The sequence below is a fragment of the Acetobacterium sp. UBA5834 genome, from assembly GCF_002435675.1.
Taxonomy (GTDB): domain Bacteria; phylum Bacillota; class Clostridia; order Eubacteriales; family Eubacteriaceae; genus Acetobacterium; species Acetobacterium wieringae.
Genome location: NZ_DJGY01000072.1, coordinates 1 through 48,253 on the forward strand (window position 1 = coordinate 1; position 48,253 = coordinate 48,253).

Here is a 48,253-nt window from a genome sequence, read left to right on the forward strand (position 1 = left end):
CAGCTCAGGAAATCACTAACAATCTAGCATAAACCAGAGTTTGAGTAATCCATAAAAACCCAATCAGTAAATAAGGAAAGATGCCAATATTAACTGCAATGGAAATGAGCAGACACAATGTCATAACACCGCAGTAAACAAAATTCATGAGTTGGTAGCAACGATAGGACGCCTTGTAAATCACAAATTTTTCAGCTTCATCACAACTTTTGATCCATTCTTTGTCAAAGTTAAAATCGAGTGGGTTGCCTTTTTTCTCGGGATACAAAACTTTTGTCAATTTTATCGTAAGAACCATCATGATTAAAGCAAACGATGTATTGAGTAAAAATAGAATCAGACCAATAAGTACAGGTTCATTCAGGGCATTAGTAACGGTGATTCCGAAGAGACAAAATCCACTGATCATGGTTGCCGAAATTAGCGGAAGTAAAACACCAAGCTGATGATCAATCTGATCAAAAAGGGCATCATCATTAGGATCTAGACGATTTAATTTATGTTTTACTGAGAAGAAGATAATTAGTATCAGCAATGCGCATAATCCAAAGATAAAGAATTGAATGTATAAATTGTTATGCAAGATCAAATTTTGAAAGTTTAATAAACCGTGGAAGATTGCGGTTTCAAAATGAATAATGAACCAACCCAATAATCCGCCAATCAGTGATGAGACGATGATGGCGATTAAAAATTTTAGTGTCTGTTTTTGTATTTTCATTGTTTACTCCTCTTCATATAAAAATAGTTCTTCAACGGTTGTTCCAAATACTTTAGCGATTCTTAGAGCCAAAATAACAGATGGGGAATAGTCACCCCGTTCAATCAGACTGATTGTTTGTCGGGATGTGCCGACCATTTTTCCCAAATCTGACTGGTTCAGATTATCGCGCGCACGATATTCCTTCAAGCGATTCTTCAATCCCACAATGGCACCTCCAGAGCCCATAATTGTTTTGACAATAATAAATGTCATGATGACAACTATTATTGTCAAAAACAGTATAACTCTGACAATAATAATTGTCAAGTGAAGCTTTTCAATTTATTCAATGTTCAATCGTCAATACTTTTGGTATAATAACTATATTTGTATTATTGAGAGTAAAGAAAGAGAAAGCGAGATCAAATGAAAAGTATCTTAATCGATGGGAACAGTCTTTTTTACCGAACCTTTTATGCTATCCGGGAAATGTCAAATTCCAAGGGCGTGCCGACAAATGCCATTTATGGTTTTGTTAATATATTAGTTAAAATTCAAGATGAATATAAACCGGATTATTTAGGGATTGCCTTCGACCTTAAGGGGCCAACCTTCAGACATCTGGCTTATGACGACTATAAGGGCGGACGTCTCAATATGCCAGAGCTTCTGGCGGAACAGTTTTCAATTTTAAAAGAGCTACTAAGAAAAATGAACATTGCCATTGTTGAGCTGGAGGGTTATGAAGCTGACGATATTATTGGCACATTGGCTACCATCGGAGCTGAAAAAGGGATCAAAACAGAAATCATCACCGGCGATCGGGATGCTTTTCAGTTAGTGGGGCCGCAAATTAAGGTCTTGTATACTAAAAAAGGAATATCTCAATTGGAAGAAGTTGATGAAGCCTGGGTACAAAATCAGTATGGTTTGACACCCCCGGATCTGATTGATTTAAAAGCGCTGATGGGTGATAAATCGGACAATATTCCCGGAATTGCGGGAATTGGCGAAAAAACAGCGATCAAATTGATTCAGCAATATGGAAATCTGGAAGCGATCTATGATCACATTGACGATCAAAAAGGTAAGCAAAAGGAAAAAATCATCGCTGGAAAAGATGATGCTTTTATGAGTCGGATGTTGGGAACCATAAAACGGGACGTTCCCTGGCAGGGTGACTTTGAAGAACTGAGCTTTCACGATATTTTTAATCCAGAAAGCATTGCATTGCTCAAGGAATTGGAATTTAATACATTATTATCAAAAATAGATGCAACCGATACAGTGGAAACCATCGAAAAATGCCTTGACTTTCGTTGGATAAAAACGGCTGCTGAAATGGATGAATTGTTTAATAAAATGGCAAACGCCGCAGAAGTGATCATATATTATCATCAAGAGGATACCCAGATTTATTTTGCCCTTGGAATTGAAACGAGCTATTACTACCTTAATTCCGCGGCGGTTGTAAACTTGAAATTTTTTGATAAGCTCAAAAATTTGCCCAATATGAAAACAATCGCACTGGTTAGCCAGGATTTAAAGAACCTGATTCATATTTTTCATAAAAACGGCATTTGTGAAGTTAACGAAGCCTTTGATACCTATATTGCCACCTATCTATTGAGTCCTGGTGATCAGCGCTATGACTTAAAATCTGCCGCCTATCAGTATCTCAATCGAATGATTCTGGATGATGAGGAAATGTTTGGGAAAGGCAAAAAAATGATCAAGGCAGAAGACTTGGACGAACAGCTACTAGCTGACTATATGATCAAAAACTGTGAAACCATCAAAGATTTAAAAGCTGTTCTGGAAAGAGAACTTGAAACAACGGAAATGATGACCTTATTTAAGACCATCGAAATGCCTTTATTGGAAGTGATGGTATCGATGGAGGAACTGGGATTTAAAATTGACTTAAGCCAACTTGAAGTGCTTTCAGGTGAGTTTGAGAGCAAGCTTACCAGTCTCACCAGTGATATCTACGAACTGGCCGAAACGGAAAGTTTTAACATTAACTCTCCCAAACAATTGGGAGAGGTGCTTTTTGAACAGCTAAAACTGCCGATAGTGAAAAAGACCAAAACTGGCTATTCAACCAATATCGAAGTATTGGAGCAACTGATTCATTTTCATCCCATCATTGAAAAAATTATTGAGTATCGGATGCTGTCAAAATTGGATTCGACCTATGGCCGGGGGTTGATGGCTTTTGTAGAACCCAAAACCCAGAAGATTTATTCAACCTTTAACCAGACCGTGGCGGCAACTGGAAGGCTTAGCAGTTCGAACCCTAATCTGCAGAATATTCCGGTAAAAACAGAAATGGGACGAGCGATCAGGCGGGTTTTTGTACCTTCGACGAGTGATCGTATTTTGGTGGATGCCGACTATTCGCAGATTGAGCTCCGGGTTTTAGCCCACCTTTCAGGGGATGAAAACTTGATCGATGCGTTTAGAAAAGAACAGGATATACACACTCGCACCGCCTCTGAAATTTTTGGGATTTCACTGGATGCCGTTACCCGAACCCAGCGTGGCCAGGCCAAAGCCATTAATTTTGGACTGATCTATGGCAAACAGGCTTTTAGTTTGGGGAAAGATCTGGGAATCTCCCGAAATGAGGCGCAAGATTATATCAACCGTTATTTTTCCCGTTATCCCAAAGTTCAGGCTTATATGGATAATGTCAAACAACAGGCTAAAGAAGAAGGTTATGTGACCACCATTTGGGGAAGAAGACGTTACATTCCGGAAATGAACTCCAGAAATGCCATGCTGGTTCAAGCGGGTGAAAGGATGGCCCTAAATACCCCAATTCAGGGGAGTGCAGCGGATATTATCAAGCTTGCCATGATTAAAGTCTATAAACGCCTAAATGCGGAGAATCTAAAAGCAAAGCTGATCCTTCAAGTGCATGATGAGTTGATCATTGATACCCCTAAAAATGAATGCGCCCAGGTGGAGGTACTGATTAAAGAAGAAATGGAAGGGGCGGCTCAATTAAGTGTGCCGTTAACGGTGGATGTAAACACCGGGTTGTCCTGGTATGATGTGAAATAGCAGGTGTAGTAATGAGAATCATTGGAATAACAGGTGGAATTGCTTCAGGCAAGTCCACTGTCACAGATATTTTAAAAAAACGCTTTAACTACATTGTCATTGATGCGGATCAATTAGCTCGCCAGGCAGTTGAGCCGGAAAGTCCTGGCCTAAAGAAAATTATAATGGCTTTTGGAGAGACGGTCATTGATGAAAATGGGGAATTAAATCGTAGTATGCTGGGAGAGATTATTGCTAATAATGACCATGCCAGGACAAAACTCAATGCGATGATTCATCCGGAAGTAAAAAAACTCTATGATCAGCAAATCAGCTTTTATCGAAAATCAGGAATTCCGACAGTTTTCTATGATTGTCCCCTGCTTTTCGAAACAAATCTGCAAAATACGGTCGACGAGACGATTTTGGTGGTTGCAGACAAAGAGATTCGCATTGAGCGGATCATGGAGAGAGATAATCTGACCAGGGAGCAGGCAATCAGACGAATTGAGATGCAGATGTCAGATGAAGAAAAAATCGCTCTGGCTGATACAATTATCGAAAATAATGGCAGCATGAATGATCTTTTAATCACAATCAATGTTTATTTTAGTCGAAGAAAGTTATTAGTGAGATAATCTTGCCATAATGAAAAATTCAAAAAAATGTCGATAAGTAAAAAAAATAGTTGAAATTATTAAGCCATTCCGTTATAATAAAGAAACAGGGTCAAAACACCTGTTATTATGCGAGGATGGTGGAACTGGCAGACACGCAGGTTTGAGGGATCTGTTGCAGCAATGCAGTGAGGGTTCAAATCCCTTTTCTCGCACCAATTTAAAAACAAAAAGTCGATTGCTTATGCAGTCGACTTTTTTCTTTGGATGACGATTTTGGTCTGATCCGTTGTTGGTTATAATTAAGTAAAAAAATAGGAATTTTTGTTATGATAACTTGGCTGTAAAATATTAATTTAAGCGACAGTGATTATGCGAGGTGAAGAATGAAAAAGAAAATATTATCAGGCGTTTTAGCGATTGTGCTATCGCTGGCAATGGTTAGTCCGGTGTTGGCGGACTCGAAAAGTGCCTGTGTGGCGATTGGTGCAGACAATACTGAAGCCCAACTCAAAACGGTTTATGGTTATTTTGATATTAAACGGGGCGATGTCGAGGAAACGGTGGTAACCAATGCGGATGAACGGGAATATCTGGAAGGTGTTGTATCGCTTGATAAAATTGGGTCTTTGGCCTTATCCAGTGTTTATGTCCAGGAAAAAAGTTCTGGCGGAATCGACCTGGAAACCCACAATATTGATTGGGTCACTGACGAGATGTATAAATCGGCCTTGGGAACGGCGGGAATCAAGAATGCCAAGGTGATTGTTGCAGCCTATACGCCGGTATCCGGAACGGGTGCGTTGACTGGCATCTATAAAGCCTATGAAGCAGCAACCGGTGATAGCCTTGATGAAGCGGCCAAAACAACTGCTGTTGAAGAAGTTGTGGTAGTTGGAGAACTTCAGGATGCCATCGGAGATGATGCGGTTAATATTATCAATAGTTTAAAAGGAGAAATTGCCCAGACCAAAACGATGAATGATGATCAGATTCGAGAACTGATCGTTGAGACGGCAGAAAAATATGATACTGTTTTGGATGACCAGCAAGTTGAAGAAATCTTAGTTTTGGTAAATAAGTTCAATGAACTGAATATGGATCCGGATACATTTATTAAGTTGATGGAGGCAAGCCAGCAAACCCAGGGCTTCTTCCAGCAGGTGCAGAACTTTTTCCAGGAAATTGGCAACTTCTTCACGAACTTAAAATAAGAAACAGAAAAACGAATGCGACCGTAAAACGCCATTGTAATCAAACCGATTAGAATGGCGTTTTTCTTTTTAGTAGAACTAAAAGTCAATAATCGTTTTCAAAATACTATTGACAAAAATAAGGTAAACAGATATCATCGTATCTAAAGAAACAAACTTTATTTCAGATAAAGCTTACTTTATAATAATAAATTATTAACAGCCCATTCAAAGAAGCATGGGTTGCAAGAGGTTACTGTGGAAGGACAATTATGAGATTCGTGCCAATATTTTGTTTACGAGAAGGAATGGTTGTTGCGTCGGATCTGTTTGGGGATCGGGGTGAACTGGTACTTCCGAGAAAAACAGTTTTAAATATAGAATTAATTCATAAAATTCATAAGTTTAAGTGTAATGGTCTCTTTATTGAAGAGGAACAGATCCAGAGCATTCCAATTGTGAAGACGATTGACAGCAGTTTGAGAACGAAGACCGTTAACGGGATCAAAGAGATTTTTATTTGTAAAGAGAATAACCAGCCGGTTCAAAAAGAACAGTTCACTGAGATGGAAGATCAAGTTGAAACAATAGTGGATGTGATCCTTAGGAACAAGGAAATGATGTTAAATATGGTTGATCTGAAAGTTTTCGATGACTATACTTATTTTCATTCAGTGAATGTTGCGGTATTATCCATAGGTCTTGGAACAGCCATGGGCCTTGATAAAACAGATTTATGCAACCTTGGATTTGGAGCATTACTTCATGATATAGGAAAGGTCTTTGTACCAAAAGACATTCTTCATAAGCAAGGTCCCTTGACGGATATTGAGTTTTCTGAAATGAAAAAGCATTCATTTTTAGGGTTTGAATATCTGGCCAGTGAATATGTTGGCAGTGTGGGAGCACAGGCTGGAATTCTGGATCATCACGAGAAGTTCTCGGGCGGAGGATACCCGAACAATGCAAAAGGTGACAAGATCTCGTTATATGGGCGGATTATCTCCATTGCCGATGTTTACGATGCCCTGACTTCAGATCGGCCATACCGAAAAGGGTTATTGCCCTCAGAAGCAATTGAATATATTATGGGTGGGACCGGAAATCTCTTTGACCCGGAGCTGGTGCGGGTGTTTGTTAGAAAAATCGCCCCTTATCCGGTTGGAACAACCGTTAAATTAAGCAATGGATTGTCGGGTATCGTCACAGATAATTTTGAGAGCTTTTGTATGCGCCCGAATATACGAATTTTTAAGAATGGCGATTATGAAATAAAACCCTTTGACATCTGTTTGGCAGATCGTCAAGCCCTGAATATTACTGTTGTAGACTATGCCAAGTAACACATTTTAATTTTGGAGGATTTTTTGTGAGAATAATTTTATTAGGAACCCCCGGAGGGGGGAAGGGAACTCAGGCAAAATTGATTTGTGAACACTATGGCATTCCCCATATTTCGACCGGGGATATCTTTCGTAGAAAAATTAAAGAAGGCACAACAGAAGGCAAAGAAATAAGCACTTATACGGAAAAAGGTCAGTTGGTTCCAGATCGACTCACGATTGGTCTTGTCGATGAACGCTTAAAAAATGATGACTGCCAGAAGGGTTTTTTGCTCGATGGCTTTCCCCGTGACAAAAAGCAAGCTGAGGCTCTGGATCAGATCATGAAGGCAAAGAACGAACAGATTAATTTCGTTTTTTTGATTGATGTGCCAAAAGAGATCATTGTTGAACGAATTATGGGACGACGGGTTTGCCCAAAATGTGGTGAAAGTTATCATATCAAATATAACCCGCCAAAGGTAACGGGAGAATGTGATGTTTGTGGAACCCCTTTAATACACCGAGCGGATGATCAGGAAGAAATCATTCTAGACCGATTGGCTATTTATAATCAAACAACTGAGCCAATTTTGGAATTTTATAGAAACAAAGGAATTCTTCATAAAATCAAGGGCGATGGCGGAATCCAAGATATTTTTTCACAAATCGTCACGATTTTAGATGGCGTAAAGTAACGTATAGAAAAAAAGAGAATCCTTTTGTCAAAGAATTCTCTTAGGGTCATCATTAATAGTTATTTGCCTTCCCAAAAAGCCTCGGCCTCTTTTTCCATTTTTTCCAGACGGGTATAATAATCGGGAAATTCATTCAGGTGAGCCAGGGCAATTTTTCCGGTGACGAAAGGATCATCGCCAGTTACGTTTGTGCGGGAGTTATCGGTGCCATGCTCGAGCTCAACATCCATGCCCATTCGAAACTGCTCAATGTCAAATTTACTCCAACTGATTCCTAGCATTCTGCCAATTTCTTTTGCCTGCTCGGTTGTAAATACTTTTTTTGCTGACATAATATCACCTCTTCTTAAAATTTTAAAACGTGACAATACTGGTTGGATTTATTAATACTCAGTTTCATTATAGGGAAAATCAATATATTTGTCAATCAATGAGTGAACGTGTCTTGTTTGGGATTATATATTTGGGGTAAAACAACTAAAATTATACACACAGGAGGGAAAAATGGGGTTTAAGAAAGTTGCTGAAATACAGGAGTTTGCGCAAATTGAAAAGAAACTGATTGAATTGGATAACGAAAAAATTTTGCTGACAAAGGTGGATGGGGATTATTATGCCATATCAAATAAATGCCCCCACATGGGAGGATCTTTGTACAAAGGCACCTTGAGGGATGGTATTATTACCTGTCCAAGACATGGTGCAAAATATGACGCAAAAACTGGCAAGGGTTTGGGAAAACCGAAGATTTTATTTTTGGAATTTAAAATGGAGAATGATCGCAGTTATCCGGTGAAGGTCGAAGACGGTGCGATACTGATTGATATTGATGCTAAGTAAACACGACTAAAATTAATTACCCGAGTGCAGAATGCCGATATTAAAGGCTATTGCGGCACCCGGGCTTTTTTATAGTAGATATATTTTGATTTGTATGATTGTAAAGTTTTAATTTGTTTCCATCGATTCCAGTAGGGGAAGCGCTGCTTCCAGATCTTCATCAACCTGGTTTTCAACCAGTTTTTCAAGGATAATCTGCGGATCCATTTCCAGAATGGTTCGGTCGGAACCATCGCTTAGGCAGATTATGCCTGTTATCGCTGATGAAATTTCTACTGGTTGGATATCATTTAAATTAATTTCCAGGACGCTCACCAGTTTCTCAACTTGAATGGCGATCATTTCATCATCGGATAATTGTAATAATAGCAGATGAGAGGTGTTCAGGCTGGGGTCATCTTTGTCAAATAAGGCCAGGGCATCGACTACTGCATAATAGTGATCATTAAATTCTACAGCCCCCCGAATTACAGCATTGGTACCCGGAACTGAAATGGTTTTGCTGGCTTCGAGTGCTTCAACAACATATGACTGCTCTAAACCATAAACCTGGCCATTAATAACAAAGGTGGCCAGTTTCTTATGTTCATTGTTCATTGAGAAAGCAAAGTCAGATTGCTCGATTTCTTTATCATTTGATCTATTAATGGTGATCTCAGCATAGTCTGCCATTTTTTCAAAAACAAAAGCAATGACATCATTATGGTATCCGTCTGAATTTTTGTATTCACGATAACAGGAAGAACAGGCACAGCCTATGGAATAATAACTGTTTTCGTAAACAAGAATTTCGGATCGGGTTTTGCCATTGGCGACAGTGAACAGTTCATCGGGCAAATCTAGTATATCACCAACGTGATAAGCTTCGTTAGTTGTTGATAGAATCATTTTTTTGCGATCAGCAAAGACAGCAAATGAATTATTATCAGAATGGAGGGACTCTTCTAAAATGGTCCGAAACTGATCTTCACTGTCAAAGACGATGCCGATACCACCAACAGTGCGGTTAGGATTATTAAAATCGGTGATGGATGCCCCGTAAATATAGGTGTGACGATGATCATACAATGCTGTTTGCTCAAAAGGCGAAACAAAATACTTTTCCTGTTTGGAGTTAGCCAGAACTTCACTGATATAGGGGTCTGTGAGCGTTTTGCCAATATCTTCACTACGATTGGGATTTGAAACGGCAATGATGGTTCCAGTTTTATCAAAAATAAATAAATTGCTGTAAACGGTGTAAAGATCATTGATATAGACAAGAATCTCAGTTAACTGTTTTTCTTCGGAAGTTGTTCGCACGTCTTTCGCAAGAATACGCCGAATCGTCGAATCCAATGCCCACCAGCGGCAATCATTAGCGCGTTCATAAAGGTTCCGATCCATGATATCCACCGATAATGAGGCTAAAAAGCTGGTATCGACGAGGCTGGTCGAGACAACCGTTGAAAACAGATTGGAAACGGAGCTTTGAAAAAGACTGCTGGTGTTAGTGCCGATCCGTCCAATGGCTCTTAAAATTGGTTTTAGGCGTGAATACTCGGCATCGATACTATCATCTCTGGCAATGATCTGACCGTTATAGACGATGCGTTTGAGTGACCCGTTAATGGTTTGGGTTTTATTGATAATCTCATTAAGTTCTGACGAAAATGAGTCGGCCTGATGCATCAAACCGGTGGTCACCGATGTATCAATGCTTTTCAGATTTCGATTATCTCGGAAAGCCAGATGGAGAGGTAGCATCACATGACCTTTCCAGCCCAGACCATAGTATTTCTGGTAACCTTGAGTGGCAATGGTTTTGGCAATGTAATCAGAGCCCCGATAGTAGACAACACCATTAACACCAGATTCGACGGGTTCAACAATGGTACCGGTGGGGACATGGTTTTCATCACTGCTGGCGATGACCATGTTGGTGTCGTCGATGATGGTCATCACCGAGCCGTCGTAATCGTTGGTTAATTTTTCAAAGATTTGAGCCATCTCATTTTCGAAGCGGAAACACAAACAGATCAGACCGATCGCCTGGGAAGTCCCTTCCCGGCAGATTCGACTGGAAAAAATATGAGAATTTTTATCACCATATTGGAGTTTCGAATTCTTAAAATACTCGACGAAATTTTGTTCCCCATCCATTGTCTTGATCAGATTGGGTCCTTTGATCTGTTTTCCCAGGATTTCATTTTGCTCATCAAGGTTTGCCAATACCCGGTAGTTATTATCGAGGACGATAATATCTTCATAAACGGAGTATTTCGCAACATAGTCCCGCATCCGTCTCAAAATCAAGTTGCGGTCACTGTCAGTGCGATCCTGGTTTTCGACAAAGCGGCGAATATCGTCATCAGTGGCCAGAAAACCAATATCTGCGGTTCTTTCGAACAGGTTGCGGATGAGAATATCGATGGCCACCTGGGTTTTCGAAATAATCTTCTGCTCCATTTTTTTTAGTTTTTCAGAAACGAGGGTGTCAATCAGCTCTTCCTGCAAATCAATAAAGCCATTTTGAATTTTTGTCATATTGGGAAGAACACTTTTTGATTGGATCGGACAGTTGATTTCAGATAGCAGTTTAATATTATCCCACTGGTCATTTAAATCAGAGATACTTTTATTGCACTCCTGCACATCGGGCATATAGGTTAAAAAATCCTTTTGTTTATATATTATCATTTCAATCTCCTTTTATTAAAAAAGATGCTTAGTGGTTAAACGACTCCAAGTTAAGCATCTTCATTATAATTATAGCCTCAGCTAAATGTAGCATTTTTTTATGGATTTTGCAAGATAATATGGAAAGATTAACAAATTGAAGGGAGTGCTGGGATCGCAATGTTACCGATCAAAACAAAGAAATAATTAACGATTCATCCAAACATCAGCGTCTCCAGAAATTCCAGATCCTCCCGATTCGGTAAAATTTTGCTGGAAAGCTGCGTGTCAAAAACCATGATGTACTGATTTTTGGGATCAAATTTTGGCCAGACGATCTGCCCCTTATACTCAACTCTGAAATTAGGATTACCATATTTAATAAAATTGACCCAGGATTGCTGCATAATCCAGGATAAATTACTGATCTTGGTAGCACGGCGTTGCCCGATGCCGTTGCCAAAAACAAAGGGCAGTTCCATTCCATGGGCAGTATTCAGTCCGACAATTCTCAGGATTGTGGGATCAAAATCAAAATTGTAAAAATAAACATCTTCGCCTAACTGGGCATATCGTTTGGACATCATGACCATCCCGATCAAAAAAGCGGTATAGGTATATATTTCCTGCGCTCGCACCAAAGGCGAGTGGCCGGAATCAACAAAAAAGTGATCCATGGCTTTTTGAGCATTTTCTGGACCAAAAATATGATAGCAGAGCATCTGATAAATACCCAGATTCGTGTGACTTTTAATAAATAGGGACGACTCATCGGTATTATAGCCTGCCAGAATTTTTACTGGATTGAGCTCGCCATTTTTGAGTGCCTGAATAGGGTCTTTTGGCAACACAACGCCATCGTATACTGGCCAGAAACCAAAAGCGTTTGGAACCGTGGCTTGGTTTGACTTAACCATGGAAAGTGCTGCGAAAACATCGCCAGGAAGAGCTCGCAGTTTTTCAAGACCGTCTGCAGAATCTTCAATACCATACAAGTCGCATAGCAGTTTTCCATTAGCCATGGTTTTTTCAAAATGACCGCGATTGAGCACTGAAAAGGCTGAAATTGAAAAAATAGATCCACTTTCAACCACGGCCTGATGAAAAAGCCCTTTTGCCAGCGGCGACAGCATCAGTGCTGTGACACTGTAGGCGCCGGCAGACTGACCGCCGATTGTGATTCGAGCAGGATCTCCGCCAAAGGTCTCGATGTTGGCTTGAAGCCAACGAAGGGCCTGGATCTGATCGAGTAAACCATAATTACCGGTAGTGCCAGCTTCTTCAAGCAACCCCCGGGTTGCCAGAAATCCCAGGGCGCCCAACCGGTAATTAATTGTGACAACCACGACGCCTTCCTGAGCCATCCGACCACCATCATAAATCATTTCGGAGCCGGAGCCTGAAGAGAAAGCACCACCATGTATGAAGACATACACTGGCAGGCGTTCATCTGCCTGAACTGCCGGAGTCCAAATATTTAAAAACAGACAATCTTCGCTTTTTCCGTCCATATGGTAAGTACTTGGAGAATCAACGGTAATACCACCCATTTGAAGCGAGGCGTTGCCATGTTTTGAGCAATCACGAACATCCTCCCAGGTTGGCATCGGTTCAGGGGCTTTAAAGCGACGACTGCCAATCGGAGGGAGAGCATAGGGAATCCCTTTATAACTGGACACGCCCCGTCGAAATTGCCCTTGAACTGGACCGGCTGGGGGATAAAGGATGGGTCTTTTAGACAAATCGTTTTTTTCTTTATTAAAAAAAAGCATAGCATTCTCCTTTGAATTGTGAAAGTAGCCCAGAATAAGGGACTTTATTAACGATGGCCAGCAGCGTATTATTGATTGGCAGGCCAAGTTTTGGGTGATCCTTGAACCGGACTCTGTGTGTAATCCTGATGATAGCGATACACGGTTTCGTAAAATTGATTATGAAGGTCAGTGGCCCGGCAGTCGTAATGGAGCATTTTTTTTTGGAGGGGAGTCAAGTTAAAACGGCTTTTTTTCAAGCTGGAAAGAATTGGTAACCGTCCCTGATTTTTTATTGCTTTCAGGATAGCGGCGCCAGTTTGATTAAAACCCAGTACCCGGAGGTAGGGGACAAACGAGTCGGCCTGAAAGAGGTTTAAGCTTTCTTTGTCCAGTTCCAGCAGCCGATTGCACAAAATTCGACGAACCCGGGTTTGAGGAATGCGTTTTGAGATGATTTTATTGACGCACTCATCCAGGCTGGTGGCAATTTTTAAAGCATCTCTGATTTTATGCTCGAGTCCTTCATTTACATAGGGGGTATTTCTTAGGTGATGAACATCATGGGAAAGAATCTGCAGTCTCAGGGCGTTGAGAAAATAATCATCGCCCTGGAGATTGTAGTTTTTATTAAATGAGTTAATCAGAAGTTCAGGCAAATAAGGAAGCCTGTTATCCAAGCTTCTTAAAATTGCTGTTGCTGATTCCGGGTGGACAAGGGCATCCTTTAAAATCGAACGGATACCACTGGCACTGAGATACTTAGAGGGCAATACGCTGTGATAGTCGGCTCCTTGCCGCTTAACAGTCATTGAATCGATGGTACTTTGGGTTTTGTGAAGGGCTTTAAGATATTCAAGAGCCAGGATGTTGTTCGGGGTTTTTAAAAGATTACTAGCCTCATGGCCCAGGTAGGAACGAATCGCCAGCTCTCGGGCACGGGGAAAAGAAACCCCGGTCGCCAACTCCAGTTTAAGGAAATTTTTAAATTCAGCTGGTTCTTGAACCAGTATCTCAGCCAGATTATTTAAAGGACGGATATGTCCGAATTCGGAACCAAAAGAGAGGACATCGATCACGCCGGTGGCATTAAAAATTTTTATTCCGCCATGTGCAAAGGTTTCGGCACTTTGGCAGGCGTAACCAAAAGGCAGTTCGCAGACCAAATCTACGCCAGCGGTCAGCGCTAGGCGGGCACGTTCCCACTTATTTAAAATAGCAAATTCGCCTCGCTGAGTCAGACTGCCACTCATAAGAACCATCACGGCATCGCACTTGCTTTCTTTTTTTGAAGTTTGGATTTGCCAGGCGTGACCCAGGTGAAACGGATTATATTCGGCAATGATACCAAGAATTTTCATATTGGCCTCTCTTTTGTTAAAAAAATAGCAATTTTTAAATTTATTATCGAAATATGACAAAAAAATAATGGTATTATTTGCTTATTACTGTTATTATATAGAACGTATGAAACGTAATCAATAAAAAACTAAAGGAGAGTAATTATTAATGAATGTACTTGTTATTAACTGCGGCAGTTCTTCACTTAAATATCAATTGCTTGATATGACTACTGAAGAAGTTTTGGCAAAGGGTTTAGTTGAAAGAATTGGTATCGAAGGATCTGTTTTGGTTCACGAAGCGCCAGGTCAAGACAAGGTTAAATTAGAACAACCGATGAAGACACATAAAGAAGCGTTGAATCTTGTCATGGCTGCTTTAGTTGATCCTGCACACGGGGTCGTGAAGTCTTTAGAAGAAATCTCTGCTGTTGGCCATCGGGCTGTGCACGGTGCTGAAACATTTTCTAATTCAGTCGTTATTGATGATGCGGTTATTAAGAGCCTGGAAGAGTGTTCAGAACTGGCACCTCTTCATAATCCAGCCAACCTGATTGGGATTAATGCGTGTCGGGAATTACTGCCAAACGTACCAATGGTAGCAGTATTTGATACCGCTTTCCATCAGACCTTGCCTGGTGAAGCTTTCATGTATCCACTCCCTTATGAATTATATGAAAAATTCAAAATCAGAAAGTATGGTTTCCACGGAACTTCTCACAAATTTGTAAGTCAGGCTGCTGCTGAATTAATGGGTAAAAAACTGGAAGACTTAAAACTGATTTCCTGTCATTTAGGCAATGGTGCCAGTCTCTGCGCCATTAAAAACGGTAAATCGGTTGATACGTCAATGGGATTAACACCGCTGGCAGGACTGGAAATGGGAACCCGGTGTGGCGATATTGACCCGGCTATTATTCCTTTCCTGGTCAACAAAGGCTACACTGTTGAAGAAGTTGATGTACTGATGAATAAAAAATCAGGTGTACTTGGTGTATCTGGAATCAGCTCCGATTTCCGTGATGTTGAAGGCGCTGCTAATAACGGTGATAAACGAGCGCAATTAGCACTGGATATTTTCCATTATCGGGTTCGAACAACAATCGGTGCTTATGTAGCTGCAATGGACGGCGTTGATGGTATTATTTTTACAGCTGGTTTAGGCGAAAACTCGACAACCTCCCGGGCGGCCATTTGCGGTGGTTTGAAATACTTGGGAATTACTATCGATCCAGTTGCCAACAGCAAACGCGGCGAAGCAACGATTATCTCTGATAAGGATTCTAAAACAACGGTAATGGTTATTCCAACCAATGAAGAATTAATGATAGCGAGAGACACACTGGCATTAGCTAAATAATGTAAAGTATTTCACTTGACAAAACGGGCAATCGTCTATATAATGATGATTGCCCGTTTGGAGTGATAAAATGAATTTTGAAATCAATAAGCTATTGCAGGAAAAAATAATCCCTTTTGAATTTGTTGTTAAAAATACCGATTTAAATGATATAGAGGGAGAACTGGATGAACATGGAGCCTTAGTGTGTGGAACCATTGAGAAGTTATCGAAAGGTAATTTTTTAGTAACTTTCACCATCGAGATGACTATGATCTTTCCCTGTGCGCGTTGCCTAGAACCAACCCCAATCGATTGTCTTTATGACTATACGGATACGGTAACGGTTGAAGATGACGAAGCAATACTTGATTTATTGCCCGTCGTTGAAGAATGCATTTATATTAATGAACCTTTCCGTGTACTGTGCAGTGAAGATTGTGCGGGTTTGTGTCCAAAATGCGGCAATAATTTAAATCACGAGCAATGTGAATGTGACAAATTTGGTGATTATGATCCTCGATTTGAAGCGTTGAAAAATTTATTGTAAGTGAAATGACTTTACTATTAGGAGGTGTGAGTGATGGCTGTACCAAAGAGAAAAACTTCAAAATCAAGAAGAGACAAAAGAAGAACACATTACAAATTAAATATTCCAGGAATGAGTACTTGTCCAAAATGTGGTGAAATTAAATTGCCTCATCGAGTTTGCAAGTCTTGTGGCACATACAAAGACGTTAGCGTTATCAGCTTCAACGAATAAACAGAGTCTAGACTCTGTTTTTTCTCTATCTGGGATTATTTCAGACCCGGATAATTTTTAGCGATAGTGTTTACTGAATAGCTTTTTTCTGGGATAATAGACAGATATATGGGAGGGTATAATTTTGAATATATTTTTAGATGCCATGGGTGGTGATCATGCACCCTATGAAATCGTCAAGGGTGCCATTGATGCTGTAAAAGAATATGATGTCAAGCTGACCCTGGTGGGTCACAGGCAGGCCGTTCTAGAAGAACTTTCAAAATACGATTACCCTAAAGACAAGATAGAAATTCTGCACGCCGAAACGGTCATTGAGAACACGGAAGAACCGGCCATGGCGATTCGGCGAAAACCGGATTCCTCGCTGGTGGTGGCCTTGGATGAAATGAAAAAAAGAGAAAATGCGGTGCTGATTTCGGCCGGTAGCACTGGTGCACTTTTATCTGGTGGTTTATTAAAGCTTGGTCGGATCAAGGGGATAAAGCGGCCTGCTTTAGCGGCGACTTTACCCAAAAGCGATGGCGTGTTTGTGCTCATTGACACGGGTGCCAATGCCGATTGCAAACCAGAGTATCTGGAACAGTTTGCTCAATTGGGAAAAATTTATTCAGAAAATGTTTTAGGTAAAAATAATCCGGGGATCGGTTTGATCAATATCGGTGCTGAAGCAAAAAAAGGCAACAGTCTGGTAAAAGCTGCTTACGAGCTTTTGGAAACTGGTGATTTTAATTTTTTGGGCAATGTGGAAGCACGGGATCTACCCGAAACCAAGGCTGATGTGTTAGTCTGTGACGGATTCACCGGGAATATCGTTTTGAAATTAACTGAAGGCATAGCGGCGTATTTGCTCAAGGGAATGAAGACATCAATCATGAGCAACACCAAAGGAAAAATTGGAGGAATGCTGATTAAAGACAATTTACGAAGTTTTAAGAAGCAATTTGACTATGCTGAATATGGTGGGGCACCTTTTCTGGGAGTCAAGGGCGGAATCATTAAAGCCCATGGCAGCAGCGATGCCTTTGCCATCAAAAATGCAATAAGGCAGAGCATGAAGTTTATTGAAAATGATGTGTTGCAAAAAATAACTGATAATGTAAAAAATATGGAGGCTTAAATCATGGATGAACGATTCTTAAAAGTCACGGCGATTATTTCAGAACAACTTGATGTTGATATTGATAAAATTACCCTTGAGACCTCACTCATTGATGATCTGGAGGCAGATTCACTGGATGTGGTTGAACTGATTATGGCATTCGAAGATGAGTTTGGTACAAAAATTGACGAAGGTGCATTAGAGAATATCCAAACAGTGGAAGATATTATCAACGCAATTTCCTGAGTAAACAAAATGAGTGCCGAAACAAAAATTGGCACTCATTTTCAAACAATTACGAAGTTTACACCAGGCGTTTGCATGTTTGGTCTTTTGATTGGGAATAGCGAGAAACGCCCAGGCGGGATCTCGTAATCGATAAGGGGGGATATTACGTGACAATCGAAGAAAAAATCGATTACCGTTTCAAAAAGAAAGATTTATTAAAAGTAGCATTAACACATAGTTCACATTCAGGAAATTCAACCAATAATGAACGACTTGAATTCTTGGGGGATGCAGTATTGGAACTGATTATCAGTGAGTATTTATTTTTAGCTCACAAGTTATCTGAGGGTAAAATGACGAAAATCCGTTCCAATATTGTATGTGCCGAGTCTCTTTCCAAGGCGGCTTATGAGCTTCATTTGGGAGATCATATCTTTTTGGGTAAGGGAGAAATTGTAACCGGTGGCCGACAGCGAAAATCGAATCTTGCGAATGCATTTGAGGCCCTGATTGGGGCTGTTTTTTTAGACAGTAATTTCGAAACGACACGAAAAGTTGTCCTCAAAGTACTGGAAAACAATATTCAACTGGCGTTATCAGGTGCCTTGGTTAAAGACTATAAAACTGAACTTCAGGAGTATATTCAAAAGAATAATGACAATGTGATTGAGTATATTCTGGAGCGGTCTGAAGGACCAGAACACAACAAGACCTTTTATATCAATTTGATTTTTAATGGCGATTGTGTGAGTCATGGGATCGGAAAAAGTAAAAAAGAAGGGGAACAGGACGCTGCAAAGAATTATTTGCATAAGACCAGGAAATTGTAAATTGAGGTGAAGGCTTGTATTTAAAAAAATTGCGATTGTCGGGGTTTAAATCATTTGCAGACCCTGTAAGCCTTGAGTTTTCAGAAGGTATTTCTGCAATTGTTGGTCCTAACGGCAGCGGAAAAAGTAATATCACCGACGCCATCAAATGGGTTTTGGGTGAACAAAGCATAAAATCCCTGCGGGGAAAGAAAATGGAAGATGTAATCTTCTCAGGAACAGAAAAAAAACCAGCCTCAGGTTATGCCGAGGTTGTTTTGATTTTAGACAATAAAGATGGTACACTGGAAAACTATCCTCAGGAAATAGCGATATCCAGAAAACTATTCAGATCAGGTGAAAGTGATTATGCCATCAATAAAAAGAGCTGTAAACTTAAAGAAATTCACAGCCTCTTTATGGATACAGGCTTAGGAAAAAATGGTTATTCGTTAATCAGCCAGGGCAGTATCGAAAATATATTAGCCAGTAGCCCCACGGAACTTCGGAATATTTTTGAAGAAGCGGTGGGCATTGTATCGTATAAAACAAAAAAAAACGAGGCCGAAAAAAAACTGGAACAAACCCAGGGCCATTTGGATCGGCTTCGGGATATTATGACCGAAATCGAAAAACAACTAGGACCATTAAAAAACCAGTCCCGGAAGGCTCAAAACTGGTTAGTTTTGCATGAGGAATTAAAGACTGTTGATCTGGTCATCTTTTATCGGAAAATGAGCAGTGCCGTCACGGAACTTGAAGAACTAAAAATAAACCTTAAAAATCAAATAAAAAGCTGCAATCAAATTGAAGCGGCCATTCAAAAAAAGGATGAGCTCTATCAAAAATTGACCATCGAAAACCGCGAATTGGATCTTTTAACTGATGCTGAAAAGAAGAATCTTAGTGTTCTCAGCACGGATTTTGATCAGGTACAGCGGGAAGCGATCCGCTGTAAAAGCCAGTTGGAGGCCAATGAAATAAGCCAGCAACGGCTTGCCAAAGAGCAGGAAAATTTGTCTTTTCAGATTGATGAAGCCCGAGCCAGAATCAATGGTCTTGAACGTGAAAAAAAAGTATTGCTCGAAAATCTTAAAAACCATGAAACGGCCTGGCGTGAAATGGATAACACGCTTCACAGTCTGCTGATTGAAGAACAGCAGGAAAAAGAGCGAATCAAAGCGACTCAAGATGCAATTCAAAATCATCAATCCTGTTGTGAAAGTTTGGAGATAAAGCGTTTTGAAATAAAAACGGCGATTCAGGAGGCAACAACAGAGTCTTCTTTTATAAAAAAGCACTTGGATGAAGCCTTGGTCAACCAAAATCAAATCACTTCAGATTTGGAACAACATAAAATAGAACTGGACAAACTACGAGAAAAAAAGCAGCAACAGAACGAGCTCTATAGCCAGTTGCAGTCTCAGTATAGTCAAGTTTTGGAAGAACAGCAAAAAATTCAGCATCAGGTCCATCACATTTCCAATAATTTAAAAGTTAATGCCTCTAAAGCAGAGTATTTAAAGAATATTCAAAAAAATTATCAGGATTATTTTCCGACCATTCGAAAACTGATGACATCTGAAAAACTGCTGGGCCCGGTGATCCATGAGGTGTATGGGCCGGTTGGCGAACTGATCACCACAAAACCCAGGTATCTCCAGGCCATTGATATTGCGTTGGGGGCAAAAAGCCAGAACATTGTGGTAGCCACAGTTAAGGTTGCCAGTGATTGCATAAATCTCCTGAAAAAAGAACGTTTAGGACGGGCAACCTTTTTACCACTGGATAATTTAAAATACAATTCAATTGATGACCGAACCCGGGCGGCGCTTAAGAATATGTCCGGGGTGGAAGGAATTGCCAGTGAGTTGGTTAAAACTGAAGCTGCTTATGCGGCGGCAATCGAAAGTCTTTTAGGACGGATCATCGTTGCCAGTGATTTTGCTTCGGGACGAGCTATCCAGAATAAATTGGCATCGCGTTTTACGGTGGTGACGCTGGAAGGTGAAATCTTCTATCCCGGCGGTGCTATTGTCGGCGGTCAAAGCAAAGATAACCGGCAGTCCCCGCTGTCTAAAAAAATTGAAATCCAGAATCTGGAAAAGGAAATGGAAGCTTATAAAAAAGCCCTCGTTCTTGCAAAAGACCAGGAGTTACAGTCGCACGCATCAATATCTCAGCTGAGTAAACAATTAAAAGAATTGGAATATGAACACAATCGTTGCAAACAGGGTTTGTGGGAAAAAAATAAACGGATTGAAGATTTAACTGAAAAACAACATGTAAACACCCGTTCAATCGCAGTTCACAAGAAAAAGCTTCAGGAGCTAAGTCTGACACTCGAACAATCCAGTCAGGAACTGACAAAGATAGAAACGGCCTACAATCAGGCGAAAGAAGCGACTAAAGAGCAGGATTCCGATGATCGCACTCAGGAGATTCGGGAGCGGTTGGATGATTTTCGGTTAAAAATTTCTGACAGGCAAATGATCATCACTCAGATTAAAGGTGAAATTGCCGGGCTTGATCAACAAATTATCTTGATGCAGGAACAATTGACTCACCAAACAACCAAAAAAACGGCGTTAGAAAAAGAAATTGGATGCTACCACAGCGATTCGAACGACTTGATTCAACTTCAGCAGAATCTGGAGGCGGATTATCAACGATTGTCGAAGCTGATTGAAGCCCATCGCAACAAAAATAAACAAGCGACGGAACTGCAAAAAGCAAACGCCCAGCGGCTGGAAACACTGCAGGAAGAAATCAAAAATGATAATCATCAATTGATTGTTGAAAATGACAGAAAGAACACTGTTTCCAGCCAAGTAGACAGTCTGCAGTTACAGATGAACCATTGGGAAGATACTATCTATAAGAGTTATGAAATCAATTATTTGATGGCCGAAGATGCCTACCGGCAGCTGGAACAAGACAAGAAACTGGATGCGCTGGATTTATCTGAAGAACGTCAGCGTGATTTACGAGAAAAAATTAATGCTCTCGGTAATGTCAATCTTAATGCGATTGAAGAATATCAAGAAATTCTCATCAGGCATGATTTTATGAAAGCACAGATGGATGATCTTAAAGCCGGAAAAAGCGAACTGTTGGATATTATCAATACCCTTTATGACGCCATGACTGAGCAGTTTAAGGCTAACTTTATCAAGCTTCAGGAAAACTTCACCCGGATCTTCAGTATTCTATTTGAAGGCGGTCGGGCTTATCTGGAGTTTACCGATCCCACCGGGGTACTGGAAGGGGGAATTGAGCTGGTGGCTCAGCCCCCGGGGAAACGGCTGCGCCATATTTCGTTGCTTTCTGGTGGTGAAAAATCGATGGTTGCCATTGCTCTGCTATTTTCCTTTCTGGAAATAAACCCTTCGCCATTTTGTGTAATTGATGAAGTGGACGCCGCCCTGGATGATCACAATATTTACCGGTACATTTCGTATCTGAAAAAAGTGGCGGAACATAATCAATTCATCACGATTACCCATCGCCGCACCACCCTGGAAGTCTGTGATAATCTCTATGGGGTATCGATGTCCAAGGATGGGGTTTCGCAATTGGTGTCAGTCCGACTGACGGATTATGCATAAAATAATATCATGGATAATGTTAAAGTGATTGGGTAGTACACTCATTTTAGCTCCAATTGATGAAGTAAAACTAAGGAGGCAATTATGGAATTAAGTTTATATGAACGGATGCGCAATAAACTGATCAAAACAGCTGACAATTTTAAGGAGAAAATTGAAAATGTCATGTATATGGGCAGTTTTGACGATGATTTCTTCGACGAACTGGAGGAAACGCTGATTCTTTCGGATTTAGGGGCGCAAACTTCGGTGAAAATCACTGAAGCGCTCCGAGCAAAGATTAAAGAAACCCGATCCAAAAGCAAGGAAGAAGTCGTGGGTTTTCTAAAAGAAATCCTGGTGGAGATGGTTCAGGTAGAAACCGAAAAACCCCAACTTCCTACTATTATGCTGATTGTCGGGGTCAATGGGGTTGGTAAAACCACCACTATTGCCAAGCTTTCCGAGCGTTATAAAAAAGAAGGAAAAAAAGTTGTTATTGCGGCTGCTGATACCTTTCGAGCTGCGGCGGTGGAACAACTCGACGAATGGGCTAAACGGGTTGGTGTTGATATTATCAAAAGTACAACCGGCGCTGATCCCAGCTCGGTAATTTTTGATGCCATTGGGGCAGCTAAGGCCCGGAAGGCCGATATTCTGATTTGCGACACCGCCGGACGACTCCATAACAAGGTCAACCTGATGAAAGAACTTGAAAAGATCAGCCGGGTGATTAACCGGGAAGGTGAAGGCTTTTCGATCCACAATTTAATGGTGCTGGACGCCACAACCGGTCAAAATGCCATTAATCAAGCCCAGGTCTTTCATGAATGTGTGGAAATCAAGGGTATCGTTTTGACCAAGCTGGATGGTACGGCTAAAGGTGGTATTGCCATTTCGATTATTGATGAAATGCAGATCCCTATCGAATATGTTGGCATCGGTGAAAAATCGGAGGACCTTATAGATTTTGATCCAAAGAAATTTGTTGATCTGTTGTTTGAATAAGGCTTTGTGTGATTGTGAAATCGGACACCACAGGTTGTAACAAGCTTAAACTTTTAAGAGAAAAAATCTTGAAATTATTGAAGAAATGTCCTGAAAATCGGGAATAAAAGCTTGACTTTTTCTCTGCCAGGACTTACAATAGGTAAGTCGTCAAGTAAATATCCTTTACGACGATGCTGAAGGTGCTTATGGAAAAAAAAGTAGGGGAACAGTATTTATTTGATTTTTATGGTGAGCTGCTGACTGCTAAGCAGAAGCAGATTTTAGAGTATTACTACGATGACGACTATAGCCTGGCGGAAATTGCCGAGGTAATGGCAGTTACCCGACAGGGTATTTTTGATGTGATTAAACGCTCGAAAGCCATGATGGAAGCCTATGAAGAAAAACTGGGACTCATCGCCAAGTTTTTAAAATCTCAAGTTCTTTTGGAAGAAATTGAGAAAGAACTATTGGATTGTGTTGATCGGGAAAAAGACGAACAGCTTAAATCCGAATTGATGCTGGTGGTTGAAAAACTGAAAAATGTCAGTGAAGAAAACTAGAGGTGACAGATGATCTTTGAAGGATTAAATGAAAAATTTCAAAATATATTTTCCCAACTAAAGCGCAAAGGAAAACTCAACGAAAAAGACATCCAGGAAGTTAATCGGGAAATTAAAATGGCCCTATTAGAAGCTGATGTCAATTTCAAAGTCGTTAAACAATTTACCAAAAATATCGGTGAACGGGCAATCGGCCAAGAGGTACTAAGTAGCCTGACGCCCGGGCAACAGTTTATTAAAATTGTCAAAGACGAAATGACAGCCCTTTTAGGTGGCGAAATTGAGCGGATGGACTTTGTTCAGGGCCGCCAGAACGTGTATATGATGGTCGGTCTTCAGGGGGCTGGTAAAACAACGACCGCAGCCAAGCTGGCCAACTTGTTGCGCAAAGAAAAAAAATTCAAGCCACTACTGGTCGCCTGTGACGTCTATCGTCCGGCAGCAATTAAACAGTTGGAAATCCTCGGGGATGAATTAAAGATTGACGTCTATTCCGAACATGATGTAAAAGATCCGGTGGGGATAGCCAAACGGGGACTGCAAAAATCAATTGAAGGTCATTATGATCTGGTGATCATGGATACCGCCGGTCGCTTGCAAATTGATGAAGCCTTGATGGCTGAATTGGTCAACATCAAAGAAGCGATTAATCCTACCGAGATTTTATTAACGGTCGATGGGATGACTGGTCAGGAGTCGGTCAATGTTGCCAATGAATTTAATCGTCTACTGGATATTTCAGGAGTAATCTTAACCAAACTCGACGGCGATACCCGGGGTGGTGCCGCCTTATCGATTACTTATACAATTGGTAAAGCCATCAAATATATCGGAACCGGTGAAAAATTGACCGATATTGAACTCTTTTATCCAGATCGGATGGCATCACGAATTTTGGGAATGGGGGATGTATTATCCTTTATTGATAAGGCCCAGAGTATGATGGATGAGGAAAAGGCCAAAGAACTTGAAGAAAAGTTCAGAAACCAGGATTTTGATCTTAATGACTTTCTCGATCAGATCAAGCAGATTGAAAGCATGGGCTCGATCAGTAGCTTGCTGGAAATGATGCCGAGGGCCAATAAAAAAGCATTGAAGAATGTGGATTTATCTGGTGCTGATACCAAGAAAACCGAGGCTATCATCTTGTCGATGACTAAGGAAGAACGTCATAAACCAGGGATTATCAATGCCAGCCGACGAAGACGAATTGCGTTGGGGAGCGGTACCATGGTTGCGGACGTCAACCGGTTGTTAAAGGGATTTGAACAATCCAAAAAGATGATGAAACAAATGTCAAACCCAAACATTGCAAAAAAAGGACGGATGAAGTTACCGTTCATGTAGACTGAAATATGATTAGTGTTATCAAGGACTTTATGTCATTAGATAAAGAAGTTAAGAAAGGGGGAACGAACATGGCAGTTAAAATCAGATTAAAAAGAATGGGTAAAAAGAAAAAACCTTTTTATAGAATCGTTGTTGCCGATGCACGAGCACCACGTGATGGTAAGTTCATCGAAGAAATTGGATACTACAACCCTTGTGTTGACCCTGCACTCGTAAAAGTCGATGCAGATAAAGCCAAAACATGGTTGGCCAATGGCGCAAAACCAACAGATACCGTCAAGTATTTGTTAAAAAGAGAAAACGTAATCGAGTAGTACCAGGAGGTAAATGATGAAAGAACTTGTGGAAATTATTGCAAAGGCTCTTGTTGAACACCCCGATGCGGTATCTGTCCAGGAAGTTGAAGGCGAACAGTCCATTATTTTGGAACTCAAGGTCGCAGACGACGATATGGGCAAGGTCATTGGAAAACAGGGGCGTATCGCAAAAGCAATTCGTACCGTCATAAAAGCCGCTGCCACGAAAGAAGATAAACGTGTCATGTTGGAGATCATCCAATAAAGGCATTGGGCTGTGTATACAGCTCTTTTTTTTCGGGTGTTTTTAGGGTTTAAACAGGAGAAAATAATGGAAAATAATAATCGTTTAATCATCATTGGCCGGATTCTTGGCGTACATGGAATTAAGGGTGAATTAAAAGTTCAACCGCTGACTGATGATCCGGGTCGTTTTTATGATCTGGATGAGGTCATTTTAATCCATGATAAAGCTGCAACAGATTATAAGATTACGAATTGCCGTCTTCATAAAAACAATGTATTGCTGTTTCTGGAAAATGTAAAAAACCGTAACGAGGCTGAAGCATTAATTGGCCGGGAAGTCGGGATTCCCCGGGAACTGGCAGTGGCATTGTCTGAAGATGAATTTTTTATTGAAGACTTGTTGGGATTGCCAGTTTACAATGACGGAGTGTTGCTTGGAAAAATAACCGATGTGATGCAAGCAGGCGGGGTGGATGTTTATACCATCACTGCCGACAAGAAGGTCTATTGCGTTCCGGCCCGCAAGCTTTATTTTACAAAAATCAATGTTACTGAAGGCCGGATCGATGCCAGTATCCCTCAGGAAATATTAGAGCTATGAGATTTTATTTCTTAACTTTATTTCCGGAAATCTTTGAAATATATTTTCAAACCGGGATGATTGGCCGAGGTGTCAAAGCGGGTCTGATTGACTATACGGTGATTAATATTCGGGATTTTTCCGGAAATAAACATCATAAGGTTGATGATACCCCTTACGGTGGCGGTGCCGGGATGGTGATGGCGGCACCTCCGATTGTCGCCGCCCTGAAAAGCATTGCTGATTTAGGCACATATCCAGTTATTTACTTGACCCCTGGCGGCAAACCATTTGAACAAAAAGATGGGATAAAGCTATCGGAGTATCCGGGCATCATTTTTATCTGTGGTCATTACGAAGGAATTGACCAGCGGGTGATAGATGCTTATGTGGATCTGGAATTTTCAGTGGGGGATTATGTCTTGACTGGTGGTGAATTACCGGCCTTAACTCTGGCTGATGCCATTGCTCGACATATTCCCGGCTTTCTGGGAAATAGCGACAGTTTGGCAGAAGAATCCTTTGAAAGCCATCTGCTGGAATATCCCCAGTATACCAAACCCCGGGAATTTGAGGGCCAGGAAGTGCCTGAAGTATTGCTCTCCGGCAACCATGCCGCAATCAACAAATGGCGCTTATTACAGGCAGAAACACGGACCCGGTTGAAGCGGCCTGACTTATTTGAAAAATATCAAAAAAGCTTGCATAATGAATAGACAAAGTGTATAATATATCAGTATGTTATTAAGTGAGACGGTCCTCTGTACCCGATGCATGAACGTCGCAAATCGAATATTAAGGAGAAAATAATGGACATTATCAAAAAGATTCAATTAGAAAACATGAAGGCTGAGCCACCAAAATTTAGTGTTGGTGACACCGTTAAAGTTCATGTTAAAGTAATCGAAGGTAAAAAAGAACGTATTCAGATTTTTGAAGGCATCGTCCTTAAAAAGCAAAACGGCGGTGTTGGCGAAACGTTTACGGTACGAAAAATCTCGTCTGGCTTTGGGGTAGAAAGAACCTTCCTGGTGCATTCGCCAAAAATCGAAAAGGTTGATGTGGTTCGTCGTGGTAAGGTGCGTCGAGCTAAGCTTAACTATCTTCGTGACCGTGTTGGTAAAGCAGCAAAAGTCAAAGAAAAAAGAGCGTAATTCAGAGGCTATCAAGCCTCTTTTTTGGTTAATTCAAGCGTTTTAATAACTAGAAATTTAGCAAGGAAGTGAAAAAATGAAAGAAGATCAGGAATCTAAAGGTAATTTGGAACTTAAAGAATGGATTCAATCCGCTGTGATTGCCATTGTGCTTGCTTTTATCATAAAGATGTTTTTGTTCGACTTTGTCATGGTTCAGGGCAGTTCGATGTTTCCCACGCTGGTGGAGGGAGATCGTCTGATTGTCAATAAAATAGGCTATACCATCGGTGAACCGGATTATGGCGATATTGTGATCCTCAGTTATAGTGATAGCATTGAGTATGTCAAGCGGGTCATTGGCAAGGGCGGCGATACCATTGCAATCAAGGATATGGTAGTTTATCGTAACGGCGAACCGCTAGAGGAGGATTATATTAACCCTGATCCTTATGAAGACTTTGCTGAGGTTACCGTCCCAATGGGAACCTATTTTGTCATGGGTGATAATCGGGCCAATAGCTCAGATAGCCGTTATCCCAGCCTGGGTTTTGTCGAAAGGGATGCCATTGATGGGAAAGTTATCTTTAGAATCTGGCCGCTTTCAGAAATTGGTACGGTATAAGGATGTCTGAAGAAAAAATAGAATATATACAATGGTATCCCGGGCACATGGCCAAAGCCAATCGGGAAATTAAAGAAAAACTCAAACTGATCAATGTGGTAATCGAAGTAGTTGATGCCAGATTACCGCTTTCCAGCAAAAATCCCGAAATTAATCAGTATACCTGGAATAAGCAGCATATCCTGCTATTGAACAAGTCAGATTTAGCCGATCCGGAAGTCAGTCTGGAATGGATTGAGTGGTTTAAAAAAAATACCGATATTCAAAAAGTGGTGCTGTTTGATGCCTTTGACCGTCGGATGAAGACTGAGTTGGTCAGAACCATTCAGGATTTGAATGTAAAAGAAAAAGCTCAGGTAAAATGTCTGGTTTGTGGAATCCCCAACGTTGGTAAATCCACAGTAATCAACAGTCTGATCGGTAAGAAAAAAACTCAGATTGGCAATAAGCCAGGAGTCACCAAGGGGCAGCAATGGCTGAGTACCCCGGATCACCTGATGCTTTTGGACACCCCGGGAATCTTATGGCCAAAATTTGAAGATCCCCTGGTCGGTCTCCACTTAGCCTGGTTGGGTTCCATTAAGGATACCATTTATGAAAAAGAGAACATCGCTGCAGATCTGTTAAAATATCTACTAATCTATTATCCGGGAGATTTGGAAGCTCTATACAAAATTGAGGTCGAGGGCAAAAATATCCCGGAGGTATTCGATGCCATTGCAAAAAGTCGGGGATTGTTGATTAAAGGTGGCGAATATGATTATGCCCGCACCAGTGTGCTGATTCTCAACGATTTCAAAAACGGCCGAATTGGCCGGATTACGTTGGAACGACCAGAGTAACGATGGACTTGTGACAGTCCCTGCTGGTAACGATAAAACAACCAATTTTTATTGAGAGTTGGTTGTTTTTTATTTGGGTTAGAATGGATTATTGGGTGGTGTTGTCTATATTTGTTTTACCACTTGTAGTATAATGACGGTAGAATCGTAATAAAGAGGTAATCATGAAAAAAATTGATAATATGACTGTTACACAGATAAAAGAGTATGTTGTGACCAGGCAGAAGGAAGAATATCCTAACCTGATCCCGATGCTGAAAGAAGATCATCGGGCTGCTGTTAAAAAAATTGGGCAAAATTTAGAGAAGAAAACCGCAGCCAGAGACCAGGAAGTTCAACGAATTGAAAAAATGAAATCAATTGAATCCGGTTACTATGATCAGGGTATCTTGAATATCGGTGGCATCGACGAGGTTGGGCGGGGTCCCTTAGCAGGACCAGTGGTGACCTGCGTCATTATTCTGAAACCAGATTCCAGTCGCTTATATGTTAATGACTCAAAAAAAGTTGCGAAAAAAAATCGTGAAACTTTGTGTGAACAACTCCTTGAAGATGCTGTAGATTATGCCATTGGACAGGTTGATTGTGATGTGATTGATAATTTGAATATTCTTAATGCGACCAAAAAAGCCATGACTGATTCGCTGGCGAAGTTGTCTATTAAACCGGATTTGCTCCTGATTGATGCTCTTCATATCGATACAGATATCCCCCAGAAAGCGATTGTCCATGGTGATGCCACCAGCTATGCCATTGCTGCAGCAAGCATTGTTGCCAAAGTCTACCGGGACAATCTGATGCAGATTTATCACGAAGAGTACCCGGAGTACGGTTTTGATCACAATATGGGCTATGGAACGGCTGAACATATAAAAGCCTTAAAAAAATATGGACCGACGCCGATCCACCGTAAAAGTTTTATTCAGAATCTGGGCTTAAAATGAAAACACATAATGTAAAAAAAGGTAAAGCCGGAGAAGCGTTAGCATTAAACTATTTAAAAAATAACGGTTTTCAGATTTATGAAACAAATTATAAAAAGCCATCTGGAGAAATCGATCTCATTGCAAAAGATCATGACACATGGGTATTCATTGAAGTAAAATATCGAAAAAATCTGGATTTTGGATATCCCCGGGAAGCGGTGAACCGGTCAAAACAAAAACGAATTGGTAAAACAGCGCTTTGGTACATAAAAGAAATGCAGCTCGATGATGTCAATATCCGCTTTGATGTTATCGAAATCTATTACGAATCAAACGGGGAGCAGGTGATTAATCATTTAGAAAGTGCTTTTTCGTTTTAAAGAATAAACAGGACTGGTGACAGAAAATTGATCACCAGTCCTGTTGCTTTTTTGAAATACTATTGACCGTCATCTACCGAAATCAGAAAGACTTTTTCAGAATAGGTACCTTTGTTTTCTTTATTCTGAATTTTTAAATAGTCAATATGAAGCGGCTCAAAATCAAAGCTTTCCACAATTGCATCCAGCAATTCGTAGATATCCGAAAGTTCATCTTCAGAGGGTCTTTTCAAAAAAATCTGAGCTTTTTCAAGAAGCTTCTCTTGTAGCGCTTCTCTAACTTCTGATTCACCTAAGATTTTGTACTCACAGGTACGTCCGCTGTCTCGAATGATTTCAGGAATTTTATCCCGAACAATTTTGTTGTACTCAACTTTCATAATCTATCACCTCAAGCCTATTATACCCAATGGTTAGGGTTCATAACAAGAGGCAACGTTATTTATTTAGAAAAAAACCTGACTGATTCTGAATTGATAGTATAATATAATAAAAACAACTGAAAATGGGAAATAAAATTGTAATTATTCGGATCGAGATCCAATCGCAGTCAACCCCTGAGTTTTTTGGGGAATATTGGGTATGTATTTCACAATGGAGTGCAGACTTCTCGAATAAAAAACAAAATTTGCTAAGTAGCAAGAAATTTTTAACTTGTGCTTGCGTTTTGGTTGGAGTAATACTATCATAGTTAGAACAGTTCTATTTTAAGATAGGGTTCAAGCTTAAAGATGCATATTATTTAATGAGATCGGATGGGTGCAGAAATTTCTGAATAAACATCGGAAGGAAGGTTTTGTTATGAGGAAGCTAACAATCTCAGTGTTCATATTGGCAGTGATCGGTGCAATTGTTTTTGCACTTAACTTTATGAGTCCCGCAGAATCGGACTCATCGGAAAAACTTTCTTCGAATCCGAGTCAAATAAAAAAAGTAATCGTACCGAAAGACAAAACAGTTAATGCAAAAGATTACGGAGTAAAGGGTGATGGTTTAACTGATGATACCGTTGCCCTGCAAAATGCAATTGATGAAGCGAGTAAAGAAAATGCGTTATTGATCTTACCAGAGTCGGAAAAACCGTATTTAATTACAAAACAATTGATTATTAGCGATGACACCCACATTAGTGGCTATGGAGCAGTCATATTCATGGCCCCACAAGAAGATACAATCAAGAACATGCTTTGGTCAAATCCAGATGATACCGTTTCAAATGTTTCGATCGAAGGACTAACTTTAAAGTCAGAAAATACGATTAAGGGTGTTGATTATTACGAGAACAGTCGTGTCAGCAATGTTCAGGGAATCTACTTTCAAGGCGTTGAAGCGATGACAGTCAATGATGTTTTCATGGATAATGTCTATGTAGGCCTAAAATTAGCCCAAACAGGGAAGTTCAAAAATAAGGATATAACGATAAGTAGACTAGAAATTGATCATTCGGGGATGCCGATACAGATTTCTGGTACGAATGGTTTTAGCATGGTTGACAGTATCCTGAATTCAAGCGACGGCGGAACGAAATGGTTGCATTCCGCATACCTCCGAGGTGACAACAGCAATTTTTATTTTGATAATGTTGAATTCAATAATGCGTCGGGTGGTGGAATAGCCATTGCGGGAAATCCGCAATATAACAAACCGCCTGAAAACATGATTTTCAAAGATTGCCGTATCAAGGACAGTGTTGTGGGTGTTCATATCAATAGCGGTGCCAAAAACATAACAATATCAGGATTAGTGATTGAAGGGTGTAGTTTGGGTTTTAAAATCAACGAAGCATCCGATTTAAGTATTGATAAGGTGAGTATCAGTGGAGCAAAAGCAAATGAGAATGACCATGGCGGCTTTAGCATTGAGAACGTCGAGCAAGTTTCAATTTCTAATGTTACAATTGATGCCAGCGAAATAACAGAATCCCTGTGTTTGTTGATTGGAAAGATTGATAGTTTGAGGTTATCTTCATTTGAAGATAATAACGTTAAGGATATTCCTTTATACAGTGTTAACAGCACCGCAATAATAAAGAATTTGATTATTGAATGATTTTCGTAAAGAATGGCAAACGAATCGAACAAATTATTCAGATAATTGCATCTTAGAAACACGATCAAATCATAATGCTAAGGTGACATCCATTAACGATTTTTTAGGAGGACGACAACAATGGCTGAGAAAATCTATCTGTCATCACCACATATGAGTGATGAAGGATTTGAAATGGACTATATCAAGGAAGCATTTGCCACCAATTGGATCGCACCACTGGGTCCAAACGTCAATGAATTTGAAAAGGAATTTGCAGCAAAAGTTGGTGCTAAATATGCAGCAGCAGTCAATACCGGAACAGCCGCAATTCACTTGGCATTACGGGCAGTTGGTGTAAGCGAAGGAGATATTGTCTTTTGTCCATCGCTCACTTTTTCAGCAACTGTCAATCCGATTATTTACGAAAAGGCAATTCCGGTATTTATCGATAGCGATGAAGACACCTGGAATATGTGTCCGATTGCACTAGAAGCGGCTTTTATAAAATATCCTCAGGTAAAAGCTGTGATTGTCGTTCATCTTTACGGTTTATCGGCAGATATGGACAAAATCATGGCAATCTGTAATCTTCATGGCGTCACTGTCATCGAAGATGCTGCGGAGTCCCTGGGTACCTTGTACAAAGGTAGACAAACCGGCACCTTCGGTGAATATGGCGTATTTAGTTTTAATGGGAACAAGATTATTACTACTTCTGGCGGTGGAATGCTGGTTTCTGATAATCAGGAACGAATTGAAAAAGTGCGATTCTGGTCGACGCAATCGAGAGATGCGGCCAGGCACTATCAGCACAGTGAATTGGGTTTTAATTATCGCATGAGTAATATATCTGCGGGTATCGGTCGCGGTCAATTAAAAGTGCTGGATCAAAGGATTGCAAAAAAAAAATATATCTTTCAATTTTACAAACAGGAACTGGAAAAATTACCAGGGATTCAATTTATGCCAATCAATCATTGGAATGAGCCAAATTACTGGTTGAGTTGTATAACCTTAGATGGAGCAATAAAACCATTGGATATAATCGAGGCTCTGGAAGACGAAAATATTGAATCACGACCACTTTGGAAACCCATGCATCAGCAACCTTTTTTTGAGTGGTGTGACTTCATTGGGGGAGTCGTTTCAGAAAAGTTGTTTAATTCAGGGGTTTGTCTGCCGTCTGACACAAAGATGACAGCAGCGGATCAGCAGCGAATCTGTCAGATTATTAAAGGGTTGTGAGCGCGATGATCTATAAAAGATTTATGAAAAGACCAATGGATTTTTGTTTATCTTTGGCAGCAATCATTGTCCTCTCACCGGTATTTTTTGTATTGGCTTTGTTGATCAGAAATAAACTGGGCCATCCGGTGTTATTCAAACAACAAAGACCGGGTTTAAATGAAAAGGTATTTACACTCTATAAATTTAGAACCATGACCGATCAGCGGGATGAACAAGGCGCACTGTTGCCTGATGACAAGCGACTGACCAAATTTGGTAAATTTTTACGATCCACCAGTCTGGATGAATTGCCGGAACTTGTAAATGTGGTAAAAGGTGATATGGCTGTTATTGGCCCGAGACCATTACTGGTACAATATTTACCCCTTTACAATGAAAAACAAAAAAGAAGACACGAGGTCAGGCCAGGGTTGTCTGGCTTGGCTCAGGTAAATGGACGAAATGCTATTAGCTGGGAAGAGAAATTTGATCTCGATGTTAAGTATGTTGACACTGTCAGTTTTGTGGAAGATTGGAAGATTATTTTATTAACGTTAAAAAAGGTCTTCAAACGAGAAGGAATCAATGCAAATGATTCGACAACAATGGAGTTATTTCAGGGAACAAGTGGAGACGATTAAAAAAGTCTATAAATAGTGCTAAAAAATTCGCGATACTAATCGAAGGAGGCGCTGCATTGTGAAAAAAAAGCTATTGGTCATCGGAGCAAGTGGGCACGGAAAAGTTGTCGTTGACATTGCAATTAAAATGAATAAATGGGAAAATATCGCTTTTCTTGATGATAATCCATTAATTACCGAGTGTATGGGATTCGGTGTTGTCGGAAATACAGCAGATGCCTTTAAATTTGCAGATGAAGCAGATATTTTTGTTGCTGTTGGAAATAATAAAATTAGAGAGGCGGTTCAAAACAAGCTCGAGTCAGCTGGAATAGAGCCACCACTCTTAATTCATCCATCAGCGATTGTTGGGTTAGCGGTGGAAGTAGGAATCGGAACAGTGATTATGGCTGGGGTTGTAATCAACAGTGCCACGCGAATCGGCAAAGGCTGTATTATCAATACGGCAGCAACCGTAGACCACGATAATCGTATTGCCGATTTTGTTCATGTTTCGCCCGGGGCGCATCTGGCCGGGATGGTGGTGATTGGTCAAAAAACCTGGATTGGGATTGGCAGTACCATCAGTAATAATCTAACCATTACCGGTGACTGTAAAATTGGTGCCGGTGCGGTTGTCGTAAAAGACATAACGGAATCGGGAACCTATGTGGGCGTTCCGGCAAGGAGTATCCGTTGATGAAAAAAACTGTCTGGATTTGGAACCACTATGCTACCAATATGTATAAGGATCGTGCTGGTCGACATTACTCGTTTGCTCATTATCTGCTCAAACGGGGCTATAACCCCATCATTTTCTGTGCCTCAACCGATCACTTTTCGAATGAAAATATTGAAATCATCAATAAAAAATACCAAGTGGACACAATTGATGGAATTACCTTTGTGATTGTAAAAACGCCTGATTACGCTGGAAATGCAAAAAAAAGACTGGTCAACATGCTGACCTTTTATAAAAACCTGTTTCCGGTTGCTAAAGAATATGCACACATAAATGGAAAACCGGATCTCATTCTGGCATCAAGTGTTCATCCCCTCACTCTGATTGCAGGTATTCAGATAGCAAAAAAGTTTAAGATCTCATGTATTTGTGAAGTCCGGGATCTCTGGCCAGAAAGTATTGTCGCTTATAGTGGTTTAAAACGAACCAGCTTGGTTGCAAAAATTCTTTATCGCGGTGAAAAGTGGATTTATAAACGGGCTAACAAACTTATCTTTACCATGGAAGGTGGGTCCGATTACATCATTGAACGCGGTTGGAACAAAGAGCAAGGTGGTACGATTGATCTAAAAAAAGTTTATCATATAAATAATGGTGTTGATCTCGATGTCTTCAAGGAAAACCAAACGGTTTATAAATTTGAAGATCTGGATTTAGACAATGAGAAAACCTTTAAGGTAATTTATACCGGGTCAATTCGACTTGTAAATAACGTTAAATCCATTGTTGAAGCAGCCCAAGTTGTCAAAAAAGAATCGCCCAATGCGATCATTTTCCTTATTTATGGCGATGGCAGTGATCGAAAAAACCTGGAAGACTTCTGTAAAGAGAATAATATTAATAATGTGGTGTTCAAAGGCTATGTCAATAAAAATAGGATTCCATATGTTCTGAGCAAGTCAAATCTCAATATCATTCACTTTGAGGACAATCAGATAAAAAAATACGGGGCCAGTCTCAATAAACTATTTGAGTACTTTGCCAGCGGTAAACCGACGGTTTCTGATTGTGAATTTGGTTATGACCTTATAAAAAGATACAATTGCGGAATGGTGGTTGATCAGGCTGACCCAGAACAATTGGCCCAAGCCATTATCGAGTTCAGCAATATGCCAAAAAAGCAATATGAAGAATACTGTAAAAATGCCCTAGCGGCTGCGTATGATTATGATTATCAACGACTAACAGAAAAACTTATTGAATTAATTTAAAGGGAGTTATAAAAATGACGATCAAGGACAAATTAATTTCTAAAACAGCGATATTAGGTGTGGTTGGTCTTGGTTATGTGGGGCTTCCACTGGCAGTGGAGAAAGCGAAAGCTGGTTTTAAAACGATTGGCTTTGATGTGCAAAAAGAAAAAGTCGACATGGTAAATTCCGGCATCAACTATATTGGGGATGTGGTCAATGAAGATCTGGAGACAATTGTGAAGTCAGGTCTACTTTCGGCGACAACGGATTTTTCCAAGGTTGCTGCCGCTGACTGTGTCTGTATTTGCGTGCCAACCCCCCTCGATGAGCATCAACAGCCGGATATCAGTTATGTCAAGTCTTCAGCAGAAAGTATTGTTCCATATATGCACAAAGAAATGTTGATTGTCCTTGAATCGACTACCTATCCCGGAACGACCGAAGAACTGCTTAAACCAATTTTTGAGTCATCGGGATTAAAATGCGGTGAAGATTTTTTTCTGGCCTTTTCACCTGAACGGGTTGATCCCGGAAATTTGATTTACAAAACGAAAAACACCCCTAAGGTGACCGGTGGTATCACCCCGCAGTGTACCGAAGTGGCAGCGGCGATGTATGAGAGCATTTTACAAGCCCCCATTTATCGGGTTTCTTCACCGGCCGTAGCCGAAATGGAAAAGATTCTTGAAAATACTTATCGCAATATTAATATTGGGCTGGTGAATGAGCTGGCCATGTTGTGTCATAAAATGGGCATCAGCATTTGGGAGGTTATTGATGCTGCCAAATCAAAACCCTATGGCTTTCAGGCTTTTTATCCGGGACCAGGAGTCGGCGGCCATTGTATTCCGCTGGATCCTTACTATCTGTCCTGGAAAGCCCGAGAATATGGGTTTCACACATCAATGATTGAATCCTCAATGATGGTAAACGACCGGATGCCTGAGTATTGCGCTGAACGGGCCAGTAAAATCTTAAATCACCACAACAAAACCCTAAAAGATTCAAAAATTCTTTTTCTAGGGGTCGCTTACAAGCAGGACATTGGCGATTACCGGGAAAGTCCTGCCATAAAATTAATGGACGAAATCGAGAAAGAAGGTGCAAAAGTCGTTTACTATGATTCATTTGTACCAGAATTTCAGGAACATGGAAAAACACGAACCGGTGAGGTGGAACTAACCTGCGAACTCATTGAGTCAGCCGACCTGGTCATCGTCACAACCGCTCACACGAATGTTGATTACAGTACCATTCAAAGACATGCAAAACTTATTTTTGATACAAAAAATGCCATGAAAAACATTAAAAATAGAGAAAATATTGAACTGCTTTAAGGAGGTGTCACCTTGGGTCTTAAATATGCATTAATCGGATGCGGAAAAATTTCGGCCAATCATATTGCTGCCGCCCGGGCCAATGATCTTGATATTGTTGCACTGTGTGATGTTTATCCGGAAAGCATGAATGCACTGATCAACAAATTTGACTTACCGGAAACAATCCATCAATATACCGATCATCAAGCGTTAATTCAACATGAAGAGCTGGATCTGGCAGCGATCTGTACAGAGAATGGGAAGCATGGGTCGATCGCACTGGATTTTATTGAGGCCGGTTGCAATTTAATCATCGAAAAACCAATTGCCCTATCGCTTGAAGAAGCAGATGAAATTATTAGGCGGTCCAAAGAAAAAAACCTCAAAGTCAGCGCTTGTCACCAGAACCGTTTTAATCAATCAGTCATTAAAATTAGAGAAGCGCTGGATCAAAAACGTTTTGGGAAACTCTTTTATGGAACCGCCCATATCCGATGGAATCGGGGTAGTGAATACTATGCTGGTTCGAAATGGCGGGGAACCTGGGAACACGATGGAGGCGCCCTGATGAATCAATGCATTCACAACATCGATCTGCTGAGATGGATGTTGGGTGATGATATTATAGAAGTGGTGGGGATGACAGACAATCTTAATCACCCCTATATTGAAGCGGAAGATTTTGGGATCGCTCTGATCCGTTTTGCTAATGGCAGCTATGGCATTGTTGAAGGAACGACAACCATTTACCCCAAAAATCTGGAAGAAACACTCTACCTGTTTGGTGAAAAGGGTACGGTCAAAGCTACTGGTCAGTCGGTTAACATTATTGAAGAATGGCAATTTTCTGATGCCCTGGATGACTCCGGGGAAATTAAAGAACGGTTTAGCAAAAATCCGCCCAATGTCGCTGGTTACGGACATACACCCTATTATACCGATGTTATTGATGCGATAAAAAATGACCGGGAACCATCTATTACGGCGGAAGACGGTCGCAGAGCAGTGGAGCTTATTCTGGCAATCTACAAATCGGCCGCAGAAGGACAACGGATCAGGTTGCCATTGGAAAAATGCAGTACGTCAGATTTTAAAGGGAGATTTGAAAAATGAGCTATTTCGTCCATGAAAGCAGTTATATCGATGAAGACGTTAAAATTGGAGCAGGTACAAAGGTTTGGCATTTTTGTCATATACAAGAGGGGGCTGAGATTGGCGAAAACTGTTCACTGGGTCAAAACGTCAATATTGGCAGTCGTGTAATAATCGGGAAAGGGGTAAAAATTCAAAACAACGTTTCGGTATATGAAGGGGTCGAGCTGGAAGATTATGCTTTTTGTGGGCCGTCAATGGTGTTTACCAACGACTTGACCCCACGCAGTAAATACCCCAAAGGCCCGGGTGGCTTTAAAAAGACCCTGGTGAGATACGGGGCATCAATCGGCGCCAATGCAACCATCGTTTGTGGTAACACCATCGGCCGCTGGGCAATGATTGCTTCTGGGGCTGTGGTAACCAAAGATGTCAAAAACTATGCGCTGATGGCCGGGATACCGGCAAAACAAATCGGCTGGGTTTGCGAATGTGGAACACCATTAAAAGAAGGCTTTTCATGTGAAGCTTGTGAAAGAGCCTACCGCCTGGAGAATGATCAATTAATTGAAAAGTAAATAAATAATGCGAGTGGAGAGTGATTTCGATGGAGTTCAGAGATTTAAAAACCCAGTATCAAAAATATAAAGACGAAATTGATGGTGCCATTCAAAAAGTTCTGTTAAAGGCTGACTTTATAAACGGATCAGAAATTCAAATTCTAGAAGAACGGCTGGCAAAATATGTTGGCGTCAAACATGCTATTTCCTGTGCCAATGGCACTGAAGCCATGACATTGGTGTTAATGGTCTGGGGAATTAAAGCCGATGATGCCGTATTTGTACCGGACTTTACCTTCTTTTCAACGGGTGAAGTGGTATCTTTAAGCGGCGCAACCCCGATATTCGTTGACGTCGATCCACATACCTTTAACATCGATACGGTTAAACTGGAGCAAGCCATTCAAAGGGTAATAAAAAAAGGGGAACTCAAACCAAAAGCAATTATTCCGGTGGATCTATTTGGTCTGCCGGCAGACTATCATGAAATCGGTCGGATTGCCGATAAATACCATCTGCTAGTTTTGGAAGATGCCGCCCAGGGATTTGGCGGTAGTATTAACGGTCAGAAGGCCGGTAGTTTTGGTCATGCTGCCACAACATCATTTTTCCCGGCCAAGCCACTCGGTTGTTATGGTGATGGTGGTGCGATTTTTACAAATGATGATCACTTAGCCAGTCTGCTCAATTCATTAAAAGTTCATGGTAGAGGAAAAAATAAATATGATAACGTAAGGATTGGTCTTAATTCCCGGTTGGACACAATCCAGGCAGCGATTTTAAATGTCAAACTGACCGCATTTATTGAGCATGAACTTGAGGATGTCAATAAAATCGATTGTCTGTATAACCAAAAATTGGCTGGAGCTGTTGAGATTCCGGTGATACCGGCAGGGTATTATTCCAGTTTTGCACAATACACCATTAAACTTAAGAACAAATCGGAACGAGATGCACTAAAAACCAGATTAAGTGAGCATAAGATACCGAGTATGATCTATTATTCAAAACCAATGCACCGACAGGAAGCTTTTAACGATCAGAAATTTGATGATGCTGATTATATGGTTACGAATAAGTTATGCGAGACAGTATTATCGCTGCCAATGCATCCTTATTTGACAGAGAAAGAAATCGATGAAATATGCAATGTGATTATCGATGTTTAGAGGATCGCTATGATGAATGTTTTACATGTGAATTCCTATTACGCTCAAGGAACTTTTTATAAACATTTGTATGATCAACAGATACAAATAGGAATAGCCATCGATGTTTATGTTCCGACGCCAAGTTCGGTTAGTCGTGATCTGGGAAACTATGCAACGATCAGCATTAACCATAATAAGTATGATCGTTATTTATTTCATCTGAAACACACAAAAATTTATCGGGATATAAAAAGAACATACCGTCTTGAGGATTATACAGTCGTTCATGCCCATTCATTATTTTCCAACGGATACATTGCGATGCGAATAAAAAAGGACTTTGGTGTTCCCTATATCGTTGCAGTGCGGGACACCGATGCCAATGTCTTTTTTAAACGGATGGTCTGGCTTAGAAAACTTGGGATTAGTATTTTAAAAGAGGCCTCACAGGTAATCTTTCTGTCAACAACCTATCGCGATGCGGTAATAAAAGAATATCTGCCAGCGCAGCTGCAAGATGAGATTCTCGCCAAATGTGCAGTTATTCCCAATGGCATTGATCAATTCTGGCTGGATCATTTGGGGACTCCTAAACTAAGTCGAGACAATAACACGCTAAATCTTTTATTTGTGGGAATGATCAACAAAAGAAAGAATATTCCCGCAACCATCAAGGCAATCAAGGACTTGATCCGCCAGGGATATGAGGTGACCTTTACGGTTGTTGGCACAGTCAATGATACGTTAATTTTTGAGCAAATAAAAAAAGAAGCCTTTATCCGATATCTTCCACACTGCTCAAAAGAAAAGTTGATTGAGATTTACCGAAACAGTGACATTTTTGTGATGCCGTCGATCACTGAGACCTTTGGTCTGGTTTACCCTGAGGCAATGAGTCAGGGATTACCAGTAATTTACACAGAAGGGCAGGGCTTTGATGGTCAATTTCCCGATGGGGAAGTTGGGTTTGCGGTAAATTGTTTTGATGTAGAAGATATTGCAAATAAGATAGTCAAAATCAAAAATCACTACAATGATTTGTCACAAAATGCAGTAACCAATGCCCTAAAATTTTGCTGGACTGATATTTGCGAGGAATACAAAAATATATATGAGGCGATCGGGCATAAGTAAGAGCGAAGAAGTGGGGAGGCCATCATGCAAAAAAAACACATCTGCTTTGTTGTACCGAACTATCCGACACAGAGTGATCCGGTTTATACCTTTGTCAGGGAGCTGGTCTGCTCAATTGCCGAGCTGGGATACCCATGTTCAGTCATTGCGCCTCAAAGTGTCACAAAGAAGCTGTTAAAAAATAAATCAGCCCGGCCTCAATTCTGGCAGGATTTTGTGAATGAAGAGGTGTGGGTGGATGTTTATCAGCCCAGGGTTTTATCGTTCTCAAATCTTAAGATTTTTGGAACAAACCTTTCGGCACACGTGTCACAAAAAGCAGTGATTCGTGTTTTTAGAAAAATAAGACAGCGGCCGGACATTATCTATGCTCATTTTTGGCATTCTGGGGTAACCGCTGGTTTAATCAGTAAAATGTATAAAATTCCCTTTTTCGTGGCAACCGGTGAAAGTAAGATTTGGGTGGAAAGCCTTTTTCCCCGCAAAACGATTCAAAAAGCTCTGGCTGATATAAGCGGTGTGATCTGCGTTTCAACCAAAAATTTGGATGAAAGTATTGAGCTTAAGCTTGCACCACGCAACAAGATGATTGTGATTCCAAACGCCGTTGATCCGAAAAAATTCTACAAAATGGACAAACGTGAAATCAGAAGCAAACTGGGATTTGGTCAGGATGATTTTATTGTTTCATTCATGGGGTCATTCGATCAACGAAAAGGTGTTTTGCGTTTGGCGGAGGCAGTGAAACAAGTGGAGCAGACGAAAGTCATTTTTATTGGTTCAGGCAATCTCAGACCAACCGGTGAAGAAATTGTGTTTCTCGGAAAACTCCCGCATAATCAGATCAGTGAATATTTAAACTGTTCCGATGTGTTTGTTTTGCCAACTTTGGCAGAAGGATGCAGCAATGCGATTCTTGAAGCGATGGCCTGTGGATTACCGATTATCTCTTCGGATCTCAGTTTTAATGATGATATACTAACCGATCGCTGGGCCATCCGGGTGGATAGTATGGATGTCACCGCTATTGCCAAAGCAATTAGATCTTTAAAAAACGATGATATTTGGTGTAAGAAAATGGCGGCAAACGCCTTGGAGCAGTCACAAGAATACCATATCGATATTCGGGCTAAAAAAATAGTGCGGTTTATTAACAATTCGATTAATGACGAAAAAGAGGTTCAAAATGATAACCAGGAAATCAACTAATTCCATTGCGATATTAGGTTTGGCGCTGCTACTTATTATTCTTGGTCTTTCAAACACTGTATTTTTGATTATTGGAATTATGATTGCCAGTAGCTATATCTTTCTTAGTGGAGCAGAAGGAATTTATGGTCTGTATTTTATGTTGCCGTTTTCTCCCATCATGAAGTTTGCACCAGGGGGAAATACTTTTTTTAATGTCCTTATTGCAGTGTACATCCTCAGAATGATTTTTTTAAATCCGAAAACGAAGATTTCACTCTATCAAATCCTATCAATTCTTGCACTTATTATTTTTTCCTTACTTAATACAATGGATTCAAGTTTAATAAAACTGGTGGAGCTGGTTATTTATTTCGTATTGGCTTTTTTAGTAATGAACAATAAGAATGATATCGAGGTGCGAAAATTACTTATGTATTTTATTGCGGGTATCATCATAGCGTCAATCTTAGGGTCTTTTAGCGATTTAATTCCTGGCCTAAGCGGTTTTATGCAAGAAACCCGGATTAAACTCGAAGATGGCGATGTATTTGGAAGATTTTCTGGAATCCAGACAAATCCCAACTTCTATACCATGGACATAACAATTGCGATTGCGGCGCTGTTATACATGATTGGCATGAAAAAACATCGTTGGTACGATTATGTTCTAGTGATAATTTTACTCGGATTTGGGATATTATCGTTGAGTTTATCTTTTATGTTGGCGGTGGGTGTGATATTTATACTCTATTTAGCTTTTAAGATCGTTCAGTTGACCAAATTATCCTTTGACGTCAATGTTGTTTTAAGAGGCATCTTTTTTATCGCATTGACATTATTAATTATTTCAGAAATTAGCAGTTTACCTTATATGAATATTTATTTTCAACGATTGGGCGTTGGTAGTTTTCTTGATCAGAGTCTATCGGATCTTACTACGGGTCGTTCAGACATCTGGTCGGATTATTTAAGCCTGTATCTCAGTGATTGGCGGATTTTCCTTGTTGGCGTCGGTTACTCGGTGGAGGCTTATCATTTAAGGCAGGCACATAATTACTTTCTTGAACTCTTAGTCCATTTAGGGATCATCGGAACAATTTTATATTTCAATGTCTTAAACTCAATTTTTAAGCCTTTTTCGATGAAAGTCAAAGGCCGAATGCTCTGTCTTTTACCGTTGGTGGCATTAATTTTTCGGGGATTTGGGATAAATTTATTTTTCAGAGAAAATTTCATCTTTTATTTAATAATCTGCGCATTGATCATGGCTGACGATGACCGCATAGATGATTTGAAAACGCCTCGAAAGGAAGTTTCAGATGAAAAATAAAACAATATTTCTGGAATTTAACGGGATTCCAGGTTCGGGGAAAACGACGTTGTCAAATCGAGTGATTACGGATATGAAAAGCAAGAATTATCTGATTGAATCCTATCATCAGGTTATTAAGAAACCAACCAGAAAAAACTCAAAACATCTGTTGTTATACCTTTTTAGGATAAAGCCAGGCAGTGTTAAAATAGGCTATCTGGCAACGATGTATTTGATTACAAACAAAAAACTTAACCATGAAAACTGGTTAAGGGTGATTTCTTTAGTGGTTCTTTTTGATTTTTATCAAAAAAAAGGCCAGGATTGTGGTGATGAAGTTATTTTGGTTGATCAGGGAATTGTTCAACAAATTATTTCGATGCTTTACGAGTCAGAATTGATTGCTGATAAATATGTTAAAAAACTAATCTGTTTTGCAAAAAAAAAGAATGTGGGATTATACATTGTCAACGTTGATCTTGATATTAATATTTCGTTTGAGCGTCTTGTTAAACGAAAAGGGAATATGTCACGGATACAGAAGTTAAACGAGGCGGATGCCATCCATACACTAACGATTCAGCAAAATAATTTTAATAAAATCAGAAAAATTATCAAAGAACTGGAGCTGGAGAGCCTTGATGTAAATACCAAAGCGTGTATTGATGAAACTGTGCAGGTGATCGTAAATTATATAAGGAGAATTAAAGATCACTAGATTTATAACAGATCCAGATTGTTCAGGATAAGTGATAGAAATGCAGCTGAATCGCTTAAAAAGGGAGCTAATTATGAAGAATAAAACAATGGTCAGTGTGAATTGTATCACCTATAATCACGAGAAATATATCGCTGAAGCATTAAATAGTTTTATTATGCAAAAAACCAGCTTTAACTATGAAATATTGATCCATGACGATGCATCTACGGATAGAACTGCAGAAATCATTCGTGATTATGAACAAAAATATCCAGATTTAATTAAGCCGATCTACCAAAAGGAGAATCTGTATTCAAAAGACGTTGATATTGACGATCTGAATACCGAAAGAGCAACAGGAAAGTATATTGCAGTGTGTGAAGGTGATGATTATTGGCTTGATCCGCTTAAACTTCAAAAACAAGTTGATTATATGGAGGGTCATCCGGAGTGTACGCTTTGTGTTCATGCCGCTTACATTGTCAACGTGGTCGGCCGGAAAATAAAACCGGTGAGACCGAGTGTTGGGAACAAAATATTCACCATTGAAGAAGTCATTGAAGGTGGGGGCGGATTATTTGCAACAAATACGATGATGTATCCTCGCTACTTAGATCCAAACAAACCAGATTTTTATAAAAAGGCACCGGTAACGGATTATCCCTTAGTTATTTATCTTGCCTTAAAAGGACAAGTATATTATATCGATGAATACATGGCGGCATACCGTAAAGGTGTGAGTGGTTCCTGGACCAATACAGAACAGTCAAGTCTGGAAAAAATAATTAAACACGTCGATAATACTGAAAAAATGTTGGCACATCTCAATCAATACACAAATTATCAGTATAATGAGGCGATCACTAACAAAAATAATATCAATCAATTTAAAATTATGATTGCTCAGGAACGGTTTGAAGCATTGAAGGAAGACCGATTCAAAGCAATATTTAAAAAGCTGGGAAAAAAAGAAAAAACTAAAATATTGATTAAACAATACTTTCCGCAGTCAGTCAGAACCTATAAAAAGCTGCGTAAAAAGTATCGCTTGATGAAGTAAACGGAGTCGAAATAGGTAGGATTAACCGGTTGCAAATACCTGAGCATGGAAATGGAGGAGCGATTGTGACACTAAAAAAATTCAAATCGGGGTTGTTGAGGTTCGATGACTTGATTTTTAAGGGAAAGCTTAAAGCCTTCTATATACATCGCATTAAATATCGGGGGAAAGCCTATGAGCTAACGGAAGATTTATATTTCCCTCCTCACACAGCATCAAACAAAAGTATTCGGATGGGTCCTGAGGGAGAATTATTGGCTGTTGGGGGTGACTGGAAACCGGAACGCATTATTCTCGCCTATAAAAATGGCATCTATCCCGTTGCATTTAAGAATCAGCCCATTCTTTGGTGGACATCAGAACGACATTGTGTCATGTATCCTAAAGATGTACATATTCCCAAAAATATGCGGGCGCTAATTCGCCAGAATAAGTACAAACTGACCGTTGATCAAGCTTTTTATGAGGTCGTCAGTGCTTGCTCGGAAACAAGAAAAGACTACACCTGGTTAACGCATGAACAGGTCAAAGCTTTTCATCAACTGCATAACTTGGGATTTGCCCATTCAGTCGAAGTCTGGGAAGGCGAAGAACTGGTAGGGGGATTATTTGGGGTTTCATTCGGAACATATTTTCATGGTGAATCGATGTTTGCACGGGTGAGTCATACCTCAAAATTAGCATACATTGGATTATCGGTTCGACTTGCAGAAATGAATTTTACGATTATGGATTGTGGAATTTGGCCAACGGATCATATGAAAAGTTTGGGTGCTGTTGTTATTTCACGAGATGAGTTTCTTGAGATTCTGGATAGAAGTAAGGATGCTCCTGAAGTGATTGCTGATTGGGGTGCATTGTTCGAAAATTGGGATTTAAAACAAGCAGTACAAAATCATCTGGATGGTTTGAAAACGAAGAGCGAAGGAGCCTTGATATGAAAGACCAAATCAACGTTACACGGTCATCGATGCCAGAATTTGAAGAGTACATGGCAGAAATAAAAGAGCTATGGGACACCCATTGGTTAACCAACATGGGTGTAAAGCACAAGAAATTCGCAAAATGCTTAAGAAATTATTTGAATGTGGAAATGGTAACCCTCTTAGCAAATGGTCACCTTGCCCTTGAATGTGCGATTGCTGCCTTTGATCTTCAGGGAGAGGTGATTACGACACCATTTACCTTTGCCTCAACCACCCACGCAATTGTCAGAAATGGTCTGGATCCAGTATTTTGTGATATCAATGAGGACGATTATACTATTGATGTAGAAAAAATTGAAAGCTTGATAACCGAAAAAACTTGTGCAATTGTTCCAGTTCACCTGTACGGAAACGTATGTGATGTGGAAACGATTGAAAAGATTGCAAAAAAATACAAACTGAGGGTGATTTATGATGCAGCGCATGCTTTTGGAGTAACGGTTAACAATATCGGCATCGGTAACTTTGGTGACGCGTCAACTTTCAGTTTTCATGCGACAAAGGTCTTTAATACCATCGAAGGTGGTGCAGTAACCTATAATAATGAGCAACTGAAAAAAACACTCTATTTTCTCAAAAACTTTGGGATTACTGGCCCGGAGTCAGTGGAGTTTGTCGGTGGTAACGCAAAGATGAATGAGTTTCAGGCAGCGATGGGAATTTGTAATCTCCGCCATATCGATGCAGAAATTGCCAGACGTCAGATTGTGTTTAATCGTTATTGTGAAAACTTGGAAGGAATCAATGGGATAAAACTTTTGCAACCGCAACCAGCGGTTAAAAGTAATTATGCTTACTTTCCAGTTATTTTTTGTGGGAAAGCGAATTTAAGAAATGATGTCTTTGACGAACTGGAGAGAAATCAAATTATTCCGAGAAAGTACTTCTATCCGTTAACAACGGACTACAAATGCTATGCCAATCGTTTTGATTCAAACGAAACACCGGTGGCGAAGAATATTGCCGAACGGGTTATAACTTTGCCGCTGTATCCTGATTTGATGCTTGACGAGGTCGATCGGATTTGTAAAATTATATTAAATTGCTCTAGGAATTTATGTTGAGGGATCAAAAGAATGAGGCAAATCGTCTTACAAAGCCGTTTAAGATAGTGTGGGGAAGGGAACTGACAATGATTGATGTAAAAAAACAACTATTGGAGGATTTAAATCAGCTTAAGCTAGATAATTCAGTCCTTCAACCGAACACCACATATGACAATAGAAAATATCAACAACCTGAAATGATAATCATTGGTTTGGAGAAAGATTGTACTATTTATAAAAGAACGTTCATAAAGTACCAATTTATTCAACTAAAAAAACGATCAATCTCGAAAAAATTTGAATCGTGGATAGGGTATGATGATTTTAACGGCGACTTAATTCAGGTTCACTTATGTTTGTGCGGGAGGAAAGCAGATCAGTGCGATGCAATGGAGAATTTTATGAACAACCGTGCAAAAAAAGTATCCTCTAAAAACAGATTTTCGTTCAGATGTCCTTCAATAGCAGTGATTGGTTCTGATGGGTCAGGCAAAAGCACCGTTACCACTGATTTGGAGAAGTGGTTTTCAAAAAAACTTGACTGCCGTCGGTATTATCTGGGAAGCGGTGATCATTATAACCCCATATACAAACAAGGTCTTAGAACAATAGTCAGATGGTTTGGACGTTCACGATCATCGAATGAACAGCAGGCAGTTAATACAGGAAAAAGCCAATTGAAAAAAACGCCAGATCGCGTTTTAAAAAAGGGACTTAAGAAAGGGTATTGTCATCTCAATGCCTTTTATTTGTATCGCATTTCGGTTCACTCATTAAAGCAGTTAAAAAAGTCAAATGACTTTTCTAAGAACGGCGGAATTTCCCTGTTCGACAGATTTCCGCAAAATCAGTTTATGGGAATCAATGATGGTCCGAAAATCAGAAAAGCATATGGAACCATCAATAGCCCGATCATCAACTGTTTAATGCAAATGGAGGATGTTTATTGTAAAATAAAAA

At 40.2% G+C, this 48,253-nt stretch carries 49 protein-coding genes and 1 tRNA gene; 43 read left to right on the top strand and 7 right to left on the bottom strand.

The genetic code is table 11. From position 1 onward, the window contains the following. Positions 1 to 4: 4 nt before the first annotated feature. Both B3F51_RS15385 and B3F51_RS15390 read right to left on the bottom strand, forming a co-directional pair. Positions 5 to 721 (bottom strand): DUF3169 family protein, encoded by a 717-nt coding sequence (locus B3F51_RS15385; RefSeq protein ID WP_286947984.1) that lies wholly within the window; start codon positions 719 to 721, stop codon positions 5 to 7. 3 nt (positions 722 to 724) lie between these two features. Then, positions 725 to 922 carry a helix-turn-helix transcriptional regulator gene (locus B3F51_RS15390; protein ID WP_338076030.1) on the bottom strand — a complete coding sequence of 66 codons (198 nt, stop codon included), beginning with the start codon at positions 920 to 922 and terminating at the stop codon, positions 725 to 727. A 207-nt stretch (positions 923 to 1,129) separates the two neighbouring features. Between B3F51_RS15390 and polA the strand changes: the two genes are divergently transcribed. The 6 genes from polA (at position 1,130) to B3F51_RS15420 (ending at position 7,581) form a co-directional block, all read left to right on the top strand. Beyond that, the gene (gene polA, locus B3F51_RS15395; protein WP_148636459.1) at positions 1,130 to 3,772 is read left to right on the top strand and encodes a DNA polymerase I; all 2,643 of its coding nucleotides are present in this window, start codon (positions 1,130 to 1,132) and stop codon (positions 3,770 to 3,772) included. 11 nt (positions 3,773 to 3,783) lie between these two features. Next, positions 3,784 to 4,389 carry a dephospho-CoA kinase gene (coaE, locus tag B3F51_RS15400; protein ID WP_070369413.1) on the top strand — a complete coding sequence of 202 codons (606 nt, stop codon included), beginning with the start codon at positions 3,784 to 3,786 and terminating at the stop codon, positions 4,387 to 4,389. Between the two features lie 110 nt (positions 4,390 to 4,499). After that, positions 4,500 to 4,586 (top strand) — tRNA-Leu (locus tag B3F51_RS15405). Between the two features lie 168 nt (positions 4,587 to 4,754). Continuing rightward, entirely contained in the window at positions 4,755 to 5,582 is an 828-nt protein-coding gene (locus B3F51_RS15410; protein WP_286947987.1) for a DUF1002 domain-containing protein, read from the top strand. Between the two features lie 287 nt (positions 5,583 to 5,869). Then, positions 5,870 to 6,904, top strand: coding sequence for an HD-GYP domain-containing protein (locus B3F51_RS15415; RefSeq protein ID WP_228883423.1), 1,035 nt, complete (start codon positions 5,870 to 5,872; stop codon positions 6,902 to 6,904). A gap of 26 nt (positions 6,905 to 6,930) precedes the next feature. Continuing rightward, entirely contained in the window at positions 6,931 to 7,581 is a 651-nt protein-coding gene (locus B3F51_RS15420; RefSeq protein ID WP_070369416.1) for an adenylate kinase, read from the top strand. A gap of 59 nt (positions 7,582 to 7,640) precedes the next feature. Here B3F51_RS15420 and B3F51_RS15425 read toward each other — a convergent pair whose 3' ends face one another. Then, entirely contained in the window at positions 7,641 to 7,913 is a 273-nt protein-coding gene (locus B3F51_RS15425; RefSeq protein WP_026394762.1) for a DUF5661 family protein, read from the bottom strand. A 172-nt stretch (positions 7,914 to 8,085) separates the two neighbouring features. Here B3F51_RS15425 and B3F51_RS15430 point away from each other — a divergent pair, with 172 nt between their 5' ends. Beyond that, a complete protein-coding gene (locus B3F51_RS15430) occupies positions 8,086 to 8,421 on the top strand; it encodes a Rieske (2Fe-2S) protein (RefSeq protein ID WP_070369417.1) in 336 nt (111 codons plus the stop codon). A gap of 108 nt (positions 8,422 to 8,529) precedes the next feature. Here the strand turns inward: B3F51_RS15430 and B3F51_RS15435 are convergent, their stop codons facing one another. From B3F51_RS15435 to B3F51_RS15445, 3 genes are all read right to left on the bottom strand, one after another. Beyond that, positions 8,530 to 11,100, bottom strand: coding sequence for a chemotaxis protein CheW (locus B3F51_RS15435; RefSeq protein WP_228883428.1), 2,571 nt, complete (start codon positions 11,098 to 11,100; stop codon positions 8,530 to 8,532). A gap of 194 nt (positions 11,101 to 11,294) precedes the next feature. Next, entirely contained in the window at positions 11,295 to 12,851 is a 1,557-nt protein-coding gene (locus B3F51_RS15440; protein WP_286947991.1) for a carboxylesterase/lipase family protein, read from the bottom strand. 68 nt (positions 12,852 to 12,919) lie between these two features. After that, positions 12,920 to 14,191, bottom strand: coding sequence for a nucleotidyltransferase (locus B3F51_RS15445; RefSeq protein WP_286947993.1), 1,272 nt, complete (start codon positions 14,189 to 14,191; stop codon positions 12,920 to 12,922). 148 nt (positions 14,192 to 14,339) lie between these two features. Between B3F51_RS15445 and B3F51_RS15450 the strand changes: the two genes are divergently transcribed. The 19 genes from B3F51_RS15450 to B3F51_RS15540 all read left to right on the top strand — a co-directional run bounded on the left by B3F51_RS15450 (position 14,340) and on the right by B3F51_RS15540 (position 29,929). Further along, positions 14,340 to 15,530, top strand: coding sequence for an acetate/propionate family kinase (locus B3F51_RS15450; RefSeq protein ID WP_286947995.1), 1,191 nt, complete (start codon positions 14,340 to 14,342; stop codon positions 15,528 to 15,530). 70 nt (positions 15,531 to 15,600) lie between these two features. Then, positions 15,601 to 16,059 carry a YceD family protein gene (locus tag B3F51_RS15455; RefSeq protein WP_070369422.1) on the top strand — a complete coding sequence of 153 codons (459 nt, stop codon included), beginning with the start codon at positions 15,601 to 15,603 and terminating at the stop codon, positions 16,057 to 16,059. Positions 16,060 to 16,092: 33 nt separating this feature from the next. Further along, positions 16,093 to 16,272 carry a 50S ribosomal protein L32 gene (gene rpmF / locus B3F51_RS15460; protein WP_084504954.1) on the top strand — a complete coding sequence of 60 codons (180 nt, stop codon included), beginning with the start codon at positions 16,093 to 16,095 and terminating at the stop codon, positions 16,270 to 16,272. A 124-nt stretch (positions 16,273 to 16,396) separates the two neighbouring features. After that, on the top strand, positions 16,397 to 17,392 hold the full coding sequence (gene plsX / locus B3F51_RS15465; protein WP_070369423.1) for a phosphate acyltransferase PlsX: 996 nt from the start codon (positions 16,397 to 16,399) through the stop codon (positions 17,390 to 17,392). A 3-nt stretch (positions 17,393 to 17,395) separates the two neighbouring features. Continuing rightward, positions 17,396 to 17,620 carry an acyl carrier protein gene (acpP, locus tag B3F51_RS15470; RefSeq protein ID WP_070369424.1) on the top strand — a complete coding sequence of 75 codons (225 nt, stop codon included), beginning with the start codon at positions 17,396 to 17,398 and terminating at the stop codon, positions 17,618 to 17,620. Between the two features lie 149 nt (positions 17,621 to 17,769). Beyond that, positions 17,770 to 18,432 carry a ribonuclease III gene (rnc, locus tag B3F51_RS15475; protein WP_070369425.1) on the top strand — a complete coding sequence of 221 codons (663 nt, stop codon included), beginning with the start codon at positions 17,770 to 17,772 and terminating at the stop codon, positions 18,430 to 18,432. Between the two features lie 14 nt (positions 18,433 to 18,446). Next, positions 18,447 to 22,019: a chromosome segregation protein SMC gene (smc, locus tag B3F51_RS15480; protein WP_286947998.1), complete on the top strand. Its 3,573-nt coding sequence runs from the start codon at positions 18,447 to 18,449 to the stop codon at positions 22,017 to 22,019. 84 nt (positions 22,020 to 22,103) lie between these two features. Continuing rightward, positions 22,104 to 23,006: a signal recognition particle-docking protein FtsY gene (gene ftsY, locus B3F51_RS15485; RefSeq protein ID WP_070369427.1), complete on the top strand. Its 903-nt coding sequence runs from the start codon at positions 22,104 to 22,106 to the stop codon at positions 23,004 to 23,006. 188 nt (positions 23,007 to 23,194) lie between these two features. Continuing rightward, positions 23,195 to 23,551 carry a YlxM family DNA-binding protein gene (gene ylxM, locus B3F51_RS15490; protein ID WP_070369428.1) on the top strand — a complete coding sequence of 119 codons (357 nt, stop codon included), beginning with the start codon at positions 23,195 to 23,197 and terminating at the stop codon, positions 23,549 to 23,551. Between the two features lie 9 nt (positions 23,552 to 23,560). Next, positions 23,561 to 24,898: a signal recognition particle protein gene (gene ffh / locus B3F51_RS15495; protein ID WP_286948001.1), complete on the top strand. Its 1,338-nt coding sequence runs from the start codon at positions 23,561 to 23,563 to the stop codon at positions 24,896 to 24,898. Between the two features lie 71 nt (positions 24,899 to 24,969). Then, positions 24,970 to 25,215, top strand: a complete 246-nt coding sequence (rpsP, locus tag B3F51_RS15500) for a 30S ribosomal protein S16 (protein ID WP_026394772.1) — start codon at positions 24,970 to 24,972, stop codon at positions 25,213 to 25,215. Between the two features lie 16 nt (positions 25,216 to 25,231). Continuing rightward, a complete protein-coding gene (locus B3F51_RS15505) occupies positions 25,232 to 25,462 on the top strand; it encodes a KH domain-containing protein (RefSeq protein WP_026394773.1) in 231 nt (76 codons plus the stop codon). Positions 25,463 to 25,528: 66 nt separating this feature from the next. After that, positions 25,529 to 26,044: a ribosome maturation factor RimM gene (gene rimM, locus B3F51_RS15510; protein WP_070369430.1), complete on the top strand. Its 516-nt coding sequence runs from the start codon at positions 25,529 to 25,531 to the stop codon at positions 26,042 to 26,044. Further along, positions 26,041 to 26,739 carry a tRNA (guanosine(37)-N1)-methyltransferase TrmD gene (gene trmD / locus B3F51_RS15515; protein ID WP_070369431.1) on the top strand — a complete coding sequence of 233 codons (699 nt, stop codon included), beginning with the start codon at positions 26,041 to 26,043 and terminating at the stop codon, positions 26,737 to 26,739. The genes rimM and trmD overlap by 4 nt, the downstream gene beginning before the upstream one ends. A 90-nt stretch (positions 26,740 to 26,829) precedes the next feature. Then, positions 26,830 to 27,177: a 50S ribosomal protein L19 gene (rplS, locus tag B3F51_RS15520; RefSeq protein ID WP_070369476.1), complete on the top strand. Its 348-nt coding sequence runs from the start codon at positions 26,830 to 26,832 to the stop codon at positions 27,175 to 27,177. Between the two features lie 76 nt (positions 27,178 to 27,253). After that, a complete protein-coding gene (gene lepB / locus B3F51_RS15525; protein ID WP_070369432.1) occupies positions 27,254 to 27,781 on the top strand; it encodes a signal peptidase I in 528 nt (175 codons plus the stop codon). Positions 27,782 to 27,783: 2 nt separating this feature from the next. Further along, positions 27,784 to 28,623, top strand: coding sequence for a ribosome biogenesis GTPase YlqF (gene ylqF / locus B3F51_RS15530; RefSeq protein WP_286948005.1), 840 nt, complete (start codon positions 27,784 to 27,786; stop codon positions 28,621 to 28,623). 164 nt (positions 28,624 to 28,787) lie between these two features. Then, a complete protein-coding gene (locus B3F51_RS15535) occupies positions 28,788 to 29,567 on the top strand; it encodes a ribonuclease HII (RefSeq protein WP_228883447.1) in 780 nt (259 codons plus the stop codon). After that, entirely contained in the window at positions 29,564 to 29,929 is a 366-nt protein-coding gene (locus tag B3F51_RS15540; protein ID WP_148636468.1) for a YraN family protein, read from the top strand. Before B3F51_RS15535 ends, B3F51_RS15540 begins: the two co-directional genes overlap by 4 nt. A gap of 59 nt (positions 29,930 to 29,988) precedes the next feature. Here the strand turns inward: B3F51_RS15540 and B3F51_RS15545 are convergent, their stop codons facing one another. Then, a complete protein-coding gene (locus B3F51_RS15545) occupies positions 29,989 to 30,309 on the bottom strand; it encodes a nucleoside triphosphate pyrophosphohydrolase (RefSeq protein WP_148636469.1) in 321 nt (106 codons plus the stop codon). A gap of 421 nt (positions 30,310 to 30,730) precedes the next feature. On the opposite strand from B3F51_RS15545, the gene B3F51_RS15550 reads away from it, so the two are divergent. The 17 genes from B3F51_RS15550 to B3F51_RS15630 form a co-directional block, all read left to right on the top strand. Further along, the gene (locus B3F51_RS15550; protein ID WP_286948008.1) at positions 30,731 to 31,978 is read left to right on the top strand and encodes a glycosyl hydrolase family 28-related protein; all 1,248 of its coding nucleotides are present in this window, start codon (positions 30,731 to 30,733) and stop codon (positions 31,976 to 31,978) included. Between the two features lie 120 nt (positions 31,979 to 32,098). Next, entirely contained in the window at positions 32,099 to 33,205 is a 1,107-nt protein-coding gene (locus B3F51_RS15555; protein ID WP_286948009.1) for a DegT/DnrJ/EryC1/StrS family aminotransferase, read from the top strand. A 35-nt stretch (positions 33,206 to 33,240) separates the two neighbouring features. Beyond that, complete coding sequence (locus tag B3F51_RS15560) at positions 33,241 to 33,828, top strand: sugar transferase (RefSeq protein ID WP_286948011.1); 588 nt, start codon at positions 33,241 to 33,243, stop codon at positions 33,826 to 33,828. Between the two features lie 58 nt (positions 33,829 to 33,886). Beyond that, entirely contained in the window at positions 33,887 to 34,507 is a 621-nt protein-coding gene (locus tag B3F51_RS15565; protein ID WP_286948014.1) for an acetyltransferase, read from the top strand. Continuing rightward, positions 34,507 to 35,760, top strand: a complete 1,254-nt coding sequence (locus tag B3F51_RS15570; protein ID WP_286948016.1) for a glycosyltransferase family 4 protein — start codon at positions 34,507 to 34,509, stop codon at positions 35,758 to 35,760. The genes B3F51_RS15565 and B3F51_RS15570 overlap by 1 nt, the downstream gene beginning before the upstream one ends. Before the next feature lie 14 nt (positions 35,761 to 35,774). After that, positions 35,775 to 37,079 (top strand): nucleotide sugar dehydrogenase, encoded by a 1,305-nt coding sequence (locus B3F51_RS15575; protein WP_286948018.1) that lies wholly within the window; start codon positions 35,775 to 35,777, stop codon positions 37,077 to 37,079. Positions 37,080 to 37,091: 12 nt separating this feature from the next. Continuing rightward, complete coding sequence (locus B3F51_RS15580; RefSeq protein ID WP_286948020.1) at positions 37,092 to 38,174, top strand: Gfo/Idh/MocA family protein; 1,083 nt, start codon at positions 37,092 to 37,094, stop codon at positions 38,172 to 38,174. Continuing rightward, positions 38,171 to 38,731: an N-acetyltransferase gene (locus tag B3F51_RS15585; protein WP_286948022.1), complete on the top strand. Its 561-nt coding sequence runs from the start codon at positions 38,171 to 38,173 to the stop codon at positions 38,729 to 38,731. The genes B3F51_RS15580 and B3F51_RS15585 overlap by 4 nt, the downstream gene beginning before the upstream one ends. A gap of 29 nt (positions 38,732 to 38,760) precedes the next feature. Then, a complete protein-coding gene (locus B3F51_RS15590) occupies positions 38,761 to 39,882 on the top strand; it encodes a DegT/DnrJ/EryC1/StrS family aminotransferase (RefSeq protein WP_286948023.1) in 1,122 nt (373 codons plus the stop codon). Positions 39,883 to 39,891: 9 nt separating this feature from the next. Then, a complete protein-coding gene (locus B3F51_RS15595; RefSeq protein ID WP_286948024.1) occupies positions 39,892 to 40,998 on the top strand; it encodes a glycosyltransferase family 4 protein in 1,107 nt (368 codons plus the stop codon). A 24-nt stretch (positions 40,999 to 41,022) separates the two neighbouring features. After that, on the top strand, positions 41,023 to 42,207 hold the full coding sequence (locus B3F51_RS15600) for a glycosyltransferase family 4 protein (RefSeq protein WP_286948026.1): 1,185 nt from the start codon (positions 41,023 to 41,025) through the stop codon (positions 42,205 to 42,207). Next, on the top strand, positions 42,185 to 43,519 hold the full coding sequence (locus B3F51_RS15605; protein ID WP_286948028.1) for an O-antigen ligase family protein: 1,335 nt from the start codon (positions 42,185 to 42,187) through the stop codon (positions 43,517 to 43,519). The genes B3F51_RS15600 and B3F51_RS15605 overlap by 23 nt, the downstream gene beginning before the upstream one ends. Further along, on the top strand, positions 43,509 to 44,219 hold the full coding sequence (locus tag B3F51_RS15610; protein ID WP_286948030.1) for a hypothetical protein: 711 nt from the start codon (positions 43,509 to 43,511) through the stop codon (positions 44,217 to 44,219). The genes B3F51_RS15605 and B3F51_RS15610 overlap by 11 nt, the downstream gene beginning before the upstream one ends. A gap of 73 nt (positions 44,220 to 44,292) precedes the next feature. Then, the gene (locus tag B3F51_RS15615; protein WP_286948033.1) at positions 44,293 to 45,261 is read left to right on the top strand and encodes a glycosyltransferase family 2 protein; all 969 of its coding nucleotides are present in this window, start codon (positions 44,293 to 44,295) and stop codon (positions 45,259 to 45,261) included. Positions 45,262 to 45,326: 65 nt separating this feature from the next. Continuing rightward, positions 45,327 to 46,202, top strand: a complete 876-nt coding sequence (aat, locus tag B3F51_RS15620) for a leucyl/phenylalanyl-tRNA--protein transferase (RefSeq protein ID WP_286948035.1) — start codon at positions 45,327 to 45,329, stop codon at positions 46,200 to 46,202. Then, positions 46,199 to 47,311 carry a DegT/DnrJ/EryC1/StrS family aminotransferase gene (locus B3F51_RS15625; protein ID WP_250932733.1) on the top strand — a complete coding sequence of 371 codons (1,113 nt, stop codon included), beginning with the start codon at positions 46,199 to 46,201 and terminating at the stop codon, positions 47,309 to 47,311. Before aat ends, B3F51_RS15625 begins: the two co-directional genes overlap by 4 nt. A gap of 68 nt (positions 47,312 to 47,379) precedes the next feature. Next, positions 47,380 to 48,253, top strand: an 874-nt coding sequence (locus tag B3F51_RS15630; protein WP_286948037.1) for a hypothetical protein, incomplete at its 3' end; no start/stop codon positions are given.

Excerpts from the sequence above, each read along its gene's own strand:
- B3F51_RS15430 (WP_070369417.1), top strand. The coding sequence starts at position 8,086 with ATGGGGTTTAAGAAAGTTGCTGAAATACAGGAGTTTGCGCAAATTGAA.
- B3F51_RS15445 (WP_286947993.1), bottom strand. The coding sequence starts at position 14,191 with ATGAAAATTCTTGGTATCATTGCCGAATATAATCCGTTTCACCTGGGT.
- B3F51_RS15505 (WP_026394773.1), top strand. The coding sequence starts at position 25,232 with ATGAAAGAACTTGTGGAAATTATTGCAAAGGCTCTTGTTGAACACCCC.
- ylxM (WP_070369428.1), top strand. The coding sequence starts at position 23,195 with ATGGAAAAAAAAGTAGGGGAACAGTATTTATTTGATTTTTATGGTGAG.
- B3F51_RS15435 (WP_228883428.1), bottom strand. The coding sequence starts at position 11,100 with ATGATAATATATAAACAAAAGGATTTTTTAACCTATATGCCCGATGTG.
- coaE (WP_070369413.1), top strand. The coding sequence starts at position 3,784 with ATGAGAATCATTGGAATAACAGGTGGAATTGCTTCAGGCAAGTCCACT.
- B3F51_RS15410 (WP_286947987.1), top strand. The coding sequence starts at position 4,755 with ATGAAAAAGAAAATATTATCAGGCGTTTTAGCGATTGTGCTATCGCTG.
- B3F51_RS15450 (WP_286947995.1), top strand. The coding sequence starts at position 14,340 with ATGAATGTACTTGTTATTAACTGCGGCAGTTCTTCACTTAAATATCAA.
- rimM (WP_070369430.1), top strand. The coding sequence starts at position 25,529 with ATGGAAAATAATAATCGTTTAATCATCATTGGCCGGATTCTTGGCGTA.
- ylqF (WP_286948005.1), top strand. The coding sequence starts at position 27,784 with ATGTCTGAAGAAAAAATAGAATATATACAATGGTATCCCGGGCACATG.
- ftsY (WP_070369427.1), top strand. The coding sequence starts at position 22,104 with ATGGAATTAAGTTTATATGAACGGATGCGCAATAAACTGATCAAAACA.
- B3F51_RS15585 (WP_286948022.1), top strand. The coding sequence starts at position 38,171 with ATGAGCTATTTCGTCCATGAAAGCAGTTATATCGATGAAGACGTTAAA.
- rpmF (WP_084504954.1), top strand. The coding sequence starts at position 16,093 with ATGGCTGTACCAAAGAGAAAAACTTCAAAATCAAGAAGAGACAAAAGA.
- B3F51_RS15625 (WP_250932733.1), top strand. The coding sequence starts at position 46,199 with ATGAAAGACCAAATCAACGTTACACGGTCATCGATGCCAGAATTTGAA.
- lepB (WP_070369432.1), top strand. The coding sequence starts at position 27,254 with ATGAAAGAAGATCAGGAATCTAAAGGTAATTTGGAACTTAAAGAATGG.
- B3F51_RS15385 (WP_286947984.1), bottom strand. The coding sequence starts at position 721 with ATGAAAATACAAAAACAGACACTAAAATTTTTAATCGCCATCATCGTC.
- trmD (WP_070369431.1), top strand. The coding sequence starts at position 26,041 with ATGAGATTTTATTTCTTAACTTTATTTCCGGAAATCTTTGAAATATAT.
- B3F51_RS15615 (WP_286948033.1), top strand. The coding sequence starts at position 44,293 with ATGAAGAATAAAACAATGGTCAGTGTGAATTGTATCACCTATAATCAC.
- B3F51_RS15575 (WP_286948018.1), top strand. The coding sequence starts at position 35,775 with ATGACGATCAAGGACAAATTAATTTCTAAAACAGCGATATTAGGTGTG.
- B3F51_RS15545 (WP_148636469.1), bottom strand. The coding sequence starts at position 30,309 with ATGAAAGTTGAGTACAACAAAATTGTTCGGGATAAAATTCCTGAAATC.
- ffh (WP_286948001.1), top strand. The coding sequence starts at position 23,561 with ATGATCTTTGAAGGATTAAATGAAAAATTTCAAAATATATTTTCCCAA.
- B3F51_RS15560 (WP_286948011.1), top strand. The coding sequence starts at position 33,241 with ATGGATTTTTGTTTATCTTTGGCAGCAATCATTGTCCTCTCACCGGTA.
- B3F51_RS15610 (WP_286948030.1), top strand. The coding sequence starts at position 43,509 with ATGAAAAATAAAACAATATTTCTGGAATTTAACGGGATTCCAGGTTCG.
- polA (WP_148636459.1), top strand. The coding sequence starts at position 1,130 with ATGAAAAGTATCTTAATCGATGGGAACAGTCTTTTTTACCGAACCTTT.
- B3F51_RS15415 (WP_228883423.1), top strand. The coding sequence starts at position 5,870 with ATGGTTGTTGCGTCGGATCTGTTTGGGGATCGGGGTGAACTGGTACTT.
- B3F51_RS15540 (WP_148636468.1), top strand. The coding sequence starts at position 29,564 with ATGAAAACACATAATGTAAAAAAAGGTAAAGCCGGAGAAGCGTTAGCA.
- B3F51_RS15605 (WP_286948028.1), top strand. The coding sequence starts at position 42,185 with ATGATAACCAGGAAATCAACTAATTCCATTGCGATATTAGGTTTGGCG.
- B3F51_RS15425 (WP_026394762.1), bottom strand. The coding sequence starts at position 7,913 with ATGTCAGCAAAAAAAGTATTTACAACCGAGCAGGCAAAAGAAATTGGC.
- B3F51_RS15595 (WP_286948024.1), top strand. The coding sequence starts at position 39,892 with ATGATGAATGTTTTACATGTGAATTCCTATTACGCTCAAGGAACTTTT.
- B3F51_RS15535 (WP_228883447.1), top strand. The coding sequence starts at position 28,788 with ATGAAAAAAATTGATAATATGACTGTTACACAGATAAAAGAGTATGTT.
- B3F51_RS15455 (WP_070369422.1), top strand. The coding sequence starts at position 15,601 with ATGAATTTTGAAATCAATAAGCTATTGCAGGAAAAAATAATCCCTTTT.
- B3F51_RS15590 (WP_286948023.1), top strand. The coding sequence starts at position 38,761 with ATGGAGTTCAGAGATTTAAAAACCCAGTATCAAAAATATAAAGACGAA.
- B3F51_RS15570 (WP_286948016.1), top strand. The coding sequence starts at position 34,507 with ATGAAAAAAACTGTCTGGATTTGGAACCACTATGCTACCAATATGTAT.
- B3F51_RS15550 (WP_286948008.1), top strand. The coding sequence starts at position 30,731 with ATGAGGAAGCTAACAATCTCAGTGTTCATATTGGCAGTGATCGGTGCA.
- B3F51_RS15440 (WP_286947991.1), bottom strand. The coding sequence starts at position 12,851 with ATGCTTTTTTTTAATAAAGAAAAAAACGATTTGTCTAAAAGACCCATC.
- B3F51_RS15600 (WP_286948026.1), top strand. The coding sequence starts at position 41,023 with ATGCAAAAAAAACACATCTGCTTTGTTGTACCGAACTATCCGACACAG.
- rpsP (WP_026394772.1), top strand. The coding sequence starts at position 24,970 with ATGGCAGTTAAAATCAGATTAAAAAGAATGGGTAAAAAGAAAAAACCT.
- acpP (WP_070369424.1), top strand. The coding sequence starts at position 17,396 with ATGGATGAACGATTCTTAAAAGTCACGGCGATTATTTCAGAACAACTT.
- B3F51_RS15555 (WP_286948009.1), top strand. The coding sequence starts at position 32,099 with ATGGCTGAGAAAATCTATCTGTCATCACCACATATGAGTGATGAAGGA.